Below are 57671 nucleotides of genomic sequence, written 5' to 3'. Positions count from 1 at the left end.
GAGTCGGTCACCTCGCGCCGGATGGCGACCCGTCGGGCCTCCAGCTCTTCGTCGCGGGCCTGCAGCAAGGCAGCCAGCAGCGCCTCCCGGTTGGGGAAGTGCCGGTAGAGGGTGCCCGGACCGACACCGGCCCGCTTGGCGATGGCGTCCATGGAGCCGGTGATGCCCTGCTCGGCGAAGAACTCCTCCGCGACCTCGAGGATGTGCGTGCGGTTGCGCTGCTTGTCCGTCCGCTGCCGACGCTCGCCGGTGGCTGCCTCACCCATGTCGTTGCACCTCCCGTTGACAATGCGGAGACTCTCTCCGTATCGTCTTTCGTGAAACGGAGACTATCTCCTTATCGGTTCCAATGCTACCGCCGGCCTCGGCAGGCATCCGCTGTTCCCAAGGCAGCCCGGCACGGCGCAGAGGCGTTCCGTGCCGACGGCCGCCGGGGAACCGACCGCCGCCCACGAGGCACCGGACGCGACAGCTCCCGGCCGAGGCCGCACCGGCCCGGGCGCGTACAGCCGGACCCCACCGGCGTGCACCGACGGCATAGATCCGCGCGGCACTTCGCACACCCTCCCCAGCAACACGGAAGAGATCACATGTCCCCCGACAAGACTCCGGCGCCGGCCGCCGCAGACGCACCGCCACCGACCCGCAGCGACGACAGACTGGCCTCTGGAGACGTCCTCGTCATCGGGATCCTGATGGTCTCCGCGTTCACCGTCCTGCTGAACGAGATGCTGCTGGGGGTCGCGCTTCCCACCCTGATCAGCGATCTCGACATCACTCCCACCACGGGACAGTGGCTCACGACGGGGTATCTGCTGACCCTGGCGATCCTCATCCCGGCCACCGGCTTCCTCCTGCGCAGGTTCACCCTCCGTGCGATCTTCCTCGGCTCGCTGTCCCTGTTCACCCTGGGGACGGCGATCGCCGCCGTCGCCCCCGGGTTCGGGGTGCTGTTCACCGGTCGCATCATTCAGGCGGCGGGTACTGCCGCCCTGATGCCCCTGCTGATGGCCACGACGATGCGCCTGGTGCCCCCGCACCGGCGAGGCCGGACGATGGCGCTGGTCACCGGTCTGACCGCGGTGGCACCCGCGGTCGGCCCGGCGGTGTCCGGCGTGGTGATCTCCCAGCTCAGCTGGCGGTGGCTGTTCATCCTGGTCCTGCCCGTCGTCCTGGCCGGGCTGGCGCTGGGCGCCGCCAAGCTGCGCAACATCACCACTCCGGAACCGGTCAGGCTGGACGTGCTGTCCCTCGTCCTGTCCGCCATCGGGTTCGGCGCCCTCGTCTACGGCCTGTCGACGATCGGCGAGTCGGCCTCCGGCCATGCGCCGGTCGCCCCCTGGATCCCGATCGTCATCGGGCTCCTCGCCCTCGCGGCCTTCGTCCGTCGGCAGACCGTGTTGCAGCGCAGCGACAACGCCTTCCTCGACATGAGGATCTTCCGCACCCAGGCGTTCACCGTGCCGCTGCTGGTCATGCTCGTCGTCGCGCTGGTCGGCTTCGGCACCACGATGGTCCTGCCGCTGGTCCTCACCAACGTCGCGGGCCTGACGACGCTCCAGATCGGCCTCTTCCTGGTCCCCGGCGGAGCCCTGATCGCCCTCGTCTCCGCCCTCGGCGGACGCATCTACGACCGCTACGGACCGCGCCCCCTGGCGATCCCCGGATCGGTCATCTGGACGGGCTCCCTGTGGTTCCTGAGCCGAGCGGACGAGAACACCGGTGTCACCGCGCTCCTGGCCGCCTACCTCGTCCTGTCGGCCTCGCAGGCCCTGATGTGGGCGCCGATGACGACGGCCGCGCTGTCCTCCCTGCGCGCCGAGCTCTACCCGCACGGCACCGCGGCGTTCAACACCGTCCAGCAGCTGGCCGGCGGCGCCGGCGGCGCCGTCCTGATCTCGGCCTACACCATCGGCTCCCACGCCAAGGACGCGGGAGCACTGAACCTGGCCCAGTCCGTCTCGGCGGCACAAGCCGCCTTCACGACGGCGGCGGTCATCGGCTGCCTCGCGATCATCGGCACCCTCTGGGTCCGCAGAACCGCAGCCACCCCCCAGCCGCCGGCTTCTCCACCGAGCAACGCTCCCGTCAACGCCACCGCAGTGTCGACAGTGTCGTCGGCAACGGACTGACAACCCCGGCGCAGACGCCGACACACCGGCGAGGAGCCGCCACTTGAAGCGGGTGGCTCCTGGCGCTGGCAGCCAACGAACCCCGCGTACTGCACCGAGCCGGCCCTCGATGACCTGGGAGCCGCTTGTGCCGCGGCCGACCGCAACGAGGCCCGGAGCGAGCGGAACCGCCAGACGCCATGCTTCGCCGCTCTCACCTCCACGCCCACGCTCGAGGAGACCGTGGAACCAACCGCTCCCTCCACCGCTGACATGCCCGCCCCTCCGGCCACCCCGAGCCGCCCTCTGGAAAGGAACCTCTTGTCCACCACCGCCTCCCTGTTCACCGAACTCGTACGCGTCAGGCACTCCCCGCGGCAGTTCCGGCCGACGCCGCTGTCCCCTGCGGACATCCGCGGCGTCCTGGAGGATGCGCAGACCGCCCCCTCGAACAGCAACACCCAGCCCTGGACGGTGCACATGGTCTCGGGTGCCGCCCGGGACGCCTTGAGCGAGGAACTGCTCAAGGCGTACGAGGGCGGCCGGGACTCGGCGGACTTCACCGGCGACTACGGCGCCGGCGTCTACCTCGAGCGGTCCTATCAGCACGGCGCCCGTGTCTACGGGGCGCGGGGCGTAGCGCGCTCCGACATGGAGGGCAGGCACGAAGTGATCCGCGAGAATCTGCGTTTCTACGATGCGCCCCACGTCGCCCTGCTCTTCATGCCACAACTCGGCGACGGGGTCCGGACGGCCGGTGACATCGGCATGTACGCCCAGAACTTCCTGCTCTCGCTGACCGCGCGGGGCTTCCACGGCATCCCGCAGGCCGTCCTCGGCGTGTACGCCGACACGGTCCGGGCGTCGCTGGGCGTCCGAGACGACCTCAAGCTGCTCTTCGGCATCTCCTTCGGCATCGGCGACAAGACGTCACCGATGTACGACATCGGCATGGGACGCATCCCGCTGCAACAGAGTGTGGTCCTGCACGACACCCCCGGAGTCCTCGACGAGCAATAGCTGTTTCCCTCACGAGGCGGGCCCGGGGCGGGGAAGTAGGTGGTGTCCGCTGGGGCGTAGGCCGCTGCGACGGGGGTGGACGGCAGGCAGCCCTTCCCGGAGTCACAGTGCCGGCGCCCTACCGGGTGGGCCGCACCATCGCCCCCGGTGAGCGGAAACATCTCGGACCGGGGCCGGGGCACGGTCAGCTGCGTTGTCGGCGAACGGCGCCAACGTTGCGGTCAGCGTCGAACCGCAGTGGCGAGATCGTCCGCCCACGGTGGATTCGCACCGGGGACCGAAACCGTCAGGGCGGCGACTTGGGCGGCGAACGAGCAGGCATCAGCGACGTCTTCGAGGGTCAGTTCGTCGAGGCGGCCACCCAGGTGTCCGGCATCGGCAAGGCGGTGCAGCAGGCCCGCGGTGAAGGAGTCGCCGGCACCGACGGTGTCGATGACCACCGCAGGAGGGGCTGGGACGGTGACGCGCGCACCGTCGAGGGACGCGAGGGCGCCGCGTCCGCCGAGGGTGATGACGACGAGGCGCGCGCCTGCGGTGTGCCAGGTGTCGCAGGCTTCTTCGAGGCCGGCACCGGGCGCCAGGAAGGTGCAGTCGTCTTCGCTCAGGCGGAGGATGTCGGCGACGGCGCACCAGTGGGCCAGCCGTTCGCGGTAGGCGGAGGGCGGTACGAGCAGGGGGCGGACGTTGGGGTCGATGGATACGGTGGTGCGCTCGCGCACCTGGGCGAGGTGTTCCTCGATTCGGCTGCCGCCGGGCCGGCGGATCAGCGCGAGGGAGCCGGTGTGCAGGCAGACCGCGTCGTCGTTCCGCGTCGCGGCGAGTTCGCTGTCGGTCCACTGCCAGTCGGCGGCGCCGTCGGCATAGAAGCCATAGGTGGCTTGGCCGGTCGCGTCGAGGTCGGCGACGGCGAGCGTGCTGGGCTCGGAGGTGGTCACGCTGCCGGTCAGGTCGACGCCGGAGGCGTTGAGGCGGGCGCGGAAGAGGGGGCCGAAGGCGTCGTTGGAGAAGCGTCCGAGGAAGCGGGTGGGGGTGCCGAGCCGGGCGAGGGCGACGGCGGTGTTGGCCGGGCCTCCACCGGCCAGCGCCCGTAGGGCCAGGCCGCCGGGATCGGACCGGTCGCGGTCCTCGAAGATGTCGGCGACGCACTCGCCGAGGACGGCGACGCTGCCGGGGGACCCGGGTCGGGCCATGGTGACTGTCTGCCTCTCAGGTAGGGCGCGGGCCCGTAAGGGCGTGGGGTGCTGCGGTGGACATGTCTGCCGCACACGGTGCGAGGTCACGGGGCCTGTCAGTGTGCGGGTGGGTCAGCCTTCGGGCCGCGTGCGGCCCAGGGCATCAAGCACGCTGTGCTGTCGGGGGCGCCGGCTGGGCTTCCTGCCTGATGTCCTGCGTCCGGATGACGTGTCCGGTTCCGTGCAGGACGCGCGGGCCGCGCAGGGCCAGCAGTTCGCGGGCGGGGCGCTGGGCGACCGTGCCGTCGGCGGTGAGGCTGACCTCTCGGGGGAGCGTGAGGACGCCTGCCCAGCCCGCTTCGTGCGCCCAGGCGTCGTCCCGTGCTTCCCAGGCCCAGCCCCACATCAGCCAGCGGTCTTCTCCTGGGGCCTTCAGCAGGGCGGGGGCGTAGAAGTCGGGACCGTGGTCCAGCGGCACGAGGGCCGTGGCCGCCGTGAAGCGTCCGTCTTTCTCCTGGCCGGTGATGACGCTGGTGTGGCTGGGGCCGCCCCGAGGGGTCCAGTCGCTGAGGATCAGAACACCTTGGTCGCCGAAGGTGGCGTACTGGGGGCATTCCCAGCCGACCGGGCCCGTGCCGGTCGTGGCGTCGCTGGTGTGGAAGGGGCCGCGGTAGGTCCAGTGTTCCAGGTCGTCGGACTCGTACAGTTGCGCCGCGGCGCGGCCGTCATCGAGGGCGGAGCCGACCAGCATCCTCCAGCGCTCGTCCTGCCGCCAGACGTAGGGGTCCCGGTACATGGTGGTGCCGGCGGGCAGTTCGGGGATGAGCAGGTGGGGACGTTTGGTCCAGGTGCGGCCGTTGTCGTGCGACTCGGCGGTCGTGATCGGCTGCCACCAGCGGTCGTTGTGGTGGGCGGAGTAGAACTTGGTGGCGGGAGTGATCACGTCCTGCGTGGGTGTGGCCTGCGCCTGCGTCGCGGTGAGTGCGGCGCAGGCGGTGAGGGCCGCGACGGCGGCGGCCGCGCGGCGCCGTGGCCTGCGTGGGTTCATGGACTCTTCCTGGCCGGTGAGATGGTCGGGGAGTACCCGCCGCCCCGGCGGACTGCCGGTCGCCTGTGCGGGCGGCGGGAGTCCTGGATCAGTAGCCGTAGATCATCTTGTAGGCGACCTCGGGGAGGAACTGGCCGGCCGTGGAGCCGGTTCCGACACCGCAGTTGCCGTCGGACTCGCCCGGGGTCTTGATCCACAGGAGCATCTCGGCGCCTCCGCCCGTACGGGTGGGCGTGCCGATGCGGCGGCCGGAGGGGTTGCACCACTGGCCGTTGGAGCCGTTGCCGTTGCGGCTGGTGTCCACGACGAACGGCTTGGTGTAGCCGTAGCGGGCGGCCAGTTCGTTGTTGACGGCGTTGCCGTAGGCGGTGTTCTCGGCGGTGGTGATGTAGTTGGAGACGTTGAGCGAGAAGCCGTGGGCCTGTCGGAGGCCGGCTTCGTGGAGGCGCCGGGCCATGGTCGCCGCGTCGGTCCAGCGCGGGTTGCCGGCGTCCATGTAGACCCAGGTGTTGGGGGCTTGGCGGTTGAACTCGGTGAGGGCACCGGTGAGCATGGCCTCGCGTTCGTCGATCTGGGCCTGGGTCATGCAGCCGTAGTCTCCGAGGGAGTCCGGTTCGAGGATGACGACGGCCGGGCGGGCCGCGATGCCTCCGGCGAACTGAGCGATCCAGCCGGCGTAGGCGGACGGCGAGGCGGCTCCGCCGGCGGAGTGCCCGCCGCAGTAGTCACGGTGGTAGATGTTGTAGGCGACGAGGACGGGCAGCTTGTCCCGGTAGTCCGCCGCTCCGACGTAGGCACCTGTTGCGGTGCCGATGGTGCCGCTCCAGGAGCCGAACCAGCGGGCCATCGGTGTGTTGGCGATGGAGGCGTTGATCGCTGCGGCCCGGCCGTCGCCGGGGTTGGCGGCCACCCACCGCCTCGCGCTCGAGTCGGGGTCCACGTAGAACCCGTTGGTCATGGTGGTGGGGTCGGCCGCGTGGGCGGACGGTGCGGCGGCGAACGCCAGCGGCAGAGCACAGAGCGCTGCCATCAGGGTGCGGAGTCTGCGGCTCAAGACAGTACCTCGGTTTCAGAGGAGGTGCGCTTTGGGAGCGCTCCCACTGGAAGCGGTCCCAATCGTGTGGGTGAGTGATTGAGCTGTCAATAGTCGGCGCAGCATTCGGCTTCGCAGGGGAACGTAGGTCCTGTAGGCCACTAAACTGGAAGCGATCCCAGCTCATGTGTCCCTGAGCGATCACCGCCTGTGAAAGACTCACGAGCCATGGCAGAAGCAGTGCCGCGTCGGCATCCGACGCTCGACGAGGTGGCCGAACGCGCCGGCGTTTCCCGCTCCGTGGCCTCCCGCGCCCTCAACAACGCCCCGCACGTCAGCCGCGCCAAGCGCGAGGCTGTCGAACGGGCCGTGCGGCAGCTCGGTTACGTACCCAATCCGACCGCCCGCGCGCTGGCCACCCGTCAGACGGGAGCGGCCGCCCTGGTCGTCTCGGGAGAGGATCCGTCGATCTTCGCCGATCCGTTCTTCGCCCGGGTGATCGTGGGGGCGTCGGCCGCCCTGGACGAGGCGGACCTGCATCTGATGCTGTGCCTGGCCGCTTCCGACCGGGGCCGCAAGCGGGTCGAGGAGCTCCTGCGGTCCAGGGGCGCGGACGGTGTGATGCTGATGGCGCTGCGCGAGGACGATCCGCTGACCCGGATGGCCGACGAGGCGCAGATGCCCGTCGTGTTCGGCGGGCGCCCGGTCGGTTCGGCTCCCCGGTGGTACGTGGACGTGGACAACGTCGGCGGAGCGCGCGAGGCGACCGAGTATCTGGTCTCGCTCGGCCGGAGGCGCGTGGCCGTGATCTGCGGGCGTCTGGACACCGAGGCCGGGCGCGCCCGGCACCGCGGCTACCGGGACGCCATGCTGGGCGCCGGTCTCGATCCGTTCCCGCCGCTGGAGGGGGACTTCACCGAGCCCAGCGGAGCCGCCGCCATGGCTGCGCTGCTGGCGGAACACCCCGACGTGGAAGGGGTGTTCGCCGCCAACGACAACATGGCGGCGGGAGCGCTGCGCACCTTGCGGGAGGCCGGCCGACGGGTCCCCGCCGACGTCGCCGTGGTCGGCTTCGACGACCTGACAGCCGCCCAGATCGCCGATCCGCCGCTCACCACCGTCCATCAGCCCATAGAGGCTCTCGGACGTGAGATGGCGCGCATGCTCGTCGCACTCGTCAACGGGCAGGACCCCACCCCGCTGGTCCTCCCCACCCGCCTGGCCATCCGGGCCAGCGCCTGACTCCTCACTGTCCGGGAGGAACGGGCCCCGGTCCGAACGGGTTGCTCTCGGACGCGGCGCGGGGCGTCCAGGGAGCCGGCCAGGGTGGTCGAGGTCCAGCAGCGGAAGCAGCGACCGCCGTCCGATCCGATGGCTTGGGTACTGGTTGCAGCCTGCCCCTCTTTGCTGATGCCGGTCGCGAGGCCGGGTTCATCAGGACGGTCGCGGCCAGCACGCACAGGACGGATGCCCGGCGAAGGCCGAGCCGTTTCAGCGGGTTCACGGTCCTCCTGGTCGGGGCGGGGGCCGGACGGTGCGGTCGATGGACCGGTTCAGGGTGTGGACAGCTCGAACCGCGTGACGCGGACCGCGCCGCCGAGGGCCTGAGTGGCGTGGTTGAAGAGGGCGAACCGGTAGCCCATGAAGAACCGCCAGTCGTTGCCCATGGAGAAGGCGGGTCCGAGACGGGTGAACGTGATGCCGTCGGTGCTGTAGGAGAAGGTCCCGGGGCGCGATGTGCCGGGGCGGATGTCCGCGTTCGCGCGCAGCCGGATGCGGCCGCCGGAGACGGGCGCGCTCGCGATCTCGGTGCCGGTGCCGGTGGTGTTCCAGTTGCTGTCCATGGTCGGCCCGGTGACCATCACCACCCGTGTCGCACCGCCGTCGCGCTTGAGGCCGATCCAGGCGGAGGAGTCACGCAGCAGCGCAAGCCCGGCCCGGTCGCCGTCCCGCATCGCGGAGTGGTCGAGCTGGACCGTGGCGGTGGAGGTGGGGCCCTGGATTCGGTGCGTGAGGGTGTTGCGGGCCCAGTAGAGGTCGTGGGTGACGGTCGCGGTCCGCAGCGTCAGGCCGTTGCCGACCGACCACTTGGTGTTGTCGGGGTTGTGGTTCCACTCCCATCTCGGTTTCAAGGTCGTACCGTCGAAGGTGTCGACGCCGGTCATCGGGGTGACCTGGCGGGGCGGAGTGGGTACGGCCGGACTGGGATACGTGGTGCCCCACGCGCCGTTGACGAGCTGTACGACGGGCCAGCCGTCCGCGGTCCAGGTGACCGGTGCCAGGGCGGGCACGCGGCCGCCGGGGTAGGCGTCGACGAAGGCCATGTAGTACCAGGCGCCGCTCTGCGTCCGCACCAGCCCGCCCTGGTGGGGGACGCCGCCGCCGGGGATCGGTCCGCGCAGGTCGAGGAGGACCTGCCGCATCGTGTACGGGCCGAAGGGTCCGCTCGAGGACTTGAGGATGTACTGGCCGTTCGCGGGGCGGGTCAGGAAGATGTAGTACTGCCCGTTGATCTTGTAGAACCGAGCGCCCTCCAAGGTGCCGACGCCGGACGGTGTCCTGAACACCTCCTGCGTACGGACCTGGTTGCGGCCGTCGGGCGAGAGCTGGGCCACGCTGATGGTGGTGTTGCCGTACGCCACGTAGAGGGTGTCGTCGGTGTCGACGAGCAGCCCGGCGTCGTAGTAGGGGGTGCTGATCGTCGTCAGCCTGTTCCACGGCCCCTCCACCGCGGTGGCGGTGTAGAGGTACGTCCGGGCGAAGTCGATCTGGCCGAGCCAGTAGAAGGTCCTGTTGCTGGGCCGGTAGGCCAGTGATGATGCCCAGATTCCTCTGACATAGCCGCGGGCGCCGTTCAGGTCGTACTTGGCGCCGAAGTCGAGGACGGGTACCGAATGGCCGGCGATCTCCCAGTTCACCAGGTCGTACGACCGCAGAACGGGCGCGCCCGGCGAGTAGTGCATCGTCGAGGCCGAGGCGTAGTAGGTGTCGCCGACGCGAATGATGTCGATGTCCGCGAAGTCCTGCCAGATCACCGGGTTCGTGTACTGCGCCGCGGTAGCGGGGGCGTGCCCAGGGGGGAGGAGGGCGCCGGCGGCCAGGCCGGTGGCGGCCGCGAGCGTGCGGCGACGAGTGCGGGGTTGATGCGACCATGACAGATCCATGGAGGTATTCACCTCGAGTTCATCGGTCGGAGCGACTCTGTCGCATTCGAGATATCGAACATGGTGCGACTTGTCGAGCATTCTGGATGATAGGAGGTTGGCGTACCCCGTCAACCTTTCTCGCACAAGTCGTGCGCCACTTCGAAACATTCGAATCGGCTGGTGCGGAGTCGGTGCGCCTCGCCCTTGCCCCCTCGCTGATCATGCGACAAATCCCTCTCCTCGAGGGGGTGTTGACATGACTGGTCGCCTCTCTAGTATCCGTGGGGCATCTGAAGTTTCCGAACGTCGATCGAAATTTCGAACCCTCTCCTCTCTTCCCTGCCGAAGGAGACCCGGTGCCCAGACGATCAGGCGGACGACTGTTCCGCCTCCTCACGGCCGCCGCGCTGACGGTGACCGCGTCCGTGACGGCCTCAGCGCAGTCCACCGCCACGGCCGCGCCGGGCAGTCCGGCGCTCACCCCACCGCTGGGGTGGAACAGCTGGAACAGCTTCGGGTGCGGGATCACCGAGGCCCAGGTCCGCCAGGCCGCCGACGCGATGGTGTCCTCGGGCATGCGGGACGCCGGCTACCGGTACGTGGTGGTCGACGACTGCTGGTTCGACCCGCAGCGTGACGCGCAGGGCAGCCTGCGGGCCAACCCCACGAAGTTCCCGAGCGGGATGAAGGCCCTCGGGGACTACATCCACAGCAAGGGCCTGAAGTTCGGCATCTACCAGGTGCCGGGCGAGCGCACCTGCGCGCAGACCGTGGGCACGTACCCGGGCTCCACGGGCAGCAGGGGCCACGAGGTCCAGGACGCCGCCACGTTCGCCTCGTGGGGGGTCGACTACCTGAAGTACGACTGGTGTTCCTCGAGCGGCACGCGTGACGAGCAGGTCGCGCGGTTCAAGCTGATGCGTGATGCCCTGCGCGCCACCGGTCGGCCGATCGTCTACAGCATCAACCCCAACAGCTTCCACGCCATCACGGGGTCCACGTACAACTGGGGCGAGGTCGCCGACCTGTGGCGGACGACCGAGGACCTGCTCGACATCTGGCAGAACGGCAACACCAACAGCTACCCGATGGGCGTCGGCAACGTCCTGGACGTCAACGCGCCGCTGGCCGCACAGTCCGGCCCGGGGCACTGGAACGACCCCGACATGCTGGTCGTCGGCCGCCCCGGCCTGTCGCTGACCGAGTCCCGCTCCCACTTCGCCCTGTGGGCGCTGATGAGTGCCCCGCTGATGGCCGGCAACGACATCCGCACGATGTCCGCCGACGTCAGCGCGATCCTGCGCAACCCGCGCCTGCTGGCGGTGAACCAGGACTCCCTGGGCGCGGGCGGACGCAGGGTGCGCGATGACGGCAACACCGAGGTGTTCGTCAAGCCCCTGGCGGACGGTTCGGTCGCGGTGGGGCTGTTCAACCGGGGCGAGAGCGCGGCGACGGTCACCACGACGGCCGCCCAGATCCGCCTGAGCGGGGGGCCGTTCACCCTCACCGACCTGTGGACCGGCGGCACGTCGAGCACGTCCGGGCAGATCTCGGTGAGCGTCCCCGCGCACGGTGTCGCCGCGTACCGGGTGAGCGGTGGCAGCCCGCTGGCCGCCACCACCTCACGCCTGCGGGGCAACGCCTCCGGCCGCTGCGTGGACGTGGACAACGCCTCCACGGCCGCCGGCGCCGCGACTCTGCTGTGGGACTGCCACACGGCCGCCAACCAGCTGTGGACCACATGGGCGGGCGGCGAGATCCGCGTCTACGGCGACAAGTGCCTGGACGCCTACAACCAGGGCACCACCAACGGCACCCGTGTCATCACCTGGCCCTGCAACGGCCAGGACAACCAGAAGTGGACCGTCGGCTCCGACGGCTCGATCCGCAACGTCCGCTCCGGACTGTGCCTCGACGCCAACGGGGCCGGCACCGCCAACGGGACCCCTCTGGTGCTGTGGACCTGCAACGGCCAGGCCAACCAGAAGTGGACCCGCGCGTGAGCGACACGGCACCGGGTTCATGGTCAGAGCGACAACACCCCGGCCACGGCCTCCCGCACGGCTGCCGCATCCGCCGGCACGGCCGCCCCCGGCTCCGGCTCCGGCGGGCCCCCGGGCGTCGGTACATCGGCTTCCAGACCCACGCACACCGGCAACACCCTCCCGCCGAGCACCTACACCCTGCACGGCACCGCCTGCGGCTGAACGCCGAGCGCGTCCCTGAAACGAATCGTGTACGGATGCGGGCAGCGGGTGGGCTTGACGCAGTCACATTCCTTGGAGAAGGAGCCCATGCCGCGGGCGAACTGTCGAGCCAACGTGTCGAGCCTTCCGAACGGGAGCGAGAACCACGCACAGGCGCTGCACAGGGGGCGGAAGGTCAGCAAGCGGAGACAGGGCTGCACCGCATGCTGACCTTTTACTGACCTGAGGGACCTCTATCATGTCCCTGACCTGCGCAGACGTCCACATACTAGATCTTGGACCTGAACGGAGTACGCGGCACTTCGGACTCCTGGGAGACGGCTCCCTGCCTGCTTTGTGCAGATCAAGGGCGGTCTTCGCTCTACATCGGCATGTCTTCGGCTCGAAGAGCAGCGTGGACGTGGAGGCCAACCCCCACCGTGCGATGCAGCCGGGTTCCTCGGGCTCGTCGCTGTCGCACGGCGTGATGTGCGCGTTGTCGAGCATGCGTCAAACAGCCGCCTGCTGTGGGCGAGTACGGCGGGGGTCGGCTTCCACGCCTTCAGTCGGTGGGTGAGGTCCGCCAGCGGCATCGTCACGAACATCGCCACTGTCAGCAGTCGATGGCGCCTTGTCGTCTGGAACCGCGAGCCGTTCCGGCTACCAGGCTCTTCGGCGTGATACGACTACACGCTATGGGGGATTTGCGCGCACATGTAACTTCATGGCCCGGCCAAGGTTCCCCGGCGTCCGTCCTGATGGGGGTCGGATCCTGTTTGCCGCCACGCCGGGTGGAGAATCAGGAACTGGCGGAGCGCCTGGGCCGGTCACCGGAGTGGATCTTCCAACGCTCCGGCATCCGGTACCGGCACGTCGTGGAGCCGGGTACCACCAGCGGGGATCTGGCGGTCGCGGCCGGCCGCGAGGCGCTGGCCCGGTCGGCGGTCGGCGATGTCGGAGCCGTTGTCGTCGCCACGACATCACCGGACAGACCGTGCCCCGGCACCGCCCCGAGCGTCGCCTCACGCCTGGGAATGACCGGGGTGACCGCGCTCGACGTCCAGGCCGTGTGCGCCGGCTTCGTCTACGCGCTAGGGGTTGCGCAGGGCCTGATCGCCGCGGGCACGGTCGACAGCGCCCTGGTGATCGGTACTGACACGCTGTCGCTGAGCGTCGCACTGGACGACCCCACCAGCATGCTCTTCGGTGACGGGGCTGGTGCCGTCGTCCTGCGTTCGGGCCACCGCGAGGAACCCGGCGCCCTTGGGCCCTGCGTGCTGGGCAGTGATGGCGGTGGCCGCGACCTGATCACCGTACGCGGTGGCGGATCCGAGGAGCGCTCCGGAGCCGGTGATGCTCCGGCAGACCCGTATCTGCGGCTGGAGGGGCGGGAAGTGTTCTGGCGAGCCGTGGAGCACATGGCTTCCGTCTCCCGCGAAGCGTTGGACGCCGCTCGGTGGAAACCGCAGGAAGTGGACCGGATCATCGCGCACCAGGCGAACGCACGGATCCTGGCCATGCTCGCACAGCGGCTGGGCATCACGGCCGATCGCGCGCTGTCCAATATCGACCGGGTCGGCAACACCTCGGCCGCGTCGATTCCGCTTCTGCTTGATCACGCCGGTCGCGCAGGGAGCCTCGAGCCCGGACACCGCATCCTGCTCACGGCCTTCGGTGGTGGTTTGACCTGGGGTGCCATGACCCTTGTGTGGCCCCACCTCCCATGTTCGTCCTCACTCGTCCCGGAGAAACGGCATGTACGACACGTTGGTGAGCATCCTGATCGACAGGTTCCAGGTTGAGTCCGAGGCGGTGTCGCCCGAGTCCACCCCGGCTGCCCTCGGACTGGACTCGTTGTTCGTGGTGGAACTCTCCTTCGTGCTGGAGGAGGAGTCAGGACTGAAGGTCAGCTTCGATGAACTCTCGGAAGCGAACACGCTGGCCGACATCGCACGGTTGATGCAGGACAGACAGGACGCGTCGGTCTGAGGTCCGTGAGGGGCGGACCGAGCTGGGGCGAGCCTTCGTCGAGGCCGCCGGGTACCGGTCCGGGGCGCCCGCCAGGTGGCGGGTGCCCCGTTCCATCGGTGCGGGACGGTGCCGGGAAGCCGTCAGCGGCTGACGGGAGCCGGGGGGCGTCGGAACAGCAGGGCGTGCACGGTGAAACGCGATCCGTCGAATTCCGCCCGTCCCGCCGCTCGCAGTTCTTTGAGACGGGTCTGCAGGGTCTCCATGTGCTCGGCGTACGCCAGCAGGGGGATGTCCATCTCGAAGATTTCCAGCGTCTCGGTCTCGTAGCCACGCGAGGTGAGTTCCACGACGGTTCGGGGAATGTCGGCGAGCGAGGAGTGCGCCATGAGCAGGGAGCCGCCTGGCGCCAGGAACCTGTCCACACCGTCGATGACGGCGTCGTACACCGCTCGGCCGCCTCCCCGGGCGACGAGGGCCGTTTCCAGTCCGTCCCCCCTGGCATAACTCGGATCATAGGGGAGGTGCGGCGGGTTGGTGATCACCAGGTCGAACCGCTCATCCGGTGTGTACTCCTCCAGCGGTGAAGTGACACACGTCAGCCGTGTGCCGTCGAGCCCGTTGGCCGCCACGTTGGCGACGGTCTGGACGGCGGAAGCGGGGTTGATGTCCAAAGCGGTCACCCGCTCGGCACCGGCCGCGAGCAGAGCGACGCTGTAGATGCCGGATCCGGCTCCGAGGTCCAGGGCGTTGGCACCTTCCAGTACGGGAGTGCCGTCGCCGTTGAGCGCGCTGAGCAGGCTCAGCCCGCAGTCGGTCGGGAACAGGACCTCCGCGGGGTCCTCCACCATGAGCCGCAGACGCACGCCACGGAACTCGAAGATCCCGCACGAGGGCCGGACCTGCCACAACGAGCCGTTCTCGCCGGCGGGCAGAACACGGCACCGTGTCGGCGTGCGGTCAGGAGCACTGGTCATCGGAGCGGAACCTTTCAACGGGAGGGAGACAGCCGACAGGGTCCAAGGAACGGAGAGCGGAACCACGAGGGGCCCGCCGCGTCCGGCGCGTGTCCGGCTCGGCCGGTCATTCGGCGAGGGCGGACAGCACGATGCGCACGGAGTCGTCGGCGATGCGCTGTGCGCGCGACGCCGGAACCAGGCCCTCGACATAGCCGAAGTTCCATGAGAGCCGACCGTGGCTGGTGGTCACCGCCGCCACGATGGCGCCCATCACCGAGACACCTGTGAGGAACTGGGCGCCGTCGACCCGCCACGGCCCCATCTGCTCGGGAAAGTCGTGGCGGCCGACGTTGGACAGGCACAGGTTGATCGGCCCTTCCTCGTCCATGAACCGCATGAACGACTCGCTGTCCGCCAGCGACCTGGGCCCTGCTACGCGCGGCAGGCTGATCGTGGCCAGGTGCTCCTGCCTCTTCCGGCGCCTTGCCAGGTCCTGGCTGATGGCCCGGGCCATGGGCCACAGCGGCCGGCCGGGCTCGTATCGGACGCGGGAGGGAACCGTGGCCACGTAGGTGCCGACCTCGTCGGGAAGGACGGGTGGTTCGAGGTCGGCGCGGAAGTCGACCGGTGAGCCGATCGAGAAGTGTGCGGCGGCCGGAGTGCCCGCGTCCCGGGCGATCGCCGACACCATCGCGGCGGCCAGGGCCCCGTGGACCGTGGTGCCGTGCAGCTTCGCAGTCCGCACCAGGAGTTCCAACTGGTCGGCGGTGAGGGACCGGTGTGTCATCCGGGTGCGCCGCTGCTCGAACGGGACGTGTTCACCGGGGACGACCCGCTGTGCGGGGCGGCTCAGGGACGCCTGTTCTTCCCGTCGCATCATGGCTTTGAACCCGGCGACACCCGCCGCACCCCGGTGACGGCGCGGGAGCAGGTCGTCCGTCGCGGGAAGGACCCGCCGTGGAACGGCCTGCGGCGGTGCGCCGCGGTCCAGCCGTGCGGCGATCTCGATCCACTCACGGACCAGGGACAGGCACGTCTTGCCGTCGGCGATGACGTGCGAGACCGTCAGCAGCAGGTCGTGGACGTTTCCTCCGTCCTCGTCCCCCGTCCCTCCCGAGGTGATCACCACCGCGCGCAGCAGTGGCCCGGTGCGCCAGTCCAGGCCCTCCGCGAGCTCGCGGCTGTCGGCCTCGTGCTGCCACCGGGCGTCGGCCGTGGGATCGTCCGGTCGCACACGGACGTGCCGAAGCGGGATCTGCCGCCCGTCCAGGGGGACGAAGGCGGGGTGTGCTCCGGTGCCGTCATCGGTGATCGCGACACGCAGCAGGGGGTGCCGTAGCTGGAGGATGTCCAGGGCGCGGCGGTGCAGCGACGGGGACAGGCGTCCGCGGATCCGGGCGCGGGCGATGACGTTGAGCGGCGAGGTCCGGTCGGCGATCCAGTAAAGGCGTTCCAAGGGGCTCAGGTCCCGTCGGACGCTGCCGGGTACGGCGGCCGGCCCGTCCGGGTAGGCGAGGGCCTGGGTGGTCTGTCGGACGAGGACGCGGCGGGGCACCAGCCGGAAATAGGTGTCGCGGACCAGACGCCGGTGCGGGCGGGCCCCCTGGGTCAGTCTGTTCATGCTGCGGGACCCGGCCACCATCGCCCGTGCACGGTCGCGGCGCAGTTCCTCGTACGCGCGCAGGGCCCGTACGGGATCGTCGCTCGTCGGCTCGGCCAGCGTCCGGGCCAGCACGACGGCGTCCTCCATGGCCATGCCGGCTCCTTGGGCGAGCGTGGTCAGCATGGGGTGGGCGGCGTCGCCGAGGAGGGTGACGGGACCGTCGCCCCACCGTTCCAGGAAGGCCCGGTCGCGTGAGGGAACGGTGAGGATGTCGGCCTCAGGGGTGGCCTCGATCACCGCTCGCACCTCGTCGGCCCACCCCTCGTACGCCTGGCGGACGGTGTCCTTGACGTGGCCTGGGGCGGGCGTCCCAGGGGTGGTGCTCATGGCGGCCCACCAGTAGCACCGGCCGTGGCCGATGTCGATGAGGCCGAAACGCTGTCCGCGGCCCCAGTAGTGGCGTACGGCGCCCCTGGTGAGGCACGGGTGCCGGAAGGGGACGATACCGAGTCGGAAGAGGTGGTCACAGTCCTGTGGCTGCTCGGGGCCGGCGAGGTGGCGCCGGACGGCCGAGTTGAACCCGTCGGCACCGATGAGGACGTCCCCGTTCGCCGAGCGGCCGTCCCCGAAGCGGACGGTGACCCCCGGGCCCTCGGTCTCGAAGCCGACTGCGGTCGCCCCCAGGTGGACCGGGCAGTCGCCGGCCTCCGTCATCAGGGCCTCCTGGAGGTCGGTGCGGCTGAGGCAGAAGCTCGGCGCGCCCACCTGCTCGCAGGCGTCCTGGAACGGCAGGTCCCTGATGAGCCGACCGCGCCGGTCCATGATCTTGAACGACTCCACGGCCTGACCGCGCTTGTCCAGGCCCAGGTCGATGCCGAGGCCGGCGAGGGCGGTGACGGCGTTGCTCATGACCGACAGGCCGGAGCCGGCTTGGCGCAGCTCGGTGGCGCGTTCGTACACCTCGACATCGACACCGACGCGCCTGAGTGCGACCGCGCACGTCAAGCCGCCGATACCGGCACCGATGACGAGGGCTTTCACACGGTGTGCTGATGCCATGACGTCAACCCACCCGCGCGCTACGGGCGGAGTCGTCGGTCGATTCGGCGACGGTGTTCGCCAGCTGTGCCACGTGCGGTTGTTCCATCATCGTCAGGTGGTCTCCGGGGACATGGACCGTGTGGATCCGCCCGCTGGTCATGGCGCTCCATCCGTTGCAGGGGTCCTGGTGACGGGTCCGGGCGGCGCCGTGCATGGCGGACAGGACGGCGGGCAGTGGTTCTGCGGCGCGGATCAGTGTGAGGTCCTGGTCCTCGCGCGGGGGGCGGTAGGCCAGTGTCGCGCGCCAGTTCGCCCGGTAGACGTCGAACAGGCGGCGGATGACGGCCCCGGAGCTGCCGGACGGCAGGACACCCCGCTCGCTCGCGACGCGGGCCATGTGGGTGAACCTCTCCTCCGGCGATGCGCGTCCGCCTGGGACGGTCAGGGCGGGTGCCGTGCCGCCGTCGCGCGGCCAGAGCAACTCGTGGAAGAACCACTCGAGCATGGCCTCGTCGTCGTGAGGGGAGCGCGGTCCCTGGTCCAGGGCGGTGGTGTCCACCACCAGCAGGGTCACCTGTTCGCCTTCCGCCCGCAGCCGGCGGGCGATCTCGAAGGCGACGAACCCGCCGAAGGACCATCCGCCGATGGTGTACGGGCCGTGCGGCCGCACCGTCCGCAGCGCGGCGATGTAGCTGTCCGCGAGGTCCTCCACGCTGCTCAGCGGTGTGGTGCCGGGGTCGGCTCCGGCTGCCTGGAGTGCGTACAGCGGCAGGTCGGCCGGGAGGTGCCCGGCGAACGCGACGTAGCACAGCACCGTGCCGCCCATCGGGTGGACCATGAACAGCGGCGGGCGGGAGCCCTGCGGACGGATCGGCACCAGGGGGTCGAACGCGGCCTGTGCCCCGCCGTCGCGCAGCCGTGCCGCGATTCCGGCGGGGGTGGGCGTCGCGACGAACTCGGCCAGGGGGATGTTCACCTGGTAGCGCTGTTCGATCCGGACCACCAGCCGCATCGCGGTCAGGGAGGTGCCGCCGAGGTCGAAGAGGCTGTCGTGCACCCCCACGGTGTCCAGCCCCAGCATGTCCGCCACCATCTCGGCGAGTGTCCGCTCGTACGCGTCGCGCGGTCCGCTGTCGGGGGCACGGCCGGGGACGGTCAGCGGGGCGCGGCGCAGTGCGGCGTCGTCGCGCTTGCCGCTGGGGGTCAGCGGCCACCGGGAGACCCATTGCAGGTGCGAGGGGACCATGTGGGCGGGCAGGGTGGCGTGCAGTCGTTCACGGATGCCGGCCAGATCCTCGTCCGTGCCTTCGCCGAGGAGGAACGCGGCGAGGAAGGTCTCGCCGTCCGTCCGCTCGCGGGCCACGACCGCGGCGTCGCGCAGGCCGGGACAGCTCTGTGCCAGGCCGGTGACGGCCAGTTCCACCTCGGCCGGCTCCACCCGGAAGCCCCGTACCTTGACCTGAGCGTCGTCACGTCCGAGGAAGACGACGTCGCCGTCCGGAAGCACCATGCCGACGTCGCCGGTGTAATAGAGCCGGTGGTCCTCGTCCGCGAAGGGATGCGGGAGGAAACGCTCCTTGGTCAGGTCCGGTCGGCCTTCGTAGCCGTCGGCCAGGAAGTTGCCGCCCAGGTAGATGTCGCCCCGCGCACCGGCCGGCACCGGGCGCATCCGCTTGTCCAGGACGTGTACCTCGGCCCCGTCGACGGCGCGGCCGATCGGTGGCAGCGCGGGGAGGGCCGCGGGGTCTCCGGTCATGGGGAAGGCGGTGACCACGTGGGTCTCGGTGGGGCCGTACTGGTTCTCCAGGACGATTCCCGGGAGCTTGGCGCAGAACGCGCGGATCTCCGGGGTGACGCGCAGCTGCTCGCCGCAGGTGATCACCACCCGCAGGGCCGGTGGTGTGATGTCCAGCGTGCCGGCGGCTTCCGCGAGTTGCTGAAGGGCCACCGGGGGAAGGAAGACCTGCTCGACGCGTTCACGGTCGAGCAGGTGCAGCAGTGCGGGCATGTCGCGCCGCTGTGCGTCGCCGGCCGGGCACAGGGTGCCGCCGAAGGACAGCGTGGAGAAGATCTCCTGGAAGGAGATGTCGAAGCTCAGCGGGGCGAATTGCAGGGTGACGCCGCCCGGGACCGCGCTGGGCGCCACTGCCTGCCAGGCCACCAGGGCGGCCAGGGTTCGGTGCGGCATGGCGACGCCCTTGGGAGTCCCGGTGGAACCCGAGGTGAACAGGACGTAGGCGGTGCTCGCCCCGTCCGTTCCGCCCTCTGCCGGGCACCTCGGTGCGGGCGCGGCCACCGTCTCGGCGGGCAGCAGCAGCGCCGGGTCACCGGCGAGATGCGCGTAGGGCGCCTCGGCCACGACGCGGAAGGGCCGGGCCTGCTCCACCATCGTGGCCAGCCGGGCAGCGGGGTAACCGACGTCCATCGGGACGACCGCGCATCCGGCGCGCATGACGCCCAGGAGCACCGCCATGGTCAGCGGGGACCGGTTCATGGCGATCCCGATGCGGGCGCCGGCCGGGGCCCCGAGCGCGTACAGCCGTCCGGCCACGTTCTCCGCGGCCTCGGCCAGCCGGGCGTAGCTCCACCGTTCCTCGCCCATCACCACGGCGGTCGCGTCCGGGGTGCGCGCCGCCTGTTCGAAGAAGCGGGAGACGACCGTTGGGTGCTGCGCGCGTGGCGCGAGGACGGGGCGGGGTGCCAGGAACGCGAAGTCCGGCACTTCGTCCGGTTGTTCGATCAGGCGGCGCAGGATGCTCAGGTAGCCGGCCGCGTAGAGGTCACCCTGCTCGGCCGGGAATGTCGTTCCGTCGCAGTCGACCCGCAGCCACATTCCGGTGCCGTCCGGTTCCGTGACCACGTTCACCAGGAGGCGGAAGTCGTTCTCCTCCCAGGTGCGGAACTCGACGAGGCGCAGGCCGGGCAGATCGAGTACGCGGGAGAGCTGGTGAAAGTGCACATAGTTGAAGGCGGTGTCCAGGACGGGACCGCCGTGGTCCTCCTGGATGGCGCTCAGCGGGTAGCGGCGGTGGGGGTGGCCGTCCTGCTCCTGGTGAAAGGCTTCGCGTGCCACGTCCAGCCAAGTGTCCCGCGCGGTGTCGAGGCGTACGGGCACGGTGTTCAGGAAGAGCCCGGCGATGCGTTCCGCACCGGCTGCTTCGGGCCTGCCGTGGGTGATCAGACCCGTGGTGACGTCATGGGTGCCGGCGAGCGCGGCCAGTCTCAGGCCGTGCGCCGCGAAGAGTACGGATTTGACCGGCAGGGTGTGTTCGGCCGCGAAGTGCCGCACCTGTTGGACGAGGGCGGCGGGCAGGTCGACTCTCCGGGAGGCCGGACGGTGGCTCGCGGCGGGCAGGTGGGGCGAGAACGACTGGATCGGCGTGGGCTCGCAGCCGGCCAGCTTCTCGTGCCAGTAACGACGGGCCTCCCGCGAACGCAGGGCGGCCTGCTCCAGTCGTACGTGGGCCGACGGGGACGCGAGCGCCGCCTCCTCGACGGGATCGGTGTCCAACCCGAGGCCGTGCGCGTAGTCCTGTAGCAGTTCCTTGAGCAGGGTGGCAACACTGCCGCCGTCGAGGAGTGCGTGGTGGAAGCTGAGGACCAGGTCGACGGCGGTGGGCCGCACATGGACGCGGAACAGGTACAGCGGCGGCCGGTCGAAGACGTATGGATGGCGGCGGCGTTCCTCGATGTGCGCGCACACCTCGGCCTCGGCCGCCGTGTCGTCCAGCGGACGCAGGTCGGCGATGTCCAGACCGCCGTGCACCTGGGGCCGGACGACCTGCAGCGGTTCGGCACCGTTCAGGTCGAAGGCCGACCGCAGCGCCGGATGCCGTGCCGTCAGCCGGTCGAAGGCGCGGCGGAACTCCTCTTCCTCCCAGGGCATTTCCAGGGTGTACCGGAAGACGTCCCGGTAAGTGGCCGAGGATTCGTGTCTGCGACTGTGGTAGAGCAGGCCGAGCTGGAGCCGGTTGAGGGGGTAGGCGTCCTCGGCGTCCCGCAACCGGGCCCGGTCCACGTCCGCCACGAGGGCGAAGGGAGCCGGAACGGCCTCGGCTCCGGGTGCGTCGCACTCCTCGGCGCATGAGGCGAGACCGGCCACCGTCGGGTTGCGCAGGAGGTCGGTGAGCGAGAAGCGCAGGCCCCTGGCCTCCGCCTCGGCTCGCACCCTGAGCATGGTGATCGAGTCACCGCCGAGGGCGAAGTAGTCGTCGTGCACCCCCACGGCGTCATGGCCCAGGACATGGGCCCAGACCTCGGCGAGTACCGCCTCGGTACGGTTGTGCGGCTGACCGCCCCCGGTGGCCCTCGGGGTGTCGTCCGGTGGGGGAAGGGCGCGGTGGTCGGTCTTGCCGTTGGGTGACAGCGGAACCGCGTCGATCCGGGTGAAGGACGCCGGAACCATGAACGCCGGCAGTGCCCGTCCGAGCCGCTCGCGCAGCAGTGCCGTGTCGATCGGGGTCTCGGCGACGTAGTAGCCGGCCAGGACGGTTCCCCGATCGGCGGTGTCATGTCCCACCACGACGGCGTCCCGCACCCCGGGGACCGCGCGCAGGGCGGCCGCCGCCTCCCCGGGCTCGACGCGGTGGCCCCGGATCTTGACCTGGTCGTCGATCCGCCCGAGGTACTCCAGGGTGCCGTCCTCGAGCCACCGGGCCAGGTCCCCGCTGCGGTAGAGGCGACCGCCCGGCACGAACGGGTCACTGCCGAACTTCTCGGCGGTCAGCTCCGGACGGTCGAGGTACCCCCGGGCGATGCCGGCCCCGCCGATGCACAGTTCGCCGGCGACTCCGACGGGTTGCGGCAGGTCGTCGGCGCCCAGCACGTACAGCCTGGTGTTGTCGATCGGTCGCCCGATGGGAACCCGTGGGACACCGCGTTCGGGGTCGGACGGGCAGTCGTAGGACGACACGTCGACCGTCGCCTCGGTCGGGCCGTACAGGTTCACGAGCTGTGCCGGCTGTTCACCACCGCTCTCACGGCGGGACCGGGCGGCGAGGCGGTTGAACCGCTCGACCTGCGGCCCGGACAGGGCCTCGCCGCTGCAGTAGACGTAGCGCAGGGACGCGATGCCCCGGCGTGCGGCCGTCGACTCCTCCAGCAGGTCGAGGAACGGGCCGAGCATCGAGGGGACGAAGTGCACGGCGGTGACACGGTGTTCGCGGATCGCCCGGAGCACCTCGCGCGGGTCCCGCTGGCCGCCGGGCGGCAGCAGGGCCACGGTCGCGCCCTCGACGGCCCACCAGAACAGCTCCCATACCGAGACGTCGAAGGAGACCGGCGTCTTCTGCAGGAGCACGTCCCCTTCTCCGAGCGGGTAGCGGCGCTGCATCCACGCGAGGCGGTTGACCACACTGTGGTGCTCGACCATGACGCCCTTGGGCTGCCCAGTGGAACCGGAGGTGTAGATGACGTAGGCGAGATCACGGGAGGTGGCGACCGGCTCGATGGGGGCTGCGCTGCCGGTCACCAGTCCGTCGATGTGCCGGGCCGTCGTGTCCGGGGGGAGGCCGACGGGGGCGTCGTCGACGATCACCAGTTCGGCGCGGCTGTCGCGCAGCAGGAAGTCCACCCGCCCGGCCGGGTGGCCGGGGTCCACGGGCACGTAGGCGCCGCCGGACTTCAGGATGCCGAGCAGCGCGACCAGCAACTGCGGTCCCCGCTCCATCATCACCGCGACGCGGTCGTTCGGGCCGACGCCCTCCGCCCGTAGGGCCCGGGCGACGCGGTTGGCGTGCTCGTCGAGCTCGGCGTAGGTCAGCGTCTCGCCGGACGCCGTGACGACGGCGGTCCGCTCCGGGCGGCGGGCGGCCCGGGCCTCGAACAGCCCGTGCAGCGTGGCCTGGTCCGCGTAGGGCACCCGGGGGCCGTGTGCGCGTCCGGCGGTGAGGTCCTGGTACTCGGCCGGCGTCAGCATGGGGACGTCGCGAAGCGGTCGGTCCAACAGGTCCAGACCGTGCTCCAGGAGCGTCGTGAGGTGACCGGCCACGGCGTCGACGGGGAAGTCCTCGTCGAAGACGTCGCGGGCGTAGTCCAGGTCGACACGGATGTCGGTCGTGTCGTCGAAGGCGGAGACCAGGACGCCCAGTGCCTCCTGGTCGTGCGAGGGGGCCATCAGGGCGCTGCGCCGAACGACTCCCGGAATGTCCGGCCGGGACCAGTTCATGTAGGAGAGCGTCACGTCGAAGAGCTGCCGCGGGCTCCGGGCCGCCTGGGAGGTCTCGCGCAGGATGTCGCCGAGCGCGAGCCTCTCATGACGTCGGAGCCGGCAGGTCGTGCCGTGGATCTCGGCGAGGAGTTCCCGGACGGTCAGCCCGCCCGGCGCCGCGACCCGTAGCGGAAGGGTGTTGGCGAACTGGCCGAGGACGTCCCTGTGCCGCTTCGTCGAACGGTTGAGGAAGGGGACGCCGAGGACCACTTCCTCGCTCCGGTGCAGACGTGTCAGGCAGGTGCCGAGCATGGCCGCGACGTAGGTGAAGGGCCAGTGGCCCGCGCCGCGGACCCGGTCGATGAGGGCGCCGTCGATCACGAACGAGTGGCGGCGCCGTTCGCGCGGACCGCCCGTCGTACGGGTGAACAGCACGGGTGTCACGTCCGCGAGGTACTCCCGGTAGAAGGCGCGGTCGCGGTCCCCGTCGGTCCCTGTGCGGTAGGCGGCGTCCTCCTCTACGAATGCCAGGTAGGAGGGGGGCTTCCCGGTGATGCTCCGCCGATCGCCCTCCGGCTGCCGGGCGTATTCCCGGAGGATCTCGTGGCTCAGTCGGTCGAGGGTCCAGCCGTCGGCGACGATGTGGTGTGCCTTGACATGCAGGTGCGTGACGTCCGCGCTCTCCAGGAGAACCGTGGCTTCGACCAGGGGGCCGCTGTCGAGCGGCAGGGCGCCTGCCATCGATGCGCGCATCCACTCGGCACAGGCGGTGTCCGGTTCGGGCGCGTGGGAGAGGTCGACCACGGCGACCGGAACCGTCTCCTGCGCCACCCACTGGAAGGGAACGCCGGCGCTGTCGGCGAACCGCAGCCGGAACGTCTCGTGGCGGTGCAGAACGAGTTCCGCGCAGGCGGCGAGCCTTCGACGGTCGACACCGCCGTGCAGACGCTCGTGGAGCACGCAGTTGAACTGCGGTGATTCGGGCGCTCGGGATCCGATGGACCAGACGTCTCGCTGGTACGACGTCAACTGGTGTGATGATCCGGGGTTGATGCTCAACTGTGGCTGTTTCCTTCGAGCCGTACCGGGATCTCCCGGTGGCCGTTGAAGATGAGAGAGGGCAGCGGAGCCAGGCGGTCGGAACCGACGGCGAGTTCGAGGGCCGGGAACCGGGAGAAGAGCGCGGACAGCGCGATACGGCCCTCCAAGCGGGCGAGTTCGGCTCCCAGGCAGTAGGTGGGACCGTGGCTGAAGGCCAGGTGCTCGCGGACGGTGGGACGGGTGATGTCGAAGAGGTCGGCCCCCGAGCCGTGTACTGCGGGATCGCGTCCGACCGCGGCGTAGTTGATGACGAGGGCGTCGCCCCGCTCGAACGTCAGCCCTGTCGGTTCGTCGTACAGGTCCTCTGTGGGGAAACGCATCATGAAGTTGGCCACCGGGGCCTGGTGGCGCAGCGTCTCCTCCACGACCCGGTCCCAGCCGGCCCGGCCCGATACGGCCAGGTCCAGCTGATCCGGATGGGTGAGCAGGTTGACCACGGCGTGGTCGAGCAGATTCGCCGTGGTCCCGTAGCCGGCGCCCAGCACCAGCCAGATGTTGTCGGCCAGCTCCCGCTCGTCGAGCAGGCCCTCGCGCTGTGCGTCGACCAGTGCGGTGGCGATGTCGTCGCCGGGCTGATCGGTCTTGAGCACGATCAGGTCCGCGAGGAGCCGCGCGGCCTCCGCCTCGGTATCGCTGGCCTGCTCCGCACTCAGGTCGGTGGTGAAGACCATGTCGTTGACGGCCTGGAAGCTGTCGTGCATGGCCTCCGGCAGCCCGACCAGCGTGGTGACCGTCCGCCACGGCAGCCGTGTGGCGAACCACGTCCGCAAGTCCACGACCCCGTCGGGGGCGAGCGCGGCCTCCCGCGCGAGGTCGTCCAACAGCGTGGCGGTGGTCTCCTCGATCCACGGGGCGAGCGCCCGTACGCGGCGGGCGCCGAACGCGGGCACCAAGGGATGGCGCAACCGGCTGTGGTCGGGTCCGTAAGCGGTCTGGACGGTGCGGATGTCGACCCAGATCCGCAGTGGCCAGTCGGCGGGAAGGTCACCGTTGATGAAGGCGGGCCAGTGCCGGTGGGCGTCCTTGGAGATCCGGGGGTGGACCAGTAATCGCCGGACGAGGCCCGGGTCGGTCACCGACCACGCCGGTACGCCACCGGGCAGTTCGACCCGGGCGGCGGGCCCCAGCGCACGCAGTGCCCCGGCTTCGCCGTGGACGTCCGTGGCGCTGCCGTCCAGACGGTAGGGGCAGCGGTTCCGGGAGGGCGGGGAGGGCATGGCGTACGACCTCGGCGGCGGGTAGTCGGTGCTCGGCTCAGTGACGAACGGCGGTCAGGAGTCCGTAGCGCAGCTGGGGGACCTTGCGGAAGAACCACTCGCCCAGGTCGGCCGCCGTCGCCCATTCACGTGACGTCTCGCCGCTGGAGTTGTTCGCGGCATCCCGCCAGCCGCTGATCATGCTGTCGTAGCAGCGCCGGACGTTCTCGGTGATGTCGGTGTGGTCCACCACCTCCAGTCCGGCCTCCCGCAGCAGTTCCCCGTACATGTCGGTGGTCAGCGAGAACTTGAAGTACGCGTACGCGTCGGCCATACGGGCCGCGTCCGGGGTGTCGAGCTCGCCCGCGAGGCTGTGTTCGGCGATGACCAGTCGTCCGCCGGGACGCAGAACCCTGGCGATGTGCCCGATGGCCGCCTTCTTGTCCTTCATGTGCATCAGGGATTCGATGGCGTACGCGCCGTCGAAGGCCCCGTCCTCGAAGGGGTTCTCCATGGCATCGGCCAGCCGGAACGTGGCCCGCCCGGGGAGGGAAGGCGGCAAGGGACGGTTGTTGGCCAGGTTCACCTGGTAGTCGCTGACGCTGATGCCGGTGATCTGCACTGCGTGGTGGGCGACGATGCGCGCCGCGGTACTGCCGTGGCCGCAGCCCACGTCGAGCAGGTGCTGGCCCTCGGCCGGGGCGAGACGTTCGGTGACGAGGTCCGTCAGCCGGTCGGTCGCCGCCCGCATGGAACTGTCGTCCGTGTCGTCCTCCCAGTAACCGACGTGAATGTTGCCGCCGAGGGCATGGTCGTACACATCCGTATGACGGTCGTAGAAGGTCCCCACGTCGCCGGACGTATGACGGGGTTGCGTCAGCATGAGGGTGATCTTTCATGGTTCGTCGAGCCACGCTCTGTGGCTGCGGAGGCGGACCGGTCTGCGCGACCGGTCCTGCGGGCGAGATGGTGAGCGCGTCGATGATGACAAGCACAAGGGCCGAGACGGGACGAATGAGCTGCGGCTTCACCATTTCGGGGACGCGGTCATCACCTGTCCGGCGGAACGGTCAGGGCCAGAGCGGCTAAAGGCCGGGGCCGCGAGGAGCCCTCGGGCCCCGCGGTTGGACGCTGCGGGAAGCGCCGCTCATTGCCCCCTGCCGCCCGATCGGGAGCCGCGACCGCACTCCGGGTGCCACCGCGTGCAGGGGCACGGCTCGCGGCGCCGGACCTGGCAGAGCGGATGTGGGAAATGCGGTCGCGGCATGAGCGCGTACGGATCAGATCCGCTCAGATGCGCCCGAAGAACAGGCTGCCCGGCGCGTCCGGGTCGTTCGACAGGAAGTGCTCACGGACCGCGCGGATGAACTCGTGGCGGGAGATCGAGCCGTCACCGTCGGTGTCCAGCTTGGTGAACATGTCCATCGCGTCGGGCGCTTCGCTCTTCCACACGTCCCGCAGGAAGCGCTCGAACTCGCCCTTGCTGATCTCGTTGTCGCCGTCGACGTCGATGACGTCGAAGATGGCGTGGCCGCCGCCCTCGGTCACGTTGAGGCGGCTGGTGTCGATGGCCGCGAGGCGGTTGGCCGTGACGAACTGGTCCTTCGTGAGCCGGTCCTCGTCCACGCCCGCGTGGCGCAGCAGCTCCAGCCAGTAGATCTGGCAGAAGGTCTGCAGCGCCCTGGCCCGGCGGTCGTCCTTGGAGAGGCCGTACGCCTGGATGTAGCGGTCGGCGAGCTTCTGGTAGTCCGACCAGTCCAGGTAGCCGTCGTGGTTGGCGTCCATGGTGTCGAAGGTGCGCTCGAGCTTGGTGGTGATCACGTCCTGTACTGCGGCGGTCACGTGTCCTCCTCGGGGACAAAGGGGGGAAGGTCACGACGACCATTCCCTCGGGCACTCCCGCGCAGGAATGCACGCACCCGCCATTCACCCCATCGACCTAGCCGTGCCACCCGAAGGAGTGCATTCGACACAGGTCGCCACGCATGCCAAGAGCCCCGCTCGCCGGCAGCGGAACACGGCGCACGCTTGTCGGACTCCGCCGACCAGGGACTCCGCGGACAAGGTCTCCACACGCCTCCCTCCCGGCCCGTCCAACAGCACCCCTCTACTGTGGGACGGCCACCACCGGTCACGAGCGGGCAAACCGGAAGCCGGCGACGCGGCCGGCGACGCGACGGCGAGCGGGCGGATCGGCTCGCCGACAGATCTCCGGGACACGGTCCTGCCCGCCTCCGCCCCCCCCAACTGGAGTGAACACGTGTCGAAATCGTCGGTCCCGACGTCACCTGCAGGTCGGGCTGTACTGATCACCGGGGCCTCATCCGGTCTGGGGGAAGCCTGCGCGCTCCAGATGTCACGGGTCGGTTTCCACACTCTCGCCGGAGTCCGCCGTCCCGAGGACGGAGAACGGCTGCGTGCGGCCGCCGCCGGCCGGCTCACCCCGGTGATCATCGACGTGACGGACGAGAAGTCCGTCCAGGCAGCCGTACACGAGGTCACTGGGCTGACTGGCGAGGCAGGGCTGTGGGGACTGGTCAACAACGCGGGCATCGCGGTCACAGCCCCGCTGGAATGCGTACCGGCGGAGCAGATGCGCCGACAGCTCGACATCAACGTGCTCGGTCACGTACAGGTGGTCCAGGGGTTCCTGCCGCTGCTGCGAACCGGCACAGGGCGGATCGTGAACGTGTCCTCGGGTCTCGGAAACGTCGCCCTCCCCTACCTCGGCGCCTACGCCGCCTCCCAGTTCGCCAAGGAGGCACTCAGCGACGCGCTCCGCCGCGAGCTCGCCCCACAGCGCATCCCCGTCGTGGTGATCCAGCCGGGCGCCGTCCTGACCCCGCTCTGGTCCAAGATGTCCGATACCGGCCACCAGATCCTGATGAGTGCCCCGGAGCCGGTCCAGGAGCTCTACCGCCGCCCGTTCCTCGGGTTCATGGAGGCCAACGAGACCTCGGCCCGGAGCAGCCGCACGACCCCCGACGACGTCGCCCGGGTGGTCTTCCGCGCACTGGTCGCCAAGCGGCCCAGGACCCGGTACACGATCGGCCGGGACGCGACCGGCAGCCGCGTGCTGTCCCGGCTGCTGCCCGACCGGGCTTTGGACCGGATTTTCGGCGGGACATCGGTGTGGACGAATCTCAGGAACTGAGCGAGCCTGGAGCATCACCGAGAGCGTCGCTGCGAGTTCAGTGCGGTCAGTGCGACAGACGTCCACGATGACGCCTGGAACTACCCGGCGGTCAGCGACGCCCGCTGCCGCGTCCACCGGACGAAAGCGCCGCGGGCCGGGTACGCGTAGCGCGTCACGGTCGGCCCGACTGCACCTCGTCCGAGCTCGGCCGCCGGCGACACCCGCACGGGGGCGGCATCCGTCTCATCTCATGCCCCGCCGACGGTGCTCTGGCCGGATGAAGGTGTCGAAGTATCCCACCAAAAGGGACCGATACCGGAAGCCGCGGCATCGCATAGCGAGGCGGGCGGCATACAGGTCGAGTCGACGACGGAGTTCGAGGCGCCCGGCCTTCTGGTGGGCAGGGGTGAGGAACTGGGCAACCTGGTCGACCAGCAGCGTCCTGTCCCGGGCGGCAAGAGCCGCCCGGGCGTGGCGTCGACGTCGGCAGTGGGCAGGCCCTGCACGGTGAGGAACTCCGCGGCCGTGTCTGCGCCGTCCACCTCGAACCGCTGGTGGCGGTCGCCCGCCCGGGTCAGGCCGATGTCGTGCAGGACGCAGGCCAGGAACAGCAGCTCCGGGTCGTAGTCACGGCCCGGCTTCGCGCCTTGGTCGTCGGCACGGAGGCGGGCGAACAGCGCGCTGCGGACGCTGTGGTTGGCGGTCGCGGTGGACTCCGTCTCACACACCAGGGCCAGCGCCCGGCGGGCGACGGGGGTGTCAAGGAGCGGCGGGACGGCGGTGGTCATCACGTCGTTCATGGCATCGATGGTCGTCTGCGTCGGCTGCCCGTGAAAGTGGCAGACTTGCCCTCATGCGAGAGGAAGCTGCCTCCGCCGCCGCACCGCACCGAGTGGCGGTACTGGTCCTGGACGACGTACTGCCCCTGGACCTGGGCATTCCGGCCCAGGTCCTCATCGCCGTGCCCCGCGGCCCCCACCGACTGACCCCGTGCGGACGGACCGCGCGCCCGGTCACGACCGCCGCGGGCTTCGCGGTCACGGTGGCGGCCGGGCTGGAGGCCGTACGCGGGGCGGACACCGTCATCGTCCCGGGGTGCGCACCACACCAGCGAGAGCTCCCGGAGGACGTACTCGCCGCACTGGCCGGGGCCCACGCCCGGGGACCTGCGGCTGGTGTCCATCTGCACCGGCGCCTTCGCACTGGCGGCAGCCGGGGTCCTGGACGGCCGCAAGGCCACCACTCACTGGAAGTACGCCGACGAACTGGCCGCGCGGTACCCGACGGTGCCGGTGGACCCGCGCGTGCTCTACGTGGACGAGGGACAGGTGCTGACCTCGGCGGGCGTCGCCGCCGGCATCGGCCTGTGCCTGCACCTGGTGCGACGTGACCTGGGCGCACGGACGGCGAACGAGGTCGCGCGCACCCTGGTCTCGGCGCCCCACCGCGACGGCGGGCAGGCACAGTGCATCAAACGTCCGCTGGCCCCCGAAGAACCCGGCGTCACCCTCGCGGCCACCCGGGCGTGGGCCCCGGCCCGCCTGCACGAACCGCTGACGGTCCCACGGCTCGCCTCGCGCGCACATGGCGCCGCGGACCTTCGCCCGGCGGTTCGTCACCGAGACCGGCACGACGCCCCTGCGGTGGCTGCTCGCCGCCCGACTCGACCGTGCCCGGGAACCACTGAGGAGCACCGGACTCGCCGTCGGCCACATCGCCGACCGCTGTGGCCTGGGCAGCCCCTCCAACCTCCGGCTGCACTTCCGGCGCACCCTCGGGACGACGCCCACCGCCTGTCGCGCGGCGTTCGCCCCGACGGCACGGCCGAACCCCGCTCAGGCGCACACCCCGACGACGGCCACCGGCCCGCCGGCCGCCTCGCCGTCCCGGACGGGAACGACGCACCGGGACCCCGACGGCGACCTCGCGGCAGTCCTCCCCGCAGCGGGCGTCGGACAACCTGCGGTCCGTCCACGTCGCTCCCGGTGAACGTGACGGCCGCCCGGACGGCCCGCGTCGTGGTGAACCGTCCGGCGGCCCGGAGTCCGCGCTCGCTCTGTAGGGCTTGGTACTCCTCCGGCGAGCGGGCCCCGTGGCCGTGATCGATTTCGTGCTCGGCGCCCTGGGCACGGCTACCGCCTCGCGCGGCCGAGTGAGGCTTGCCGAGTGTCCGCGCCGGAGCCGGCGTGCCGCTGGGTCTCCTGAGGGCCGTGCCAGTCCAGGCACATCACGGTGGCGTCGTCCTCGAGCCTGCCTCCGGCGGCGTCCCGTACCGCGGACGTCAGCGTCAGCGCGGCCTCCCGCGGGTGCAGGCCCCGGGTGCGCTCCAGCAGGTCGGACAGGTCGACCTGCTCCCCGTGACGTTCGAGCATGCCGTCGGTCAGCATGAGCAGACGGTCGCCGGGGCGCAGATCGATGTCCTGAACCCGGTAGGGGTGGGCCACGAGCACGGACAGCCCGAAGGGGTGGTCCACGTCGCAGGTGATCGTCTCCGCGACCCCCTCGCGCATGCGCAGTGGCCAGGGATGACCCGCGTTGACGAGCCGAGCCCGCCCGGTGTGCAGGTCGATGCGCAGCAGCTGCCCGGTGGCGTGACCGTGGCCGTGGTCGGCCAGGGCCTGGTCGGCCCGGTGGGCCTGGTCGGCCAGGCCGGCTCCCGCACGGCGGGCGCCGCGCAGGGCGCCCACCAGGACCGTGGCGGCCAGCGCGGCGTCGACGTCGTGGCCCATGGGGTCGGTCACCGACACGTGCAGGGTGTCGCGGTCCAGGGCGTAGTCGAAGGTGTCGCCGCTGAGGTCCTCGGAGGGCTCCAGGCTCCCGCACAGGGCGAACTGCGCGGCCTCGCACGACAGTGACGGGGGCAGCAGCTGGTACTGGATCTCCGCTGCCAGGGTGGGGGGCCTGGAGCGTTTGCCCCAGACGTAGAGGTCGGTGAAGCGCCCGTTGGCGATCACGATGTAGGCCAGGATGTGGGCGGCTTCCCCGACCGCCGCGAGGACGTCCTCGCCGGGGGCGGCCGGAAGGAGCAGTTCGAGCAGCCCGATGGCGTCCCCCCGGTTGGTGACCGGCACGATCACCCGCTGTCCCCCGCCGGTCTTCTCCCGGTGCAGCCGCTGGGTGCGGATCACCCGCTCGTAGACACTGCCGGGCAGAGGGATCCGCTCCGCCTCCCGCCCGCCCGCCACGGAACCGGTGGTGGACAGCCGCGCCACCGCCCTCCCTGTCAGGTCCACGATGAGGAAGGAGACGTTCGTGGCGTCGAGACGCCGCCTCAGGTCCTCGGCGACCACGTCGACGGCGTCCACTGGCGCGGCCGTCTCCGCCGCCGTCAGCAGCCGGGGAAGTGCACTCTGCCCACCGCTCACGGCCACGGCCCCTTCGTCGGTCTCCCACACCAGCCTGGGAACCACCGCGGTGAACGTCAATTCGTGACCGGTCACAGTGAGTGAAGGTGGCCATCGTGCGTTCACAGAGGGAGTGAGTCCCGACGGGCGCCTGCGGGCGCGGCCGCCACGGCTGCCACGGTCGCGAAGCTCCACGAGGATCCTGCTGCACCCGCCCCGCCTCCGGGCCGACAGAGCCGAGCCGCCCGCAGGCCCCGCCCTCTCGACGGGCCCGTGCTCGTACGACACGGCGCGGTCCGGAGAAGGACTGGTTCCGGTCCCTGGTCTCCGACGACTTCTCCGTCAGGTTCAGCGTGTTGAGCCGGACGCGCCCAGGGGCGCCGTCACAGCCGGCGCGCGCCTCGACCGGACGGCGCCTGTCGGTACGGATCAAACGACCGCCGCAGTCCCTCTCGCATGTTCTATGGCATACCCCATAAGTTACCGACAGGTAGCCCGTCTGGTGGGTCGCATCGTCATGGGAAGGTGGTGGGCGGGTGAGCCCGCGCAGGAGTGACAGTCGTGACCGGATGATCCTCAGCGCCGCTGCCCTGCTGCGTGAGTACGGGGCGAGCGCGACCAGCATCGACCGGGTACTCGCCCACAGCGGAGCCCCTCGGGGCTCGGTGTACCACCACTTCCCCGGCGGACGGACGCAGCTCATCGACGAGGCGGTGGCGCTGGCGGGGGACTTCATCGCGGGCCTGATCGACGCCGCCGTGCAGGCGGACGATCCGGTGGCGGCCGTCGACGCGTTCTTCGTGCTGTGGCGCGACCGGCTCGTGGAGAGCGGCTTCAGGGCCGGCTGCCCGATCGTGGCAGTGGCCGTGGAGACCAACGACGACGCACCCCGGCTGGCCCGTTCCGCCGCCGTGTTCGCCCGCTGGCAGGAGGCCCTCGCGGCGCTCTTCCCGCGGCACGGCCTGCCCGAGGAACGCAGCCGCCGGCTCGGCGCCTTCATCATCGCCGCGGTCGAAGGCGCGGTGATCATGTGTCGGGCCGAGCAGAGCACCGCCCCGATCGAGGCCGCCGCCGAGATCCACGACCTGCTTCTCTACGCCCTGCGCGACCGCCCCGGTGCCGAACCCGGTCCCCGGCCGTAGCCCGCAGCCGCTTCGCCTACATACCTCGAAGGAGTCGCCATGCCCTCACTCGACCGCCACGACAACGTCTTCGTCCTCGACCTCGGAGACGGCGAGAACCGCTTCCACCCCGACTGGCTCACCGCCGCCGGTGCCGCGCTCGACGAGGTGGAGAAGGCGGAGGGACCCCGCGCCCTGGTCACCACCCGATGATCATCGAGTCGTCCAATCCGGTGCACTCCTTGGCCGACTCCGCTGCCTTCGCCCAGGCGCTTGCCGCGCTCGACCTGGTCGTGGTCATCGACATCGCCCTGGCCGAGACCGGCCGCCAGGCCGACTACGTGCTGCCGGCCGCCTCCCAGTTCGAGAAATGGGAAGCGACGTTCTTCACGTTCGAGTTCCCCCACAACACCTTCCACCTGCGCGCCCCGGTCCTCGACCCGCTGCCCGGCACCCTGCCCGAACCCGGGATCCACGACCGCCTCGTCCGCGAACTGAACGCCGTCCCCCGCAGCGGGCTGACCCTGCTGCATTCGCCGCCCTGGCCGCCGTCGACAAGTCCACCGTCGCCATGGCCCCGCACCTGCTGTACGAGACCCCTCGGCCTGGCCGACGGCGCCCCCGCCCGGATCACCACGTCACGCGGCAACGCTGCCGGCCGCCGCACTGCCACCGCCGAAGGAAAGGTGCTGGACGACCAGGGCAAACTGATCGCCCACGCCACCACCACCTGCATGATCCTTATAGGTCGCCCGGCCGGGGCGCCGGCTCCAACCGTCACGGTGGCGACGTCGGGGCATCGCGGACGGGCTGGAAGGGGCCGGGCACCGTCGAGGCGACGGACGAGGTGGAGGCGATCCTGCCCCCGCCGCACGTCACCATGGCGCACAGCAGCGGCTTGGCCGGCCGGACGGTCGCGGTGATGTCCGGGTCGATGACGGCCTGGTCGCCGGCGGGGTCGGTGTCCACGAAGGCACCGCCCCGGCCGCCCCCCGCATCGAGGGCGGCGAGGTCGACCGTCAGCCCGCCGACCGCGGCGAGCAGCCCTCCCGCACCCTCGCGGGTCCGGAGACCGGCGCGTACGGGACGTACCCGCGCATCCGTCTCCCGCAGGCGGCGCACGGCGGGCTCCAGCCGTTCGCCCTCGGCGTTGACCACGAGGTCGTAGCAGTGCTCGGCGGACTGCCGGGGCGGTTCATGTCCGATCCCGCCGGAAGCACCGGTGATCAGGGCGAGAGACCGTGTGCCGGTCCTGTCGGCCGGGTGACCCGCGTGCGAATCGCCGACCGGTCGTCCGGCCGGGAACCGGCCCGGGGCGAGGCCGTCGCCGTCGACACCGACGACGGCGCGCAGGAGATCCAGCGCACGACGACCGCACACAAGGTGCGGCGCCTGTCGGTGATCGACGGTCACGGCATGGCTGCCCTTGGGCCGGTCGGGCCCGGAGGTCATCCGGGTTCGTCCACGCCTCGCCCGCAACGCGCACAGGGGTATGCGCACGTTGCGGGCCACTGCACGGGATGCGCAAGCGGGTAGCGCTCGGAGCGCCGGTGAAGCGGCCGGCTCCCGGGACTGATCGACTCAGCCGCCGCTCTTGCGCCTGAACGACCGCTGGCTCGCAGCCGGGCCGTGCGCCGCACGCGCCTTCGACACATCCGGGTTGGCGGCGACACCGGCGGCGTCCGCCTGCGCACCGCGCTTGCGCGCCAGGGCTTCGCGGAACTTGCGCTTGAGGTCGTAGTTGCCGTCGCCGTCCGGCGCCAGAGGTGACGCCTCGGGGTCAGCCGGCTCCGAACCTTCCGTCGACACGGGCTCTGCGGTCATGGTGACCTCCTGGGTTCGGGGGTGGTGGGCAAGCACAGCTTGTCATGCCGGGCACGGTGCGGGACGCCGACGACGTCATCCTGCTCCGTTTCGGCGGGTGTCCCTCTCGCGGTCGAGGGCGTTCGCTTGGTGGGTGGGGCGCACAGGACGGCTTCGGGCCGGACCGAGGGCCGCCGATCCCGTGGCCAGGACGTTCACTCCCCGGACAGCGCCCCTCGGTTGCCGCGACGCACGAGGGCGGCCTTGCGGGCCTCGCCGGCCCTCCGGGACTTGCCGCCGGCGCCGCGGGAGGCGTCCTTGCCGGCGTATCCCAGGACGTCGCGTTCCTGAAGGGCATCGGGCAGTGAGGCGGCCTGGGTCGGGAAGGGTTCGCGCACCCCGAGTCCGCTCAGTGCCCGCAGCACCTCCACCGGCAGTTCCAGACCGGCGAAGGAGACGGCCGGGGGCAGTACCGGGGTCGTGGCCCCGGGCTTGGCGGGACCGCCGTGAGCGATGCCGGAGTCATCGGGGTGCTTCATGAACAGCCTTCCGCAGGGGGACGTACCGAGGAAGGCCCGGCGGAATGGAACAGCCCACGCACAAGCGGAACCGAACAGGCGGAATCGCCCACCGCGACGACCACGCAAACGCATGACACCGACACAAGGCACAACAACTCGCCGTGGTACCGATCGCCCCTCCCGCGTCGATGGCCCCACGCGGCCGACAGCCCTTCCGGCACACCTGGTTCAGGCCCCGGCTCACCGACCGGTGGACGTCGTCCGCCATGGCGCCTTTGCCGTAGGCGTTTCGTGGGATGGCCCCGAGGACGCGGAGAAGACGGAGCCGTCCGCGTGCCGGCCCGTGGAGTGCTCCGTCATCCGGCGTTGTCGGGGCCGCCACCGCCTCGCGTATTCCGCGACCGTCCGCTGACCGAGTTCCTGGTGGGCCTCGGCAACGGACCGCTCCGTGTTCTTTCTCTCTGCGTAGATCCACGTCAGGGCGCCGGGCGGAGCAGCAGAGGCGGGTGGGCAAGCCGGACACCGTCCGGCCCGATGCTGACCATTTGCTGACCCGGAGGCGGCAATCAGGGCTCTGACCTGTGGAAACGATCGAACGCTAGATCTTGGACTTGAACATCGTACGCAGCACTCTGGACTCCTGGAAGACGGCTCCCTGCCTGCTTTGTGCAGGTCAAGGGCGGTCTTCACCGTACACGGGCACGCCTCCCGGTCGAAGACCTTGCAGAACATCGCGCACCGTACCGAGCGGGCTTCCCGCCCGGGCTTCTGTGCCGCTTCCCGTCCGGGCGGCTGCCGTGCGACCCGAGCCACCGCGTCCCGCCCGAGTGTGCGAGGGCTCGTGCGCCGGCCGTGCGACGGACCGCCGTGCGCGGCCACTGATCCGGTGCGCTCCGGAAACCGGCATGCGCGTTAGCGTGATCCTCTGCCGCATGGAGTGTCCATGGGCCGGGTCGGCCCGCACGAGGGTCTGCGACGGAGAGTGACGGAACTGCGATGAGTGAACTGACGAAGCCCGAGGTCGACGTCCCGGAGGGTGCTGCGCCTGCCGAACTGACCGTCCGGGACCTGGTCGTCGGGGACGGGGCCGAGGTGAAGCCGGGCACGGTGGTCAGGGTCCACTACGTCGGGGTGACCTTCGAGACCGGGAAGGAGTTCGACTCCTCCTGGGACCGTGACCAGCCCTTCAAGTTCGCCCTGGGCAGCGGCAGGGTCATCAAGGGCTGGGACCGGGGGTTGAGGGGGATGAAGGTCGGCGGTCGGCGCGAGATCGTCGTTCCCCCGCGTCTCGGCTACGGCAACCAGTCGCCCTCGCCGTTGATCCCGGCGGGCTCGACCCTGGTCTTCGTGGTGGACCTGCTCGACTCGTACTCCGCCGGCACAGGCGGCTGGAGCAACGCCCGCTGACCCGGACCGTTCCTGTTTCCGCGCCCTCGCCCCAGGCGTTCTCGTCATGGATCCGCGCACCCAGATCCTCCGCCCACTCCGGCGCCCACGCCTTGAGTTCTTCGATCTGCCGGGAGGTGAGCCCGTACGCGGTGCAGTCCTCGTCCTCGTACCGGTCCGCGCCGACGAGCCGGTCCCGGAGGTCTTCGAGGCTGGACTCGTCGTGGGCGCGACGGCGGCCCAGGGATTCGAGGTCGGCGGTGGAGCGGTGGCGGGAGGCGGCCTGGACGTCGATGAGGTCGCGGACGGTGCCGCGGTCGGCGAGGGCACGGACCTTGGTGCCGATCACGTCGTCGAGGGAAAGAACGGGGCCGTAGGGGGTCTGGGCGGGCGGAGCCCAGAACGCCTCCTTGAGGACGTCGCCTCGCGCTCCTCGCCGGTGTCCGGATCGGTGACGAGGAACCGGCCGCTGAGCGGATCGGTCTGGACGTGCGTGGTCCGTCATCCGCGCGTGCCGAGCCCTGCTGTGAGTGAGGCGACGATCTCCTGCGTCGGAGCGGGGTTCCCGGTGGCGACGTCGAGGTCACGGCTGAAGCGTTCGACCAGGCCGTGCGCCTGCACGGCGTATCCGCCGGTGAGGACCAGAGGATAGGGGAGCCGAGGTCGAGGATGTCGGCGAGGAGACGCTCGTGGAGCGGAGTGAGCTTCACGCGGCGGTCGTGCCGGCCCGAGCGGTGCGGAGCTGTTGCGCACGGAGCCGGCCGGTATCTCCTCCGCCCGGCCCGGCCGGTCCAGCGAGATCACCGCCGCCCGCCACGACAAGATCACCGCGCATCTCCGCGAGGCCGGCCTCGGCGCCCTGGCCGACCTCGGCTTCGTCGGCCTGGACGACCAGCCCGACGAACCCGTGATCATCACCGGCCGCAAGGCCACCCGGAACCACCAACTCACCGATGCCGAGAAGGAAGCGAACCGGTTGATCAGCCGCGAACGCGCCGCCGTCGAGCACGGGTTCGCCCACCTCAAGTCCTGGCGCATCCTGACCAAGGTCCGCATGAACGCCCGCCACGCGACCACCCTCCCGCGGGCCCCCCTCGTCCTCGCGAACACCGGGTCCAGAGGTGACCGACGATCACCCCCGCAGTGATCATGATCCTGACCGGCAGGAGTCCGTCACTCCCGGACCACACCAGCCCCACCCCCAGCCCCGCGAGCCGCGGAATCAGGATGAAACGATCCCACTGGTCGTTCGCGGTGTTCGCCGTACCTATCCAGTACCTGAGCGGCGAGCGTCGTCCAGGACGTCACGCAGTGCCCAGTAGGCGGGTTTCACCTCGTACGTCGCGTCCCAGGGAAGAGCGTTTCCCGGACTCGGGGGATAGTGTCGCAGGTCAGCCGTGGAGCCGTACTTGTCGGTGAAACCCCAGGTCGAGAACGAGGTGCAGTTGGGTTCTTCGCCGCAGACCGCGAGTTTCCCCGCCAACTGGCGGGCCTGGATGTCCTCTTCGTCCTCGTCGACGAGGACGTCCGCCTCCGAGACCCGGGCCTTCAGGCCGAGCCCGGCCAAAGCCCGGACCTTGCGTCGGAAGACCTCGGGGTCGGTACGGTCGCCGACGGCGTATTCGTGGTCCTGGAAACCGACGCCATCGATCGGAACGCCCCGCTCCTTCAACCGGATCAGCAGCGCGTAGAGGGCATCCCAGCGTGGGCCGTCCTCCTCCACCCCGTACTCGTTGAGGTACAGCACCGCGTGCGGGTCGGCCTCGCGGGCGGCATGGAAGGCGATGTCGATGTACTGCTCACCCATCGCTTCGAACCACAACTGCGGCCGCACGCCCCGGTTGCCGTTGGAGTAGTCCTCATCCTCGTCGGACATGGGCTCGTTCACCACGTCCCATTCCGCCACCTTCCCCCGGAAGTGGCCCGCTACCGCGCGTATGTGCTCCACCATGACGCGCCTGCGTTGCTCGCGCGTCATCTCGGCACGCATCCATGCGGGCAGGGCTTCGAACCAGACGAGGGTGTGGCCGTGCACCTTCATCCTGTTGGCCTCGGCGAAGTCCACCAAGGTATCGCCTTCCGCGAACGCGAACACGCCGCGTCGAGGCTGGACGAACTGCGGCTTGAAGTCGTTCTCCGGCGTAAGCATGGAGAACTCCTCACCCGCCGTCCGGCGGTAGGCGCTGTCAGTCAGCAAGGGGCCCGCGGCCAGGGCGGTTCCCATACGGATCGGGCGTGGGAGAACCGCCGCCAGATCACGCATCGCATCGCTGGACCGGGGCACTCGCAGGTCAGGCGCGTCCACGACGGACATCCGGCCCCGTCCCAGTGACCGCGCGTGGAGATCGCTGAGGGTCCAGCCCTTTCCACGGGCTCCCGCATCCGCGCCGAACCAGATGCGGCCACTGCCGAAGACGTCCCGCGCGGGAACGGTTCCCACGACCCTGCCGTCGGCCTCCAGCACAAGCCTGTTTGCGCGGACTTCGACGGCGAGGCGGACTTCGGGCCCCAGGCCGCTCCCGAAGGTCCGGGTCATCGCAGGTCTGTCGGAGTCCCCGTCCCAGCGGTCGATCCGGAGCCTCCCGCCGACCACGCCGATGCGCACGCCGCGCCGTTCGTAGCGCCATTCGTCGTAGACGACCGGCGTCTCACCGTACAGATGCAGGTAGGCACCCGTGTCATCCGTGCGCCGCAGGCCGGCTTCGATCCGGACATCCCCTCGGAACACCATGTGGGGACCGCGCAGGTTCACCGGTGGGTTCGGCTGTCCGCCGGTACCGTCCTGGCGTGTGATGCGCCGGTCGAGGGGTGTGACCCGTACCCCTGTGTGCGTGGGCTTCCCGCCGGCGAAGTGAGCCCAGTCCCTGCCGTTCAGGAGGTCCTCCACAGGTCCCCCCGCGGGCGCGGAGGTGCCGGCACGGTCCCCCGAGACACCAGCGACCAAGGCACACACAACCGCGATGACAGCGCTCTTTCGAAACCGCATGAACAGCAGCACTCCGTATCCTCAGCCCGTCTTCCGACGGCATCGCCGCCCTCAGCCACACCGTCGCCGAGCACCGTCCTCCCCAGCCGCGGCAAGAACGGTGCGCAACCGATCGCGCCGCCCCGCTGTGACTGATCGCCATCGTTTCAGGTGCGAGTGAGGGACCGTCGGCCGAGGACCGTTCGGGAACGACGGCCGGAGAGCGGCCGGTACGGTCGGCGGTGGGCCGGTACGGTCGGCAGTGGGATCGTTTCATCCTGATTCCGCGGCTCGCGGGGCTGGGGGTGGGGCTGGTGTGGTCCGGGAGTGACGGACTCCTGCCGGTCAGCGTCATGATCACTGCGGGGGTGATCGTCGGTCACCTCTGGACCCGGTGTTCGCGAGGACGAGGGGGGCCCGCGGGAGGGTGGTCGCGTGGCGGGCGTTCATGCGGACCTTGGTCAGGATGCGCCAGGACTTGAGGTGGGCGAACCCGTGCTCGCCGGCGGCGCGTTCGCGGCTGATCAGCCGGTTCGCTTCCTTCTCGGCATCGGTGAGTTGGTGGTTCCGGGTGGCCTTGCGGCCGGTGATGATCACGGGGTCGTCGTGGCGGAGACTGGCCAGTCCGACTCCGGCACCGGGCTGGAAGGTCTGCCAGGCGACGGGGGCGGCGTGCACTTCCTGGTGACGGGCCGGGACGTGTACGTCGTAACGGGACAGGCGGACGACGGGGCCGGCTTCGCGCAACCGCCGGTGCGGTGGCTCGGGGTGTGCCAGGTACTCGGCGGCGAACGGGTCGGCGTCACCGATCGGTGGCGACGCGGGAACGGCTGCTGTCCCGGTCATGGCGGCTCCATGAAAGGCGGCTCGGGTCGGAGGAGTTCGAGGCGACGGTGATCGCAGGTTCGGCAGCACGCGGCTCAGGTCGGCTGCCGGTCGAGAACGCTCGGAGGTTCAGGACCAAGCGGTCGGAGCGCGAGCGCGACACGCAGGGCATCATGCAGTCGCCCGCCGCGCGTTCATGGTCGGCCAGGACCGCGTCCCGGTGGTCGGGGGTGCCCTCCAGCACCGGGACGAGACAGGTGCCGCAGGTTCCCTGTTCGCAGGAGGACAGCACCTCGGCGCCGGCCCCGCGCACAGCGTGCAGCACGGAGACGTCCGGGGTGACGGTCACCGTACGGCCGGTGCGTCGCGGTTCCACCTCGAAGGGCGTCCGGCGCACGGGCTCGGACCGGTCCGCGGCGGTGAACCGTTCGGTACGCAGGCTGTGGCCGGGCCAGTGGGCACACGCCTCCCGGACTGCGGCCAGGAGAGGGGCCGGCCCGCAGCAGTACACCTTGGTCGCGGACAGCGGTTCGTTCAGCCACGCGGCCAGGTCCAGCGGGCCGCACTCGTCCTGGGGGTCGATGTGCACGCGACCGCCGTAGGCGTGCGTGAGGTCCGCGCGGAACGCCATCGAGGCGCGGGTACGACCGCCGTACAGCAACTGCCACTCAGCGCCCGTCATTTCGGCTTGCCGGATCATCGGCAGCAGCGGGGTGATCCCGATGCCGCCCGCGATGAACGGGTAGCGGTCGGCCGGCACCAGGGGAAAGTGGTTGTGCGCCCCGCCCACACCCACCCGGTCCCCCTGCATCAGCCGGTCGTGCCCGTAGGCCGATCCTCCACGCCCGGCGGGCTCGCGCAGGACGGCGATGCGGTAGGTGTACGGGTCCCGTCGGTCGCCGCACAGGGAGTACTGCCGCGTGATCCCGTTCGGCAGCGCGAGATCGATGTGCGCCCCGGGCGTCCAGTCCGGCAGCCGGACGCCGTCGGGGTGGTCGAGGGTGAGGGACACGACGCCGTCCGCGACGACGTCCTTGGCGCGGACCCGCAAGGACAGGGTGGGGTGGGTCGGGGAACCGCAGGCAGCAGGTTGTGTACGACCACGTTGTCGCCTCCGTCTGTGGAATGCAGGAGGGATGCGCGTGGCCGCCGAATCAGCGCGACGGCATTCTCACTGCGTGAGAGGCGAAGTTCGTACCGATGTCACACCCCCGTGACGCACCGGCCCTCCTCCCGCCCGGTGGCGTGCCGAGCGCACGGGACACGCCTCGGGCGGCCGTACACCGCCTGGGCGCCCGCGTCGTTGGGGATGATGACCGACAGCGCCGCCACCACCTGCCCGTCCGCACCACGCACCGGGGCGGCGACACCGAGGGCTTCCTCGTGGACGTAGCCGGGGCAGTAGGCGTAACCCCGCTGCCGGACTTCGGCCAAGGTGGCGCGCAGCCGGGTGGGCGTGGCCGGGGTCGCCGGGGTGTAGGCGGTGAGCGGGCCGGCCAGCAGCCGTTCCTTCAGGTCCGCCGCGCCGTGGGCCAGGAGCACCAGACCGCTGGAGGAGGCGTACAGGGGCAGCCGCCCGGTGATCCGGGCGTCGGGTCACGTGCCGGTCCTGGCGGCCTCGACCGCCTCCCGCACGGTGGGATGGATGTGTCTCAGCTCCGCCCCGGCGTCCGCGGTGCGCAGCACGTCCCTCACCTGACCCACGTCGCGGGCCAGCAGCAGCCGGACTCCGCGGGCCTCCAGCTCCCCGGCCAGCTGGTCGAGCATGCGTACGGCGCTGACGTCGATGAAGGGAACGGTCTCCGCGTCGATCACGACCGCCGTGACTCCGTCCCTGTCGGCGGCCCTCCCCACCGTGGACCGGATCCGCTCGGCGTTGGCGAAGTAGATGCCGCCCTCGACGCGCAGCACGACCACCCCCGGGATCCTGCGGCTGTCCCTGTGCCGGTCGAGCGCGGTGAAGTGCCCGTTTCCCGGCAGCTGGCCCAGTTCGCTGACGACCGTGCGCGAGGAGCGGTAGAGGAGCAGCAGCAGCGAGGCGCCGATGCCGATGAACAGGCCGGCGCCCAGGCCCGCGGCACCGAGCCCGATCAGCTCCCGGTTGGCGTCGACCTCGTAGTGGCCGCGGACGGCGTAGTTCTTCGCCGCCCCGAGTCCCTCGGCGAAGGCGACGAGCAGCACGCCGACGCTTCCGGCGGCGAGACCGCCGAGGTCGTCGAGCGAGACGTCGGGGAAGCCGAACGAGGGCAGCCCGGTGTCGACGTCCCCGACGACAGCGACACCGTGGCCCTCCAGATCGAAGGCCGTCGCCACCGCGATCCCCAGCGCCACCGCGATCAGCGGGCCGGGCACGACCGGGGCGATCCACCGCAGAGCGAGGATCAGCAGGAGGCTGCCGGCGCCGACCAGGACGGTGAGGCCACTGGTCGCGCCGAGGTCGCCGATCAGGGCCCAGATCTTCTCGAAGAAGTCCCCCGGCCCGCCCTCGACACCGAAGAGCTTCGGCAGCTGGCCCGCGATGACCGTCAGTGCCAGGCCCACGATGAAGCCCTTCAGCACCGGCTCGGAGATGAAACTCGCGAGGAAGCCGAGGCGCAGCAGTCCGGCGAGGAGCGCCGCGAGGCCCACCGTGACGGCGAGGGCCGCCGTCAGCGCGGCGAAGTGGGCGCCGGAACCGTCCGCGGCGTCACCGACGATCGCCGCCGAGAGCGCCGCCGTGGCCGCCATCGGCCCGACCACCAGGTGTCTGGAGCTGCCGAAGACGGCGTAGAGGATCAGGGCGGCGGGCGCCGCGTAGAGGCCGACCACGGGCGAGACGCCGGCGATCGTCGCGTAGGCGAGCGCCTCGGGCACGAGGACCGCCCACACGGTCGCCCCGGCCAGTGCGTCCCGCCCCAGCCACTGCCACCGGTATCCCCGCGGGGAGGGGAACGGTCCGGGCATGCTCGCCCTCATCAGGAGGAGAGATCACTGATGGCGTTGCCCACCAGCTTCGCGGCGAAGAGCAGGCAGATCACGGCCATGATCGCCGTGTTGTGCCGCTCCATCCAGAGCCTGAGTCCGTCGAGGATGTGCTTCGAGCGCTCCTTGAGGGCGAAGTAGAGCACGACCGGCGTTCCGGGCCCGAGCGCCCCGAGCACCACGTAGACGGCCAGTGCCACGGCCTGTGCGCCGGCGGAGGTGTCCGTGCGCGCGATCGCCGACGCCGCGGCGATCGAGAGCAGCAGGTTCTTCGGGTTGAGGGCGGACAGCGCCGTCCCGAGTGTCAGCGCCTTGACAGGGGTGAACGAGTCGACCGTCTTCATCCACTTCGGCAACGTCACCTCCTCGTCGCCGCGCGGCCGGCCGCGCCACTCCTTCACCGCCACCCACAGCAGCAGCACGCCGAGCGCCAGGTCGAGTGCGCTGACCCAGTCGGCCGGCTGCCCCTGGTCGCCCGGGCCGGCGCCGCCGGAGACCAGCAGCACGATCGTGCCGACCAGGGCCAGGCCCAGGGCCCAGCCCAGGAGCAACGCCGGGCCGTTGGAGCGCGCCCTTGGGGTGGCGAGCATCAGCACCACACCGATGATCGGGAACGCGCTCAGCGCCACGGCGACGCCGTAGGACAGAATCTGACCGATCGTCTCACCCACGGCCGCCTGCCTACGCCGGTTCGATCTCGCCCGGCCGCCAGCTCTTGTCGAACCAGCTTTCGAGCGGACCGTAGAGCCGCAGCGTCACGAAGAATGCCTTGCCGGGTACGGTCTGGACCCAGTTCGCCTCCTCGCCCTGCGGCGCGGTCGGGCCGAAGTGGATGACCGTGTCGCCGTTGTTCTCGGGCCGGACGGCTTCCGACTGGCTGTTGACGCTCGGGTAGGGGTGGTCCGTGCGCAGCAGCGACCGGGTCTGAGGGTCGTAGGCGGTGACGGCCCAGAAGTTCTTCACCGGGACGCCGCTCGGCAGTGTGAGCGTGTAGTGCCGTCCGCCGTCGAGCCACTCGCCCGTGGAGTCCTCCGCCGTGTAGGCGTACTGCGATCCGGTGCCGACGGGCGCCGTCACCATCGCCGGCGAGGAGACGGTCGCGAAGTAGTAGAACACCGCCCGGGAGTCCAGCAGCCGGGCGCCCTCCGCCGACAGGAACTCGTAACTGCGGGTGGGGAACGGGGTCTTCCACGACCTGTCGGGGTAGTAGTAGAAGCCCGGGTCACGTGGCTTGAAGGCCAGTGTCCGTACGATGCCCGAGGCGATCCTGGCGGCGGTGTCGAGGATCGAGCGCATACGCTCGTCCGGCTGGAAGGGCTTGCCGCGCACGATGCCGAGCGCGGCGAGCTGACCGGCACGCTCGGGGTCGAGTGATTCGGGCGGCTCCGCCTGGACGATGGTGTCGATCTCCTCGAAGAAGGAGAAGTCATTGGCGTGGATCGTGTTGAAGTCCGATTCCGCCCAGTTGACGAAGCGCTGCTCGGGCCGGTCCGCCGCGGCCGAGAGCGGGTGGATCCGCGCCGTGAGCAGGCTCTCCGTACCGCCGAGCGCGCGGAGCACCACCCAGGAGCTGTAAGTCGCCGGCCGCACGACGAAGTACCCGTCGGGAACGTCACCCTCGTGGCCCGGAGGGAGGAAGAGGTACTTGCCTCCTTCTCCCTGGTCGGGCCCGGCGATGCCCATGTCGGTGACGTAGCGCTGCCACATGTCGTCGACGACGCACAGCGAGTTCCCCGGCGCCTCGATCACGGTGGGACCGTCCTCGTCGAGCGCCAGGAAGGTCATCCCGTAGGTGGTTTCCGTGTTGCCCGTGAGCAGCACCGGTGCCGAGGTGCATCGCGGGGCCGTGTAGCCGATCGTGCGGGAGTCGACGCCGACGCTCCTCAGGCCGCGTCGCATCGCCACCATGGAGGCGCCGGGTACGCAGTTGAGGAACGCCTCGATCCCGCGCAGCAGATCCAGCGTGTCGTAGCTGCGGGTGACCGCGTCGGGCGAGGGCAGGCCGTCGAAGAAGTCCAACGCTCCGAAGACCGTCTCCAGCCGATCCGGGCAGATGATCGACGCGAGGGTCTCGGGTGATGTGCCCGGGCTTGGGGCGTCACTGATGTGAGGCACTCGGTTTCTCCTGAGTGAATCGTTCTGTGAAAACCACGTTCCAGTCGTTCTTCACGCTGACCGTCGTCCACCCGGACCTCTCGGCCGTCGCGCGTGCCCGCTCCGCACAGTCGGTGTAGGCGTACTCCCGGACGTCGTCGTCGTGGACGACGAGCAGGGCGAACCGCGCGGACCGCAGCATCTCGACGTCCACGTCGTCGTTGCCGGCCGCGAAGCCCGGCAGCCGGCCGGTGCGGGCGAGGATGTACTCCGGTTTGCCGGGCCCGAGCGCGAGGGGACCGTGCGGGGTGGCCCGACGGACCAGCACGCCGTCCCGGTAGGCGAACTCCGGTGCCGAGCCGATCACGTTCTCCCTGGGCAGGCCCCAGGTGTCCTCGCAGATCACCCGCATGAAATCACGCCCGCCGCCCGAGCAGACGAACAGCCGCCAGCCGTACGCCCTGAGGTAGTCGAACAGCTCCCGCATCGGCTGGTAGACGAGGCCGGAGTACGGCACTCCGAAGCGCTCGTGGCGCCAGGAAGCCAGGTACCGGGCGGCCTCGGCCTCGTACTCCGCGAGGGTGGTGCCTTCCCAGGCCGCTCCGACGGCCTCCACCATCGACGCCACCGCGTCGGGGTCCTGTTCGTTCAGCGCGCGGAAGTACGACTCGTCCCGGTCGGCGATCTCCCGGTAGGGCCGCTCGCGGGCCGGCGGCGGGTCCTCCTCCAGCCGCGCGGCCAGTTTCCCGAGGACGAACGCCATCTGCACCGGCGCGGGCTTCTCGACCCACAGGGTTCCGTCGTTGTCGAACACGGCGACCCGCTCCTCCGGCGGAACGAAGCCCGGCGAGCCCTCCGCCGCCGCGGACGTCACGAACCCCACGATCGCCCGTTTCGCGGCACCGTCGTTCCAACTCCCCAGCGGGGTCGTGTCCATGCACCTCACCGTCCGGACCGTCTGCCTTCGGGGCGCCGTCGGGCGAGGTCAGCCCACCGCCTCGATCTCGCCCGGCCGCCAGGTCTTGTCGAAGAACGGCCGCAGCGGGCTGTAGAGCCGCAGGACCGCGAACCACCCCCGGCCCGGCGTGGTCTGGATCCAGTTGCCCTCCGGCACGCTGTCGGGCCGCTCGGGCCCGAAGCACACCGTGGTCGTGCCATCGGGGTCGGAAACCGCTGCCGGGGTGGGATAGGCCTGGCTGCCGGCCCGTGGGAACCGTTGCGGGGTGTCGAGCATCGACCGCGTCTGGTTGTCGTAGGCGGTGACCGACCAGAACCGGGCGGCGGGAATGTCCGGCGGAAGCACCAGACGGTAGTACCTGCCGCCGTCGAGGGCCCGGCCTTCCTGGTCCGCGAGCGAGAACACGTACTGCGAGCCGACGCCGGCCAGCGGCGCCGTGAACGCCGGGCTGATGCCCACGCCCAGGTACCACCACCAGGACCGCAGGTTGAGTTTCCGGGCGCCGTCGTTCGGACGGGGCTCGACGCCCCTGTCGGTGATGTCCGCGGGTGGCGCCAGGAACTCGTGGCCGGACACGAGCAGGCCGTTGAGCCACCGGGAGGAGGCACCGTAGTAGTGCGCCCCCTCGGCCGGACGCGGGCGGCAGGCGAGGGTGCGGGCCGTGGCGTTGCCGACCGCGGCTGCCTCGGTGAGGACCTTCCGCATCCGCGCGTCCGGCTCGAAGGGCCTGCCCTTCACGATGCCGACCGCGGCCAGGGCACCGGCGATCTCGGGGTCGAGCGCCTCGGCAGGCTGGTCGTGCACGAGCTCACTCGCGAAGTCGAAGTACGTCGCGTCCGCGGGCGGGATCGTGTTCACGGGCAGTCCGGAGCCCTCGACGAAGCGCGGTGGGTCGAGCCTGCGCAGCGCGGCCGTCCAGGTCTGGGCGGTCCACGGCAGCGGCGGGGCCGTGCCGCCGGTGACGATCTCCCCGATGCTGGTCCCGTAGAAGCCGGGGACGTAGCGGTAGATGCGCAGGCCCTCCTTGATCCGCTCGACCGCCGGCTTCGGGTCATCGCCCTCCAGGAAGGCCCGCCCGCCCAGGATGAGCCGCGTGGTGCGGGTCCGGAGCGTGAAGAACCCGCCCTCGGGAACAGGGCCCTCATGACCGGGTGGCACGAAGAGGTATTTGCCGCCCGCTCCGCGATCCGGACCGGCCATGCCGGGGTCCGCGACCCAGCGGAACCACATGTCATTGAGGAAACAGAGGGCGAGGGGCGGCACTTCCACCACCAGCGGACCCTCGATCAGGTCGAGGAAGCTCATGAAGTAGACGGTGTCGGCGTTCCCGGTCAGCACAAGCGTCTTGTGATCCATGAACTCCGAGAAGAGCAGGACGTCGTGGTCCTGGATTCCGGCCTCCAGGAATCCCCGGCGGGCCGCCCACAGGCTGACGCCGGAATACGCGTCGAGGAACGCGCTGACCGCCCGCACGTGGTCCACATGGTCGTAGAGGCGGTTCGCGGTCTCCTCGGTGGGCACGCCCAGCGGGAACTCCAGGGTGCCCAGGTGCGTCTCGACACGCTCGGGCGTCGAGATCGACTCCATGGCCCGGGGTGAGATCTGTGCGGTGCGCTGCAAGGAATCGCTCCGTTCTCGGGAAGATGCCGCCCTGTCGACCATGTGCATCACCCACCGCAGACCACCACCGCGCCTAGGCCATCGGAGGGTCTTCGAGTGGAGCGCTGCGTGGTTCGGCCTACGGCCGGCACGGCGAAGCGACGCCGGGCAAGACCGTCACCGTGTCGTTCCTCGCCCTGGGCCGACGGGTCCCGTTCCTGGCCGCCACGTGGTCCTCACCGGGCGACCGCGCCTTGATCGTCAGGCTTGGTCCGCTGAGACGCAGCCGCGTCCTGCCCAGAGGCCCTGGCGGCGCCGGGCCGGGTCACCTCCCTCGCGGCCCGGAGGTCAGCAACGCCAGGACACAGCCGCGCCCGATGCTGACCGCTTGCTGACCTCAGCCCGGCATTCATGCCTCTGACCTGTGGGAATGACCGAGTGCTAGATCTTGAACATCGTCCGCAGCACTTTGGACTCCTGGAAGACAGCTCCCTGCCTGCTTTGTGCAGGTCAAGGGCGGTCTTCACTCTACATGGGCACATGTCGGGGTCGAAGATCGTGAGAAACGTCGTTCACTCCGGCGAGGAGTGGACGACGACGCACCGGCAGAGCCCGCGGCGCGCCGACGGGTGACTGCCGCGAGCAGCGCGACGAGGTCCGGAGGAGCCCCGCTCCTTCCTCTCGGACCGGCCGGACGTCCACGGTCCGGGCATCGGCCGACGCCTGCCACACGCTCGTACGCCGCGCCCCGGCAGACGCTCCCGGTCCTTCACACGGAGCCATCGGCCGTACACGGCGCTTCCGCCGCCCGCCGCACCGGATCAGCCCTTCCGCGCCCTTGACCTGCATGAAGGGAGTGAGGACGGGGCAGACGAGCCGCCTGGACATATGGAGGATGCCATGACCATGACGGAGCAGCCGGTCGAGACGGCGGGGGAGGAAACCGCCTGCTGCGCGCGCCACGACAGCCACGGTCCGGGACCCGGTGCCGAAGCGCCGGAAGCACCGCGCGAACGGGTCAACCGCCGCTGGAACGAGATCCTGCAGGAGACGCGGGTCACCCAGACCGGCGTGCAGATCCTCTTCGGGTTCCTGCTCAGTGTGGCCTTCACCCCGCTGTTCCGGGAGTTGGGGACACTGGACCACGCCATCTACGTCACCACCGTGGTGCTCGGCGCCGCGGCCACCGGATCGCTCATAGCGCCCGTCTCCATCCACCGCTTCCTGTCCGGACAGCGCATGAAGGACGAGGTGGTGGAGGCCGCCTCCCGCTTGATGATGTGCGGCATGGTCCTCCTCGCGCTGACCATCGGCTGCACACTCCTGCTGATCCTCCGTTTCGTGGTCCCCGGCGTCCTCGCCGAAGTACTCGTCGGCGCGGTCATGCTGTGGTTCGGCCTGTGCTGGTACGTACTGCCGCTACGCCTGCGGCACCGCGCCGCTCGGCGCTCGCGCACCGACGGCGCGTGACGCTCCGGGGGTGCACGGGGGCGGGGCACCGTCGGCTCGTCGCCGAAGCGCAGGGATTCCGCCCGGTCCTCCACGTCGGACTCCCGGCCGACGGGAACGGCGGCAGAGGAGAGCTTGACGGTGTGGTCGGCGCGCCGCTCCGGAGGTTCGTCCCGGTCCGTCGGCGCACCCGCGAAGTGGCCGGCGAAGGAGTTCCCGGCGTCGCCGACCGGAGCGTAGACGTGTCCGAAGCGGTCGACGGCCGTCGGCGAGGGCCTCGCGGGCGTGTCCGTCTCCGGACCGCGTCCGGCACCGGCGCCGAGGACGGCCTCGCTCGTCAGGAGTTTCCTTCGGGTGCCGTGTTCCGGCACCCCGCACGGCGGCCCGCCGGGGCGGGAGCTGACCCGGCTCGTCCGCACGGCGGACGACCGCGTGCCGGCGGGGCCGGCGCGGGACAGCCGGAACCGGCCACAGGCCGTCGCGGGGCCGGGAGGCGGGGCGGACTCGCCGACGAGGTCAACGCCGCGCTGCGCGACTTCCCCCCGAAGTGACGGTGGTGGACGGCTGAGCTTCTTCGGCGTCGCCGCTCCAGGGTGAGGACGGCACAGCTCTACGACGAGAGCGGATCGGCGGACGTCCGGAAGACGGTGGAAGCGGACACCGGCGACGGACGAGGACCAGGCGTCCGTGCCCGGGCCTCCGCGTACACGCTGCGCAGCCGCTCGATCCGCGATCCGGTGAACTGCTCGTCGATGTCCCCGGTGCGGTAGGCCGGCAAGGTGGTGGGGGCGTGGCCGGCGAACCCGGGCATCCACGCCGCCCGCCCCGCCCTAGCGTTGACGACACTGTCCGACGCCTCGAAGGACGGCACCTGTTCCCGCAGCCGGAAGGCGCGGATCATCGCGTTCCGCTGCGTCGGCCGGTCCTCGTGCGGACCGGACACCGTCCGCCGCACGCTCGACCGCGTCCCGCCCGTGCCCGCGACCGGGCCGGCACTCCCCACGTACCGCTCGCCGGTGCCCGCACCCTCCGGCACCACCCGCACGCCGGGAGTCTTGACGCCCGTGAAACAAGTCAATAGTTTCAGTATCTTCGACTCACCGCCCACGACCCGCACGGCACCGCGCAGCCACGTCACCCGGCTCACCGGCGGCATCGTCATCCCACCCGTACGGCAGGGTGCCGGTCGACGCGGAGACCGTCCGCTTCTCCGACCCGACCGCTCGTACCGCGAGCCGGTGGCCGCGATTCCGACAGGAGGGATCACCCATGGGCCGCTACAGCCGGCTCCGCCGCATCCAGCAGATGGATCCGCAGCGGGACTTCGAGCAGATCTACCGGTGGATCGTCCACTACGAGTTCCCCCGCGACTACCTCCACGGGACGTCGATCGCGTTCCTGCGCGACTTCGGCGTCCCGCGCGTCTCCCGGCTCCTGGACCGTACCCAGGAGTTCGAACGCGCCGGTCAGAAGCGGTACGACGACACGGTGCTGATCACGTACGAGATGGTCCGCGAGGGGATGCACTCGGAGCACGGCCGGGCGGCCGCCCGCCACCTGAACCGCATCCACGGCCGTTACCGGATCCCCAACGAGGACTTCCTCTACGTCCTCGCCACCACGGTGGTGGGGCCGAAGCGGTGGATCGACCGGTTCGGCTGGCGGCGCCTGTCCGAGCAGGAGACCGAGAGCCTGGCACTGGTGGGCCGGCGGATGGGCGAGATGATGGGCATCTCCGGCGTGCCCGGCACCTACGCCGCGTTCGAGCGGCTCCACGACGACTACGAGCGGGAGATGTACGCCTACGACCCCGCCAACCGCAGGGTCGCCGCGGCCACCCTGCGCATTCTGGCCTCCTGGTACCCGGCCCCCTTACGGAGGCCGGCGTCCCGGATCGTACTCGCCGTCCTGGACGAACCGCTGCTGACGGCGCTCGGCTTCTCCCCGGAGCCGCGCTGGGTGCGGGCCGCCGTCCACCGCGGCTTCCGGGTCCGGGCCGCGCTGATCCGCCTGCTGCCCGGGCGGCCGGAGCGGTTCCCGCGCAAGCCCGAGGCGCGCACCTACCCCTTCGGCTGGACCCTGGACGACCTGGGTCCGCACTGGGCGCACTCCCGTCCCACGGCCCCGCTCCAGGAGGAGACACCGCCGGAAGGGGACCCCGTTCCGGTGCGGCCGCCCGCCTCCCGTGCTTCCCGCGCTCCCCGTCAGGAGACCCGATGACCGACACCACCCCGGCCACCGCACCACGCGCCGCGACCTTCACCACGTACTCCCCCGCGACCGGCGAGCCGATCGCCGATCACCCGGTGGACGGGCCGGAGGAGGTCTCCCGCGCCGTGGCGCGGGCCCGGACCGTCCAGGGCGGCTGGGCGGCGCTGCCCGCGTCCCGGCGCCGTGACCATCTGCTGCGCTGGAAGAAGGCGCTCGCCACCGACCTGGACGCCGTGGCCCGCACCATCGCCGAGGAGACCGGCAAGCCGGCCGGTGACGCCGCGCTGGAGGTCGTCCTCACGCTGGAGCACCTGGGCTGGGCCGCCCGCAACGCCGGACGCGTGCTGCGCCGGCGGAAGGTGGGCACGGGACTGTTCACCGTCCACCAGCGGGCCTCGCTGGTGCACCGGCCGCTGGGCGTGGTCGGCGTGATCGGCCCCTGGAACTACCCCCTGTACACCCCGATGGGCTCCATCGGTTACGCCCTGGCCGCGGGGAACGCCGTGGTCTTCAAGCCGTCCGAGCTGACCCCGGGCACGGGGGTCCTGCTGGCCGGGCTCTTCGACTCCGCCGTGCCCGGGCACGCCGGGCTGCTCACCACCGTCACCGGCGCGGCGCCCACCGGGGACGCCCTGGCCCGGTCCGGGGTCGACAAGCTGGCGTTCACCGGTTCGCCGGGGACGGCCCGCAAGGTGATGGCGGTGTGCGCCGAGACGCTGACGCCGTTCCTCGCCGAGTGCGGCGGGAAGGACGCGGTGATCGTCACCGCGGACGCGGACCTGGACGCGGCGGCCGACGCGATCGTGTGGGGCGCGATGGGCAACGCGGGGCAGACCTGCGCGGGGGTGGAACGCGTCTACGCGGTGCGTGAGATCCACGCGGCGCTGTGCGAACGGGTGGTCGAGCGGGCCGGGGCGCTGCGTCCGGGTGCCGGGGCGGACGCCTCCTACGGCCCGATGACGCTGCCGGGCCAGGTCACGGTCGTCGAGCGGCATGTGATCGGTGCGGTCGCGGCGGGTGCGCGGGCCCTGCTGGGCGGGCCCGAGTCGGTGCGCGCTCCGTACGTCGCGCCGGTGGTGCTGACCGGCGTTCCGGAGGACGCGGCGGCGATGGCGGAGGAGACCTTCGGGCCGGTCGTGGCGATCAACCCGGTGGCCGACGTGGACGAGGCGGTGGAGCGGGCCAACGCCTCGCGTTACGCCCTGGGGGCCGCGGTGTTCTGCCGCGGCGGACGCGCCGGTGCGGCGATCGCGGCGCGGCTGCGCGCGGGGGCGGTGTCGGTGAACTCGGTGCTGGGCTTCGCGGCGGTGCCGGCGCTGCCGTTCGGCGGTTCGCGGGACTCCGGCTTCGGGCGGATCCACGGCGAGGAGGGGCTGCGCGCCTTCACCTCCGCGCAGTCGACGACGGTGCAGCGGTTCACCCCGCCGGTCGCGCTGACCTCCTTCGGGGTTCCGGCCGCCACGCGGGAGCGCGCGGTGCGGCTGGCGCGGGCACTGCACCGGCGCCGCTGAACGGCCGGGCGGCGTCCCGCCGGCCGGGACCGTCCCAGCGGACGGTCCCGGCCGGTCAGGCGTCCAGCAGCGGGGCCAGGTAGCGGCGGGCGAAGGCCCGGGCCTGGTCCTCGTCCTCCATCTCGATGCAGCTGGCGGGGTTGAGCAGGAAGGACACGGCGACCCGCACCATCAGCTCGGCGACCGGACGCGGGTCCTCGTCGGGGCGGCCCTCGGCCTGTTGCGCGCGGCGCAGATGGACCGTCAGGTACTCGACGGTGGCGGAGAGCGAGGAGCTGCCCTGCACGGTCAGGTAGGGCAGCACCACCTCGGGTTCGAGGCGCAGCAGGCCGCCGAAGAGCGGATGGGCGCGGGTGTGGCGCAGGGCCACCACGAACCCCTCGACGACCCGCTCCTTCATGGTCGGCAGCGCCGCCACCGCCGCGTCCAGCCGCTGGAAGAACCGGCTGAGCTCGCGCAGCAGGGTGTCCTCGACCAGCTTGTCCTTGGTCTGGAAACGCCGGTAGACGGTGACCCGGGAGACCCCGGCCCGCTTGGCGACGTCGTCCACGGAGGAGCGGCGCAGACCCAGCAGGGTGAACTGCTCCAGTGCCGCGTCGAGGATCCGCAGCGCCATGCGGTCCTCCGGCTCCGGCCGGTCGAGGGCCCGGGCGAGCCACGAGTCGTTCGTGTCAGTTCTCATGGTGCTCCTCACGATACCGGCGGACACTTCCCTGAGATACTGCGAAACATCTATCGTATCTCTGTAACCCGCTTGTGTGCCCGACCCTGACCGAGCCGCCGACCGGCACCCGGATCCCGGAGGACCTGATGGGCAGTCGACTCACCGAGGAACAGGCCGCTTTCGCCGCGGCCGTGCGCGATTTCGCCAAGCGCGAGTGCGGTACCCGAGAGCAGCGCGACGCGCCGGCAGGGGACGGCCGCGAGACCCACGACCCCGAGTTGTACGGAAGGCTCGCCGAGCTGGGCTGGCTCGGGGTGTGCCTGCCCGAGGAGTACGGCGGCTCCGGCGGCGGGCTGGCCGACGCCTGCCTCTTCCTGGAGGAGACCTCGTACGGGATGGTCCCGTGCGGGGGTTTCGTCACCACCGTCATCACCGCGAAGGCGTACGAGCGGTTCGGCACGGAGCGGCAGCGGCGCGAGGTGCTCACCGGGGCGGTGCGCGGCGATGTCCTGGCCATCGCCATGTCGGAGCCCGGCGCCGGGTCCGACGTCGGCGCGCTGCGCTGCCGCGCCCGGCGGGAGGGGGACGGCGCATGGGTGATCGACGGCCAGAAGACCTGGATCTCCAACGCGCACTGCGCGAAGAGCATTCTGCTGGTGGCCCGCACCGGTGAGGACAAGCACGGCGGTCTGACCATGTTCCATCTGCCCGCCGACACCGCGGGCGTGGAGGTACGGGGCATCGAGACCATGCGCGGCCGGGAGGTCAACGACGTCTTCCTCACCGGCGTACGGCTGCCCGCTGACGCCGTCGTCGGTGAAGTGGACGGCGGATGGCGGCAGTTGATGGCCGGTCTGAACTACGAGCGGCTCTTCCTTGCCGCGAACATGCTGGGTCTGGCCCGCCGCGCCTTCGACGACACCGTCGCCTACGTCCGCGAACGCGAGCAGTTCGGGCGGCCCGTGGGCTCCTTCCAGGCGCTGCGGCACCGGATCGCCGATCTCGCCACGGAGATCGAGTGCACCCGGCTGCTGGTGCGCGAGGTGGCGCTGGACTGCGACGCGCGGCCGGACCGGCTGTTCCCGCGCGAGGCGTCCATGGCCAAGCTGAAGGCCACCGAGATCGCCAAGCGGGCCGCCCTGGAGGGCATGCAGATGATGGGCGGCTACGGCTACACCACGGAGTTCGACATGGAGCGCCATCTGCGGGCCGCGGTCGTCTCCACGGTCTACGGCGGGACCAGCGAGATCCAGCGGGACGTCATCGGCAAGACCTACGGCCTCTGAGACGGCCCGACGCCCACCTCCGGAAGGGGGTGGGCCCCGCGCTTCCCGTGCGTGGGAAGCGCGGGGCCCCGGAAGGAACGCGGCCCGGGTCAGTCCTCGTAGAGCCCGGTCAGCGCGTCGGCGTACTTGTCCCGGATGACCCGGCGCCGCATCTTCAGCGACGGAGTCAGCTCGCCGGTCGCCGGGCCCCACTCCTCCGCCAGCAGCTCGTACCGCTTGACCTGCTCGGTGCGGTTGAGCCGGGTGTTGGCGGCGGCCACCGCGCGGTCCACCTCCGCCCGGACGGCGGGATGCCGCACCAGCCCGGCCGGTCCCCCGTCCGCCTGGACGCCGTTGGCCGCGGCCCAGGCGGGGGCGGCCTCCGCGTCGAGCACCAGCAGGGCGACGAGGTAGGAACGGTTGTCGCCGTGCACCATCGCCTGGCCGATCAGCGGGTGTTCCTTGAGCGCGTTCTCCACCAGGGCCGGCGAGACGTTCTTGCCGGTGGAGGTGATGATCATCTCCTTCTTCCGGTCGGTGAGCCAGAGGTAGCCGTCCTCGTCGGTCCGGCCGATGTCGCCGGTGGCCAGCCAGCCGTCGGCGTCCAGGGCCGACCGCACCGAGCCGTCCGGCCGAAGGTAGCCGGAGAAGACGGAGGAGCCCCGCACCAGGATCTCGCCGTCCTCGGCGGTACGGATCTCCACGGACTCCACCGGGCGTCCCACCGAGCCCAGCCGGAAACCGGTCTTCGGGCTGTTGCTGGTGGCCACGCCGGCGGTCTCGGTCAGCCCCCAGGCGTCCATGATGACGATGCCGAAACCGGCCCAGAACCTCACCACGTCGACCGACATCGGCGCCGACGCGCTGGCCGCCCAGGTCACCCGGTCCAGACCGCCCGCGGCCAGCAACGGCAGCAGCACGTCCTCACGGGCGCGGACATGGCGTTCCTCGAGCTCGGCGGGCGGCGCCTCCCCCCGCTCGCGGTACCCGACGTGCTCGCGGGCGACCTCGAACGCCCTTTCAATGAGCGTCCGTTGCTCGGCCGGCATCAGCGAGAGGACGGCCCGTACGGCGGCGGACAGTTTCTCCCAGATCCTCGGCACGCCGAAGAACTGCGCGGGGCGCACCTTGCGCACCACCTCGCCGACGCGCGTCGGGTCGGCGCAGAGGTGGACGTGCGAGGCACGGTGGCAGGGCAGGTAGATGCCCAGCATCCGCTCGGCGATGTGGGCGAACGGCAGGTAGCAGATGTGCTCGACGTGCGGGGGAAGCTCCACCACGGCGTCCAGCGCCAGGGCGTTGGACATCACCTCGCGGTGGGTGAGGACGACGCCCTTGGGCTCGCCGGTGGTGCCGGAGGTGTAGACGACGGTCAGCGGATCCTCGGGGCGGGCGGCGTCCAGTTCCTTGGCGAACTGCTCCGGCGCCGGCTCGCGGAGCAGGGCGGCGTACGGGACGTGACCGCCCTCCGCACCCGCCTCGGCCACCACCAGGCGCTCCAGCGGGGTGTCGGCGTCGGCCAGCAGCGGCTCCCACACGGCGACCTGCGCCGCCCCCTCGACGACGGCGAGGCGGGCCCGGCAGTTGCGGGCGATGTGGGTGATCTGCTCGGGGGCCGCGGTGCCGTAGACACTGACCGGGACCGCGCCGAGGCGGACCAGCGCCAGGTCCGACAGCCAGTGTTCGGGCCGGTTGGACATCATCATCAGCACGTGGTCGCCGCGGCCGACGCCGAGGGCCCGGTAGCCGGCGGCGAGGCTCCGGGTGTGCTCGTGGATCTCCGCCCAGCCGAGCGTCTTCCAGTCGCCGTCGCCGTCCGGGTCCGCCGACAGCCAGGAGAGGCCGGGGAGTTGCGGGTACTCGCGTGCGTTTCGGGCCAGTAGCTGCGGCAGGGTCCGGCCGGCCGGGTCGTCGGGCAGGTCGCCGGTGGTGCGGGGTGCTGATGTCATCGGGGCCTCCTTGCGGGTCGGAAGGGAACATCTGGGGAGACCGGGGCGCTGGGACGCCCCTGCCGGCGTGCCTGGTGGAGCTGGGGGGTGCCTCTATGTCTTTCGTCAAGGCGCCCAGGTTGGGTTTGGGGTGCTTTGGTCTGCTGGGGTCATGCGGCGAGTTCGACGTCTTCGGGG

Annotated in this window: 41 protein-coding genes and 5 pseudogenes (1 of these 46 running past the window's edge); 17 read left to right on the top strand and 29 right to left on the bottom strand. The window is 70.9% G+C overall.

The genetic code is table 11. The features are described 5' to 3' along the window. A protein-coding gene (locus ACIA6T_RS31490) for a TetR/AcrR family transcriptional regulator (protein WP_399449923.1) crosses the window boundary here: on the bottom strand, positions 1-266 show its start. It extends 355 nt beyond the left edge of the window; 266 of the gene's 621 nt are visible here — the first part of the coding sequence; the start codon lies at positions 264-266; its stop codon lies off the left edge, out of view. A gap of 324 nt (positions 267-590) precedes the next feature. Here ACIA6T_RS31490 and ACIA6T_RS31485 point away from each other — a divergent pair, with 324 nt between their 5' ends. Together ACIA6T_RS31485 and ACIA6T_RS31480 are read left to right on the top strand one after the other, a co-directional pair. Next, positions 591-2132 carry a DHA2 family efflux MFS transporter permease subunit gene (locus tag ACIA6T_RS31485; protein ID WP_399449922.1) on the top strand — a complete coding sequence of 514 codons (1542 nt, stop codon included), beginning with the start codon at positions 591-593 and terminating at the stop codon, positions 2130-2132. A gap of 300 nt (positions 2133-2432) precedes the next feature. After that, positions 2433-3131 carry a nitroreductase gene (locus tag ACIA6T_RS31480; protein WP_399449920.1) on the top strand — a complete coding sequence of 233 codons (699 nt, stop codon included), beginning with the start codon at positions 2433-2435 and terminating at the stop codon, positions 3129-3131. A gap of 221 nt (positions 3132-3352) precedes the next feature. Here ACIA6T_RS31480 and ACIA6T_RS31475 read toward each other — a convergent pair whose 3' ends face one another. The 3 genes from ACIA6T_RS31475 to ACIA6T_RS31465 all read right to left on the bottom strand — a co-directional run bounded on the left by ACIA6T_RS31475 (position 3353) and on the right by ACIA6T_RS31465 (position 6405). Beyond that, on the bottom strand, positions 3353-4321 hold the full coding sequence (locus ACIA6T_RS31475; protein ID WP_399449919.1) for a carbohydrate kinase: 969 nt from the start codon (positions 4319-4321) through the stop codon (positions 3353-3355). 145 nt (positions 4322-4466) lie between these two features. Further along, on the bottom strand, positions 4467-5351 hold the full coding sequence (locus ACIA6T_RS31470; RefSeq protein ID WP_399449918.1) for a glycoside hydrolase family 32 protein: 885 nt from the start codon (positions 5349-5351) through the stop codon (positions 4467-4469). An 88-nt stretch (positions 5352-5439) separates the two neighbouring features. Further along, the gene (locus ACIA6T_RS31465; protein WP_399449916.1) at positions 5440-6405 is read right to left on the bottom strand and encodes a glycoside hydrolase family 6 protein; all 966 of its coding nucleotides are present in this window, start codon (positions 6403-6405) and stop codon (positions 5440-5442) included. A gap of 207 nt (positions 6406-6612) precedes the next feature. Here ACIA6T_RS31465 and ACIA6T_RS31460 point away from each other — a divergent pair, with 207 nt between their 5' ends. After that, a complete protein-coding gene (locus tag ACIA6T_RS31460) occupies positions 6613-7626 on the top strand; it encodes a LacI family DNA-binding transcriptional regulator (protein ID WP_399449915.1) in 1014 nt (337 codons plus the stop codon). A 311-nt stretch (positions 7627-7937) separates the two neighbouring features. On the opposite strand, the gene ACIA6T_RS31455 is transcribed toward ACIA6T_RS31460, so the two are convergent. After that, entirely contained in the window at positions 7938-9548 is a 1611-nt protein-coding gene (locus tag ACIA6T_RS31455) for a glycoside hydrolase 43 family protein (protein ID WP_399449914.1), read from the bottom strand. A gap of 338 nt (positions 9549-9886) precedes the next feature. Here ACIA6T_RS31455 and ACIA6T_RS31450 point away from each other — a divergent pair, with 338 nt between their 5' ends. The 3 genes from ACIA6T_RS31450 to ACIA6T_RS31440 all read left to right on the top strand — a co-directional run bounded on the left by ACIA6T_RS31450 (position 9887) and on the right by ACIA6T_RS31440 (position 13705). Then, on the top strand, positions 9887-11533 hold the full coding sequence (locus tag ACIA6T_RS31450; protein ID WP_399449913.1) for a glycoside hydrolase family 27 protein: 1647 nt from the start codon (positions 9887-9889) through the stop codon (positions 11531-11533). A 974-nt stretch (positions 11534-12507) separates the two neighbouring features. Then, complete coding sequence (locus ACIA6T_RS31445; protein ID WP_399449912.1) at positions 12508-13518, top strand: beta-ketoacyl-ACP synthase 3; 1011 nt, start codon at positions 12508-12510, stop codon at positions 13516-13518. Beyond that, the gene (locus tag ACIA6T_RS31440) at positions 13487-13705 is read left to right on the top strand and encodes an acyl carrier protein (RefSeq protein WP_399449911.1); all 219 of its coding nucleotides are present in this window, start codon (positions 13487-13489) and stop codon (positions 13703-13705) included. Before ACIA6T_RS31445 ends, ACIA6T_RS31440 begins: the two co-directional genes overlap by 32 nt. 122 nt (positions 13706-13827) lie before the next feature. On the opposite strand, the gene ACIA6T_RS31435 is transcribed toward ACIA6T_RS31440, so the two are convergent. The 6 genes from ACIA6T_RS31435 to ACIA6T_RS31410 form a co-directional block, all read right to left on the bottom strand. Next, a complete protein-coding gene (locus ACIA6T_RS31435; RefSeq protein ID WP_399449910.1) occupies positions 13828-14661 on the bottom strand; it encodes a methyltransferase in 834 nt (277 codons plus the stop codon). 106 nt (positions 14662-14767) lie between these two features. Then, positions 14768-17305: an FAD-dependent monooxygenase gene (locus tag ACIA6T_RS31430; RefSeq protein ID WP_399449909.1), complete on the bottom strand. Its 2538-nt coding sequence runs from the start codon at positions 17303-17305 to the stop codon at positions 14768-14770. Positions 17306-17309: 4 nt separating this feature from the next. Beyond that, on the bottom strand, positions 17310-24494 hold the full coding sequence (locus ACIA6T_RS31425; protein WP_399449908.1) for an amino acid adenylation domain-containing protein: 7185 nt from the start codon (positions 24492-24494) through the stop codon (positions 17310-17312). Then, entirely contained in the window at positions 24491-25753 is a 1263-nt protein-coding gene (locus ACIA6T_RS31420; RefSeq protein WP_399449907.1) for a cytochrome P450, read from the bottom strand. The genes ACIA6T_RS31425 and ACIA6T_RS31420 overlap by 4 nt, the downstream gene beginning before the upstream one ends. A gap of 37 nt (positions 25754-25790) precedes the next feature. Further along, a complete protein-coding gene (locus ACIA6T_RS31415) occupies positions 25791-26615 on the bottom strand; it encodes a methyltransferase domain-containing protein (RefSeq protein ID WP_399449906.1) in 825 nt (274 codons plus the stop codon). 407 nt (positions 26616-27022) lie between these two features. Further along, entirely contained in the window at positions 27023-27574 is a 552-nt protein-coding gene (locus tag ACIA6T_RS31410; protein ID WP_399449905.1) for an EF-hand domain-containing protein, read from the bottom strand. 418 nt (positions 27575-27992) lie between these two features. Between ACIA6T_RS31410 and ACIA6T_RS31405 the strand changes: the two genes are divergently transcribed. Beyond that, positions 27993-28886 (top strand): SDR family oxidoreductase, encoded by an 894-nt coding sequence (locus ACIA6T_RS31405; RefSeq protein WP_399449904.1) that lies wholly within the window; start codon positions 27993-27995, stop codon positions 28884-28886. A 230-nt stretch (positions 28887-29116) separates the two neighbouring features. Here ACIA6T_RS31405 and ACIA6T_RS31400 read toward each other — a convergent pair whose 3' ends face one another. Then, complete coding sequence (locus tag ACIA6T_RS31400; RefSeq protein WP_399449903.1) at positions 29117-29668, bottom strand: HD domain-containing protein; 552 nt, start codon at positions 29666-29668, stop codon at positions 29117-29119. 53 nt (positions 29669-29721) lie between these two features. Between ACIA6T_RS31400 and ACIA6T_RS31395 the strand changes: the two are divergent. Next, positions 29722-30677, top strand: a pseudogene (locus ACIA6T_RS31395) (GlxA family transcriptional regulator); the annotation flags it as partial. A 323-nt stretch (positions 30678-31000) separates the two neighbouring features. On the opposite strand, the gene ACIA6T_RS31390 reads toward ACIA6T_RS31395, so the two are convergent. Further along, positions 31001-32233: a PP2C family protein-serine/threonine phosphatase gene (locus ACIA6T_RS31390; RefSeq protein ID WP_399449902.1), complete on the bottom strand. Its 1233-nt coding sequence runs from the start codon at positions 32231-32233 to the stop codon at positions 31001-31003. A gap of 515 nt (positions 32234-32748) precedes the next feature. On the opposite strand from ACIA6T_RS31390, the gene ACIA6T_RS31385 reads away from it, so the two are divergent. From ACIA6T_RS31385 to ACIA6T_RS31375, 3 genes and pseudogenes are all read left to right on the top strand, one after another. Then, positions 32749-33354 carry a TetR/AcrR family transcriptional regulator gene (locus ACIA6T_RS31385; protein ID WP_399449901.1) on the top strand — a complete coding sequence of 202 codons (606 nt, stop codon included), beginning with the start codon at positions 32749-32751 and terminating at the stop codon, positions 33352-33354. A gap of 39 nt (positions 33355-33393) precedes the next feature. After that, positions 33394-33537 (top strand): annotated as a pseudogene (locus tag ACIA6T_RS31380) (enoyl-CoA hydratase/isomerase family protein); the annotation flags it as partial. A gap of 5 nt (positions 33538-33542) precedes the next feature. Continuing rightward, positions 33543-33656 (top strand): annotated as a pseudogene (locus ACIA6T_RS31375) (hypothetical protein); the annotation flags it as partial. Between the two features lie 454 nt (positions 33657-34110). On the opposite strand, the gene ACIA6T_RS31370 reads toward ACIA6T_RS31375, so the two are convergent. The 3 genes from ACIA6T_RS31370 to ACIA6T_RS31360 form a co-directional block, all read right to left on the bottom strand. Then, complete coding sequence (locus ACIA6T_RS31370; protein WP_399449899.1) at positions 34111-34785, bottom strand: SDR family NAD(P)-dependent oxidoreductase; 675 nt, start codon at positions 34783-34785, stop codon at positions 34111-34113. A gap of 129 nt (positions 34786-34914) precedes the next feature. Further along, positions 34915-35157, bottom strand: a complete 243-nt coding sequence (locus tag ACIA6T_RS31365; protein WP_399449898.1) for a DUF5302 domain-containing protein — start codon at positions 35155-35157, stop codon at positions 34915-34917. A 194-nt stretch (positions 35158-35351) separates the two neighbouring features. Next, positions 35352-35675, bottom strand: coding sequence for a hypothetical protein (locus ACIA6T_RS31360; RefSeq protein ID WP_399449897.1), 324 nt, complete (start codon positions 35673-35675; stop codon positions 35352-35354). Between the two features lie 978 nt (positions 35676-36653). Between ACIA6T_RS31360 and ACIA6T_RS31355 the strand changes: the two genes are divergently transcribed. Further along, complete coding sequence (locus ACIA6T_RS31355; protein ID WP_302181264.1) at positions 36654-37064, top strand: FKBP-type peptidyl-prolyl cis-trans isomerase; 411 nt, start codon at positions 36654-36656, stop codon at positions 37062-37064. Positions 37065-37101: 37 nt separating this feature from the next. Here ACIA6T_RS31355 and ACIA6T_RS31350 read toward each other — a convergent pair. Further along, positions 37102-37753: pseudogene (locus ACIA6T_RS31350) on the bottom strand (nucleotidyl transferase AbiEii/AbiGii toxin family protein); the annotation flags it as partial. A 35-nt stretch (positions 37754-37788) separates the two neighbouring features. On the opposite strand from ACIA6T_RS31350, the gene ACIA6T_RS31345 reads away from it, so the two are divergent. Further along, positions 37789-38190 carry a transposase family protein gene (locus ACIA6T_RS31345; protein WP_399449896.1) on the top strand — a complete coding sequence of 134 codons (402 nt, stop codon included), beginning with the start codon at positions 37789-37791 and terminating at the stop codon, positions 38188-38190. Positions 38191-38310: 120 nt separating this feature from the next. Here the strand turns inward: ACIA6T_RS31345 and ACIA6T_RS31340 are convergent, their stop codons facing one another. From ACIA6T_RS31340 to ACIA6T_RS31300, 9 genes and pseudogenes are all read right to left on the bottom strand, one after another. Further along, positions 38311-40041 (bottom strand): endo-1,4-beta-xylanase, encoded by a 1731-nt coding sequence (locus ACIA6T_RS31340; protein WP_399449895.1) that lies wholly within the window; start codon positions 40039-40041, stop codon positions 38311-38313. Between the two features lie 324 nt (positions 40042-40365). Beyond that, a complete protein-coding gene (locus tag ACIA6T_RS31335; RefSeq protein WP_399449894.1) occupies positions 40366-40854 on the bottom strand; it encodes a transposase family protein in 489 nt (162 codons plus the stop codon). 103 nt (positions 40855-40957) lie between these two features. Continuing rightward, positions 40958-41890 (bottom strand): annotated as a pseudogene (locus tag ACIA6T_RS31330) (PDR/VanB family oxidoreductase); the annotation flags it as partial. Between the two features lie 146 nt (positions 41891-42036). Further along, positions 42037-42375: an IclR family transcriptional regulator C-terminal domain-containing protein gene (locus tag ACIA6T_RS31325; protein WP_399449893.1), complete on the bottom strand. Its 339-nt coding sequence runs from the start codon at positions 42373-42375 to the stop codon at positions 42037-42039. Between the two features lie 54 nt (positions 42376-42429). Then, positions 42430-43776: a SulP family inorganic anion transporter gene (locus ACIA6T_RS31320; protein WP_399449892.1), complete on the bottom strand. Its 1347-nt coding sequence runs from the start codon at positions 43774-43776 to the stop codon at positions 42430-42432. A gap of 11 nt (positions 43777-43787) precedes the next feature. After that, positions 43788-44465 carry a GAP family protein gene (locus ACIA6T_RS31315; protein WP_399449891.1) on the bottom strand — a complete coding sequence of 226 codons (678 nt, stop codon included), beginning with the start codon at positions 44463-44465 and terminating at the stop codon, positions 43788-43790. 10 nt (positions 44466-44475) lie between these two features. Then, positions 44476-45909 carry a DUF1254 domain-containing protein gene (locus ACIA6T_RS31310; protein WP_399449890.1) on the bottom strand — a complete coding sequence of 478 codons (1434 nt, stop codon included), beginning with the start codon at positions 45907-45909 and terminating at the stop codon, positions 44476-44478. Then, on the bottom strand, positions 45893-46825 hold the full coding sequence (locus tag ACIA6T_RS31305) for an HAD family hydrolase (protein ID WP_399449889.1): 933 nt from the start codon (positions 46823-46825) through the stop codon (positions 45893-45895). Before ACIA6T_RS31305 ends, ACIA6T_RS31310 begins: the two co-directional genes overlap by 17 nt. A 48-nt stretch (positions 46826-46873) precedes the next feature. Beyond that, positions 46874-48466 (bottom strand): DUF1254 domain-containing protein, encoded by a 1593-nt coding sequence (locus ACIA6T_RS31300; protein ID WP_399449888.1) that lies wholly within the window; start codon positions 48464-48466, stop codon positions 46874-46876. 879 nt (positions 48467-49345) lie between these two features. Between ACIA6T_RS31300 and ACIA6T_RS31295 the strand changes: the two genes are divergently transcribed. Next, positions 49346-49915 carry a DUF6328 family protein gene (locus ACIA6T_RS31295; protein ID WP_399449887.1) on the top strand — a complete coding sequence of 190 codons (570 nt, stop codon included), beginning with the start codon at positions 49346-49348 and terminating at the stop codon, positions 49913-49915. A gap of 589 nt (positions 49916-50504) precedes the next feature. Here ACIA6T_RS31295 and ACIA6T_RS31290 read toward each other — a convergent pair. Beyond that, entirely contained in the window at positions 50505-51041 is a 537-nt protein-coding gene (locus ACIA6T_RS31290) for a hypothetical protein (protein WP_399449886.1), read from the bottom strand. A gap of 122 nt (positions 51042-51163) precedes the next feature. Between ACIA6T_RS31290 and ACIA6T_RS31285 the strand changes: the two genes are divergently transcribed. Beyond that, positions 51164-52114, top strand: coding sequence for an oxygenase MpaB family protein (locus ACIA6T_RS31285; RefSeq protein ID WP_399449885.1), 951 nt, complete (start codon positions 51164-51166; stop codon positions 52112-52114). Continuing rightward, positions 52111-53616 (top strand): aldehyde dehydrogenase family protein, encoded by a 1506-nt coding sequence (locus ACIA6T_RS31280; protein ID WP_399449884.1) that lies wholly within the window; start codon positions 52111-52113, stop codon positions 53614-53616. The genes ACIA6T_RS31285 and ACIA6T_RS31280 overlap by 4 nt, the downstream gene beginning before the upstream one ends. Positions 53617-53671: 55 nt before the next feature. Here ACIA6T_RS31280 and ACIA6T_RS31275 read toward each other — a convergent pair whose 3' ends face one another. After that, positions 53672-54298 carry a TetR/AcrR family transcriptional regulator gene (locus tag ACIA6T_RS31275; RefSeq protein WP_385050932.1) on the bottom strand — a complete coding sequence of 209 codons (627 nt, stop codon included), beginning with the start codon at positions 54296-54298 and terminating at the stop codon, positions 53672-53674. Positions 54299-54426: 128 nt separating this feature from the next. Between ACIA6T_RS31275 and ACIA6T_RS31270 the strand changes: the two genes are divergently transcribed. Further along, positions 54427-55566: an acyl-CoA dehydrogenase family protein gene (locus ACIA6T_RS31270; RefSeq protein WP_399449883.1), complete on the top strand. Its 1140-nt coding sequence runs from the start codon at positions 54427-54429 to the stop codon at positions 55564-55566. 89 nt (positions 55567-55655) lie between these two features. Here the strand turns inward: ACIA6T_RS31270 and ACIA6T_RS31265 are convergent, their stop codons facing one another. Then, positions 55656-57494, bottom strand: a complete 1839-nt coding sequence (locus ACIA6T_RS31265; RefSeq protein ID WP_399449882.1) for an AMP-dependent synthetase/ligase — start codon at positions 57492-57494, stop codon at positions 55656-55658. Between the last annotated feature and the right edge of the window lie 177 nt (positions 57495-57671).

The sequence above is a fragment of the Streptomyces sp. NPDC051740 genome (genome assembly GCF_044453165.1).
GTDB lineage: Bacteria > Actinomycetota > Actinomycetes > Streptomycetales > Streptomycetaceae > Streptomyces > Streptomyces atrovirens.
This window is presented reverse-complemented; position numbering and strand designations above follow the sequence as displayed.

Coding starts and splice junctions, on each gene's coding strand:
- ACIA6T_RS31485 (WP_399449922.1), top strand. CDS start 591: ATGTCCCCCGACAAGACTCCGGCGCCGGCCGCCGCAGACGCACCGCCA.
- ACIA6T_RS31475 (WP_399449919.1), bottom strand. CDS start 4,321: ATGGCCCGACCCGGGTCCCCCGGCAGCGTCGCCGTCCTCGGCGAGTGC.
- ACIA6T_RS31470 (WP_399449918.1), bottom strand. CDS start 5,351: ATGAACCCACGCAGGCCACGGCGCCGCGCGGCCGCCGCCGTCGCGGCC.
- ACIA6T_RS31460 (WP_399449915.1), top strand. CDS start 6,613: ATGGCAGAAGCAGTGCCGCGTCGGCATCCGACGCTCGACGAGGTGGCC.
- ACIA6T_RS31455 (WP_399449914.1), bottom strand. CDS start 9,548: ATGGATCTGTCATGGTCGCATCAACCCCGCACTCGTCGCCGCACGCTC.
- ACIA6T_RS31435 (WP_399449910.1), bottom strand. CDS start 14,661: ATGACCAGTGCTCCTGACCGCACGCCGACACGGTGCCGTGTTCTGCCC.
- ACIA6T_RS31430 (WP_399449909.1), bottom strand. CDS start 17,305: ATGGCATCAGCACACCGTGTGAAAGCCCTCGTCATCGGTGCCGGTATC.
- ACIA6T_RS31420 (WP_399449907.1), bottom strand. CDS start 25,753: ATGCCCTCCCCGCCCTCCCGGAACCGCTGCCCCTACCGTCTGGACGGC.
- ACIA6T_RS31415 (WP_399449906.1), bottom strand. CDS start 26,615: ATGCTGACGCAACCCCGTCATACGTCCGGCGACGTGGGGACCTTCTAC.
- ACIA6T_RS31400 (WP_399449903.1), bottom strand. CDS start 29,668: ATGAACGACGTGATGACCACCGCCGTCCCGCCGCTCCTTGACACCCCC.
- ACIA6T_RS31370 (WP_399449899.1), bottom strand. CDS start 34,785: ATGACCTCCGGGCCCGACCGGCCCAAGGGCAGCCATGCCGTGACCGTC.
- ACIA6T_RS31365 (WP_399449898.1), bottom strand. CDS start 35,157: ATGACCGCAGAGCCCGTGTCGACGGAAGGTTCGGAGCCGGCTGACCCC.
- ACIA6T_RS31360 (WP_399449897.1), bottom strand. CDS start 35,675: ATGAAGCACCCCGATGACTCCGGCATCGCTCACGGCGGTCCCGCCAAG.
- ACIA6T_RS31355 (WP_302181264.1), top strand. CDS start 36,654: ATGAGTGAACTGACGAAGCCCGAGGTCGACGTCCCGGAGGGTGCTGCG.
- ACIA6T_RS31335 (WP_399449894.1), bottom strand. CDS start 40,854: ATGACCGGGACAGCAGCCGTTCCCGCGTCGCCACCGATCGGTGACGCC.
- ACIA6T_RS31320 (WP_399449892.1), bottom strand. CDS start 43,776: ATGCCCGGACCGTTCCCCTCCCCGCGGGGATACCGGTGGCAGTGGCTG.
- ACIA6T_RS31305 (WP_399449889.1), bottom strand. CDS start 46,825: ATGGACACGACCCCGCTGGGGAGTTGGAACGACGGTGCCGCGAAACGG.
- ACIA6T_RS31295 (WP_399449887.1), top strand. CDS start 49,346: ATGACCATGACGGAGCAGCCGGTCGAGACGGCGGGGGAGGAAACCGCC.
- ACIA6T_RS31285 (WP_399449885.1), top strand. CDS start 51,164: ATGGGCCGCTACAGCCGGCTCCGCCGCATCCAGCAGATGGATCCGCAG.
- ACIA6T_RS31280 (WP_399449884.1), top strand. CDS start 52,111: ATGACCGACACCACCCCGGCCACCGCACCACGCGCCGCGACCTTCACC.
- ACIA6T_RS31275 (WP_385050932.1), bottom strand. CDS start 54,298: ATGAGAACTGACACGAACGACTCGTGGCTCGCCCGGGCCCTCGACCGG.
- ACIA6T_RS31270 (WP_399449883.1), top strand. CDS start 54,427: ATGGGCAGTCGACTCACCGAGGAACAGGCCGCTTTCGCCGCGGCCGTG.
- ACIA6T_RS31265 (WP_399449882.1), bottom strand. CDS start 57,494: ATGACATCAGCACCCCGCACCACCGGCGACCTGCCCGACGACCCGGCC.